The sequence below is a fragment of the Micromonospora reichwaldensis genome, assembly GCF_031845925.1.
Classification (GTDB): Bacteria; Actinomycetota; Actinomycetes; order Mycobacteriales; family Micromonosporaceae; genus Micromonospora; species Micromonospora reichwaldensis.
The window spans coordinates 1-57671 of sequence record NZ_JAVRFL010000037.1 but is presented as its reverse complement, the minus strand read 5'-3'; the positions used below and the strand labels follow the sequence as shown (position 1 = coordinate 57671).

41 protein-coding genes (1 of these 41 running past the window's edge) are annotated in these 57671 nt (G+C 69.8%); 21 read left to right on the top strand and 20 right to left on the bottom strand.

Annotated elements, in window-relative coordinates:
- Positions 1–471 carry the beginning of a carbohydrate ABC transporter permease gene (locus RM555_RS25380; RefSeq protein ID WP_311414100.1) on the bottom strand. It extends 495 nt beyond the left edge of the window, so only the first 471 of its 966 coding nucleotides appear in the window; the start codon lies at positions 469–471; its stop codon lies beyond the left edge, outside the window.
- Positions 472–672: 201 nt separating this feature from the next.
- Here RM555_RS25380 and RM555_RS25375 point away from each other — a divergent pair, with 201 nt between their 5' ends.
- From RM555_RS25375 to RM555_RS25355, 5 genes are all read left to right on the top strand, one after another.
- Positions 673–1200, top strand: a complete 528-nt coding sequence (locus RM555_RS25375; RefSeq protein WP_311414099.1) for a DUF6244 family protein — start codon at positions 673–675, stop codon at positions 1198–1200.
- A gap of 70 nt (positions 1201–1270) precedes the next feature.
- Complete coding sequence (locus RM555_RS25370; RefSeq protein ID WP_311414098.1) at positions 1271–1729, top strand: SitI3 family protein; 459 nt, start codon at positions 1271–1273, stop codon at positions 1727–1729.
- A gap of 110 nt (positions 1730–1839) precedes the next feature.
- On the top strand, positions 1840–2595 hold the full coding sequence (locus RM555_RS25365; RefSeq protein ID WP_311414097.1) for a formylglycine-generating enzyme family protein: 756 nt from the start codon (positions 1840–1842) through the stop codon (positions 2593–2595).
- Positions 2596–2937: 342 nt separating this feature from the next.
- The gene (locus RM555_RS25360; RefSeq protein WP_311414096.1) at positions 2938–4209 is read left to right on the top strand and encodes a hypothetical protein; all 1272 of its coding nucleotides are present in this window, start codon (positions 2938–2940) and stop codon (positions 4207–4209) included.
- A gap of 154 nt (positions 4210–4363) precedes the next feature.
- Positions 4364–5470: a hypothetical protein gene (locus RM555_RS25355; protein WP_311414095.1), complete on the top strand. Its 1107-nt coding sequence runs from the start codon at positions 4364–4366 to the stop codon at positions 5468–5470.
- 8 nt (positions 5471–5478) lie between these two features.
- Here the strand turns inward: RM555_RS25355 and RM555_RS25350 are convergent, their stop codons facing one another.
- From RM555_RS25350 to RM555_RS25340, 3 genes are all read right to left on the bottom strand, one after another.
- Positions 5479–6951 (bottom strand): NF041680 family putative transposase, encoded by a 1473-nt coding sequence (locus RM555_RS25350; RefSeq protein ID WP_311414094.1) that lies wholly within the window; start codon positions 6949–6951, stop codon positions 5479–5481.
- Between the two features lie 128 nt (positions 6952–7079).
- A complete protein-coding gene (locus RM555_RS25345) occupies positions 7080–9593 on the bottom strand; it encodes a phospholipase D-like domain-containing protein (RefSeq protein WP_311414093.1) in 2514 nt (837 codons plus the stop codon).
- Positions 9590–11107, bottom strand: coding sequence for a hypothetical protein (locus RM555_RS25340; RefSeq protein ID WP_311414092.1), 1518 nt, complete (start codon positions 11105–11107; stop codon positions 9590–9592). Before RM555_RS25340 ends, RM555_RS25345 begins: the two co-directional genes overlap by 4 nt.
- Before the next feature lie 175 nt (positions 11108–11282).
- Between RM555_RS25340 and RM555_RS25335 the strand changes: the two genes are divergently transcribed.
- The 5 genes from RM555_RS25335 to RM555_RS25315 all read left to right on the top strand — a co-directional run bounded on the left by RM555_RS25335 (position 11283) and on the right by RM555_RS25315 (position 14060).
- Positions 11283–11549, top strand: a complete 267-nt coding sequence (locus RM555_RS25335) for a hypothetical protein (RefSeq protein WP_311414091.1) — start codon at positions 11283–11285, stop codon at positions 11547–11549.
- Between the two features lie 288 nt (positions 11550–11837).
- Entirely contained in the window at positions 11838–12239 is a 402-nt protein-coding gene (locus RM555_RS25330) for a YbaB/EbfC family nucleoid-associated protein (protein WP_311414090.1), read from the top strand.
- On the top strand, positions 12226–12546 hold the full coding sequence (locus tag RM555_RS25325; RefSeq protein ID WP_311414089.1) for a type VII secretion target: 321 nt from the start codon (positions 12226–12228) through the stop codon (positions 12544–12546). The genes RM555_RS25330 and RM555_RS25325 overlap by 14 nt, the downstream gene beginning before the upstream one ends.
- Positions 12543–13826: a WXG100 family type VII secretion target gene (locus RM555_RS25320; RefSeq protein ID WP_311414088.1), complete on the top strand. Its 1284-nt coding sequence runs from the start codon at positions 12543–12545 to the stop codon at positions 13824–13826. Before RM555_RS25325 ends, RM555_RS25320 begins: the two co-directional genes overlap by 4 nt.
- A gap of 3 nt (positions 13827–13829) precedes the next feature.
- On the top strand, positions 13830–14060 hold the full coding sequence (locus tag RM555_RS25315) for a hypothetical protein (RefSeq protein ID WP_311414087.1): 231 nt from the start codon (positions 13830–13832) through the stop codon (positions 14058–14060).
- Between the two features lie 97 nt (positions 14061–14157).
- Here the strand turns inward: RM555_RS25315 and RM555_RS25310 are convergent, their stop codons facing one another.
- Both RM555_RS25310 and RM555_RS25305 read right to left on the bottom strand, forming a co-directional pair.
- Complete coding sequence (locus RM555_RS25310) at positions 14158–14409, bottom strand: hypothetical protein (RefSeq protein WP_311414086.1); 252 nt, start codon at positions 14407–14409, stop codon at positions 14158–14160.
- The gene (locus tag RM555_RS25305) at positions 14406–14693 is read right to left on the bottom strand and encodes a DivIVA domain-containing protein (RefSeq protein WP_311414085.1); all 288 of its coding nucleotides are present in this window, start codon (positions 14691–14693) and stop codon (positions 14406–14408) included. The genes RM555_RS25310 and RM555_RS25305 overlap by 4 nt, the downstream gene beginning before the upstream one ends.
- 262 nt (positions 14694–14955) lie before the next feature.
- Between RM555_RS25305 and RM555_RS25300 the strand changes: the two genes are divergently transcribed.
- From RM555_RS25300 to RM555_RS25285, 4 genes are all read left to right on the top strand, one after another.
- The gene (locus tag RM555_RS25300; protein WP_311414084.1) at positions 14956–15843 is read left to right on the top strand and encodes a helix-turn-helix domain-containing protein; all 888 of its coding nucleotides are present in this window, start codon (positions 14956–14958) and stop codon (positions 15841–15843) included.
- Positions 15836–16042 (top strand): DUF397 domain-containing protein, encoded by a 207-nt coding sequence (locus RM555_RS25295; protein WP_311414083.1) that lies wholly within the window; start codon positions 15836–15838, stop codon positions 16040–16042. The genes RM555_RS25300 and RM555_RS25295 overlap by 8 nt, the downstream gene beginning before the upstream one ends.
- An 81-nt stretch (positions 16043–16123) precedes the next feature.
- The gene (locus tag RM555_RS25290) at positions 16124–16399 is read left to right on the top strand and encodes a hypothetical protein (RefSeq protein WP_311414082.1); all 276 of its coding nucleotides are present in this window, start codon (positions 16124–16126) and stop codon (positions 16397–16399) included.
- Complete coding sequence (locus RM555_RS25285) at positions 16396–16632, top strand: hypothetical protein (RefSeq protein ID WP_311414081.1); 237 nt, start codon at positions 16396–16398, stop codon at positions 16630–16632. The genes RM555_RS25290 and RM555_RS25285 overlap by 4 nt, the downstream gene beginning before the upstream one ends.
- 246 nt (positions 16633–16878) lie before the next feature.
- On the opposite strand, the gene RM555_RS25280 is transcribed toward RM555_RS25285, so the two are convergent.
- The 11 genes from RM555_RS25280 to RM555_RS25230 form a co-directional block, all read right to left on the bottom strand.
- Complete coding sequence (locus RM555_RS25280) at positions 16879–17565, bottom strand: hypothetical protein (protein WP_311414080.1); 687 nt, start codon at positions 17563–17565, stop codon at positions 16879–16881.
- An 88-nt stretch (positions 17566–17653) separates the two neighbouring features.
- A complete protein-coding gene (locus RM555_RS25275) occupies positions 17654–19801 on the bottom strand; it encodes a UvrD-helicase domain-containing protein (protein ID WP_311414079.1) in 2148 nt (715 codons plus the stop codon).
- Between the two features lie 294 nt (positions 19802–20095).
- Positions 20096–21676 (bottom strand): serine/threonine-protein kinase, encoded by a 1581-nt coding sequence (locus RM555_RS25270; RefSeq protein WP_311414078.1) that lies wholly within the window; start codon positions 21674–21676, stop codon positions 20096–20098.
- 42 nt (positions 21677–21718) lie between these two features.
- Positions 21719–23677 carry an HsdM family class I SAM-dependent methyltransferase gene (locus RM555_RS25265; protein ID WP_311414077.1) on the bottom strand — a complete coding sequence of 653 codons (1959 nt, stop codon included), beginning with the start codon at positions 23675–23677 and terminating at the stop codon, positions 21719–21721.
- Positions 23678–23679: 2 nt separating this feature from the next.
- A complete protein-coding gene (gene drmC / locus RM555_RS25260; RefSeq protein WP_311414076.1) occupies positions 23680–24462 on the bottom strand; it encodes a DISARM system phospholipase D-like protein DrmC in 783 nt (260 codons plus the stop codon).
- Positions 24459–26357, bottom strand: a complete 1899-nt coding sequence (locus RM555_RS25255; protein WP_311414075.1) for a DUF1998 domain-containing protein — start codon at positions 26355–26357, stop codon at positions 24459–24461. The genes drmC and RM555_RS25255 overlap by 4 nt, the downstream gene beginning before the upstream one ends.
- The gene (drmA, locus tag RM555_RS25250) at positions 26357–30193 is read right to left on the bottom strand and encodes a DISARM system helicase DrmA (RefSeq protein WP_311414074.1); all 3837 of its coding nucleotides are present in this window, start codon (positions 30191–30193) and stop codon (positions 26357–26359) included. Before drmA ends, RM555_RS25255 begins: the two co-directional genes overlap by 1 nt.
- On the bottom strand, positions 30193–34263 hold the full coding sequence (locus RM555_RS25245; protein WP_311414073.1) for an Eco57I restriction-modification methylase domain-containing protein: 4071 nt from the start codon (positions 34261–34263) through the stop codon (positions 30193–30195). The genes drmA and RM555_RS25245 overlap by 1 nt, the downstream gene beginning before the upstream one ends.
- Positions 34260–37385, bottom strand: coding sequence for a DISARM system SNF2-like helicase DrmD (gene drmD / locus RM555_RS25240; RefSeq protein WP_311414072.1), 3126 nt, complete (start codon positions 37383–37385; stop codon positions 34260–34262). Before drmD ends, RM555_RS25245 begins: the two co-directional genes overlap by 4 nt.
- Before the next feature lie 170 nt (positions 37386–37555).
- Positions 37556–38455, bottom strand: a complete 900-nt coding sequence (locus RM555_RS25235; RefSeq protein ID WP_311414071.1) for an 8-oxoguanine DNA glycosylase OGG fold protein — start codon at positions 38453–38455, stop codon at positions 37556–37558.
- Positions 38452–40380 (bottom strand): N-6 DNA methylase, encoded by a 1929-nt coding sequence (locus RM555_RS25230; RefSeq protein ID WP_311414070.1) that lies wholly within the window; start codon positions 40378–40380, stop codon positions 38452–38454. The genes RM555_RS25235 and RM555_RS25230 overlap by 4 nt, the downstream gene beginning before the upstream one ends.
- A gap of 102 nt (positions 40381–40482) precedes the next feature.
- On the opposite strand from RM555_RS25230, the gene RM555_RS25225 reads away from it, so the two are divergent.
- From RM555_RS25225 to RM555_RS25205, 5 genes are all read left to right on the top strand, one after another.
- Positions 40483–41016: a DUF4352 domain-containing protein gene (locus tag RM555_RS25225; RefSeq protein ID WP_311414069.1), complete on the top strand. Its 534-nt coding sequence runs from the start codon at positions 40483–40485 to the stop codon at positions 41014–41016.
- Positions 41017–41100: 84 nt separating this feature from the next.
- The gene (locus RM555_RS25220) at positions 41101–41649 is read left to right on the top strand and encodes a hypothetical protein (RefSeq protein ID WP_311414068.1); all 549 of its coding nucleotides are present in this window, start codon (positions 41101–41103) and stop codon (positions 41647–41649) included.
- 309 nt (positions 41650–41958) lie between these two features.
- Positions 41959–42873, top strand: coding sequence for a hypothetical protein (locus RM555_RS25215; RefSeq protein ID WP_311414067.1), 915 nt, complete (start codon positions 41959–41961; stop codon positions 42871–42873).
- Between the two features lie 186 nt (positions 42874–43059).
- A complete protein-coding gene (locus RM555_RS25210) occupies positions 43060–43347 on the top strand; it encodes a DUF4190 domain-containing protein (protein WP_311414066.1) in 288 nt (95 codons plus the stop codon).
- A 17-nt stretch (positions 43348–43364) separates the two neighbouring features.
- Positions 43365–43655, top strand: a complete 291-nt coding sequence (locus RM555_RS25205; RefSeq protein ID WP_311414065.1) for a hypothetical protein — start codon at positions 43365–43367, stop codon at positions 43653–43655.
- 9 nt (positions 43656–43664) lie between these two features.
- Here the strand turns inward: RM555_RS25205 and RM555_RS25200 are convergent, their stop codons facing one another.
- Positions 43665–50264 (bottom strand): SNF2-related protein, encoded by a 6600-nt coding sequence (locus RM555_RS25200; RefSeq protein WP_311414064.1) that lies wholly within the window; start codon positions 50262–50264, stop codon positions 43665–43667.
- Entirely contained in the window at positions 50257–55515 is a 5259-nt protein-coding gene (locus tag RM555_RS25195) for a RecQ family ATP-dependent DNA helicase (RefSeq protein WP_311414063.1), read from the bottom strand. Before RM555_RS25195 ends, RM555_RS25200 begins: the two co-directional genes overlap by 8 nt.
- Positions 55516–55876: 361 nt before the next feature.
- Here RM555_RS25195 and RM555_RS25190 point away from each other — a divergent pair, with 361 nt between their 5' ends.
- Together RM555_RS25190 and RM555_RS31075 are read left to right on the top strand one after the other, a co-directional pair.
- A complete protein-coding gene (locus RM555_RS25190; RefSeq protein ID WP_311414062.1) occupies positions 55877–57226 on the top strand; it encodes an alpha-amylase family glycosyl hydrolase in 1350 nt (449 codons plus the stop codon).
- Positions 57118–57543 (top strand): hypothetical protein, encoded by a 426-nt coding sequence (locus RM555_RS31075; RefSeq protein ID WP_396888840.1) that lies wholly within the window; start codon positions 57118–57120, stop codon positions 57541–57543. The genes RM555_RS25190 and RM555_RS31075 overlap by 109 nt, the downstream gene beginning before the upstream one ends.
- On the opposite strand, the gene RM555_RS25185 is transcribed toward RM555_RS31075, so the two are convergent.
- Positions 57484–57671: RidA family protein (locus tag RM555_RS25185; protein ID WP_311414061.1), on the bottom strand; the 188-nt coding region annotated here is incomplete at its 5' end. The two genes, RM555_RS31075 and RM555_RS25185, sit on opposite strands and share 60 nt — an antisense overlap.

The following is a 57671-nucleotide window of genomic DNA, read 5'->3' as shown; positions in this document are numbered from 1 at the left end:
CGCCGGGTTGTAGATGACGGCGAAGATGACCGACGCGGTCGCCACCGAGAACGCGAACGGCAGCGCGAACGCGGTGCGCAGCGCCCGTACGCCCCGGATGCGCGCCTCCAGCAGCAGCACCACGAAGAGCGCGCCCAGCACGGCCGGCACCACCGAGAAGAGCGTGAACAGCGCCGTCGTGGCCAGCACCTTGCCGAACTCACTGGACAGCATGTCCCGGTAGTGCGCCGCGCCGACGTACTCCGAGGCGGCACCGAAGATGTCGTTGCCGTGCACCGACAGGTACAGGGTCCGCCCGAGCGGCCAGAACACGAACAGTGCGAAGACCCCCACCGAGGGCAGCAGCATCAGCCACGCGAGACCGGACTCGCTGAAGCGTGCGCGCCGCACCTGTCGGGCGGTGGAGGGCGTGGATTCTGAGGTCAGGGAGCGGTCGCCCGGTGGCGCGCCGACGGTGGCAGGGGGAGGCACCGCAGCACCCTACCAACGACATTGAGGGATAGACATCATTTCGCCGACCAGCTCCGATGCCTCCTGTATGCAGGGCGATCGCCGTGGCTCCCGTCGTACACCTGCAGTCACATCGCTGTTCCTTTCGGTTGCTGACGGGGGCGTGTTGCTAGATTGCGGCTTCGGGTACCGCACTGTCGTCGATCGGGGGAAGTCGGCCGCGTGTCGCACATCGAGAAGATCACCGGGGAACTGCGCGCCTTGACCACCGGCGTCGACAGGGCGCAGGCGCTGGCGTCCGCCGCCGACAACCAGGCGCAGGAGGTCGCCCTCCGCGCCGCCGGCGCCGGCTTCGCCGCCGTGGCGGCGGGCGTGATCCGGGTACGCGACGGCATCTCGGCCGTCCGGGGCAGCCTGGGCAGCCTCGCGACCACCATCGGCGAGGCCACGAAGGCCACCACGGCCGTCCCGCAGGAGGCCAGCCCACACGAGACGATCACCGGCCTGACACCCGTGCACCACGCCGTCGACGGCATCCGCGACACCGCCGCCGCCACCATCGCCCAGGTCGGCCAGGCACGACAACTCGTCACCACCGTCCTGCACGGCGGCCAACCCGGCCCTCTCGTGCAGTCCCTGGAGAGCATCACGCAGGTCCTGAGCCTGGTCGCCCAACGCACCGCCACCGCTCGGCAGGCGGTCGAGACGGCGATCGCCGAGGCCCGACAACTGGGGTCGGCGGCAAACTGAACTGGTGGCGGTGACACGCAGTGGCGCACTCATCGAGTTCGTGCGGCGGCACTGAGGAGGGCGGCAACCTTTGGCAATCGAGTATCAGCTGACGCTGGCGGGCGATGTCCCGATCGAGCGGGTAGCCAACCTCGCCGCACCCGAAGCCACCGAGCAGCCGACCGAACCCGGTCGTCCGCGACTGTTCCGCGCCGACCTCGACGAGCGGCACGGATACGCGGTCGCCGTGTACTCGGGCAGCAACGGCTACTACGACGCGGAGGACGACGACGGATCCCAGTGGGAATGGGAGCCCGACCAGTACGTCAACCTCAGTTTCCGCATGCGCAAGAACCAGCCGTCAGAGGCGGGGGTTCGGAACATGGTGACGGCCGTGGCACGAGTTCTCGCCAGCCAGAGTGAGGACGCGGCGCTGATGCTCGACGGGAACTGGCTGCTGCTGACGCGGGCCGGAGGGATTCTCCGCAAGCACAGGCCATCGTGGTGGGAGCACTACGACGTAGCCGACATGCGGACCGAACAAGCGTAGACAGTGCCGTCGGCAGGTCCTTCCGTCGTGCTGCTCTTGGGCTAGATCGTCTCGCCTGGCTGCTTGGCACCGCCCCGGGCACAAAGCCTCGACTGCTAGCGTTCGGCGCCATGTGGACCGAGGAGATTGTGGCCGGGCGTCCGGCCTGGCGGCACACCGCGTCGGGCGTGGTGTTCCGTGAGGTGCCCGGCGACACGTTCCGTATGGGTCTGTCCGACGCGGAACTGGAGGCCGTACGTGCCATCGAGCGCGACGGAGAAGTCGAGGACACGCTCGAGCCCTTCTTCGCCGCCGCCAAGGACGCCCAGCCCGTACGCGAGGTGCGGGTCGAACCGTTCCTGATCGCCCGGCACCCGCTGACGGTCGCGCAGGTCCGGCACTGGCTGCCCGACTACGAGGACGACTACGCCGACGAGGACACCACGACGGCCCGGCTCGAGGACGACCTGGACGACCTGTTCGACGCCCTGCCGTTCCGGCTGCCCAGCGAGGCCGAGTGGGAGTACGCGGCCCGCGCCGGCACCACCACGCTGACGTTCCGCGGCGACGACAAGCCCGACGAGGACCAGATCCTCGACGACTTCAGCGACGAGGAGCGCACAGCCGCCGGCGAGAACGCCTTCGGCCTGGCGGCGATGGGCTCGGCTGGCGAGATCTGCGCCGACGTGTGGATCCCCGGCTTCGCGGATGCGCCGGCAGGCGCCCGGCCACGCACCGGCGACGGGCCCCGCTCCGTACGCGGCGGCGCCGCCGACCTCTACCCGTGGCAGGGCTGCGACGAGTGGCTGCTGCTGCTCTCCGCCACCCGAGACGAACACGCCGGGTTCACCGCGGTCCGCCCGGCCGCCCCGCTGCCGTCCCGGTAGGCCGCCTACTGGCTGGTCGGTGGGTTCGCGGAGAAGCCCACAGCCGTACGCCTGTCGACCGCCGCCATTTGCCTGCGAGCCACGGGCGTCGTTCAGCGCGGCCATGTCGATGACCCAGTTCAGGCGCCCGTCCGCAATCGTCCTGCGCCGCTCCGCGTGCACGGTGGCCGTCGTGGACGGATGGCGAGTCGCATTCACGACAGGACGAAGCCGCGATGATCAGCGCACAGCCTCCCACCTGCCCACTACGCTGACCGCCGCCGGCCGATGGACGAGTCGCTGCGGTCCCTCGACGCGCGACGTCCTGAGCCGCTTTCCCCGCCCACACTTCAGGAGCCGACGATGGACAACGAAATCCAGTTGATCAGTGACGGCGATGGCTTCGCGGTCATCGGGAGTCCGACCGCTGTCGACCGGTTCCTCACCTCTGAGCGGCTGCCGTCGAAGGACCTCGGACTGAAGCGGCTCCAATCTGCCCTCGGTGCCGGCTCCAGCATCGCGAAGGCGAGTGCCGAGATCTCCGCCAACTCGGGTCGCTGGGTGAAGCTGACCGAAGAGTCCGCACGGGCGATGAAGCAGTTCCCCCTCATGAAGGGTTCGGAGTCGGATTTCAGCCGGGCGGTGCTGACCGAGAACGGCAAGATCAAGGGGCTTCTGGAGATCGTCACGACTCCAGGGGCGCTGCTGAGCAACCCGGCGCTGCTGACCGGTGCGGCGGGGCTCATGGCGCAGCTCGCGATGAAGCAGAGCATGGAGGAGATCACCGAGTATCTGGCGTTGATCGACGAGAAGGTCGACGACGTGCTCCGCGCCCAGAAGGACGCCGTGCTGGCGGACATGATCGGGGTGGACCTCGTGATCGGGGAGGCCATGACGATCCGGGACCGGGTGGGCCGGGTCTCCGAGGTCACATGGTCGAAGGTCCAGGCCACGCCGGTGACGATCGCCCGCACCCAGGCGTATGTGCTGCGTCAGCTCGACGCGCTCGCGGAGAAGATGGAGCGGAAGACCAAGGTCGCCGATCTCGCCAAGATCACCAGGGAAGCCGAGTTGAGGGTTCAGGAGTGGCTCGCCGTGCTGGCTCGCTGCTTCCAGCTGCAGGACGCGATAGCCGTGCTAGAACTCGACCGGGTGCTGGACGCGTCTCCGGAGGAGATGGACGAGCACCTGCTCGCGCTCCGGGCGGCACGGCAGAACCGGCTGGAACTCATCTCACGCAGCACAGAGCGGCTGATGGCCCGGATGGACGCGGCTGCTGGCACGGCCAACACGAAGGTGCTGCTGAACCCCACCTCGTCTCGGGCGACGGTGCAGTCGAGGAACCATGTCGCGACCATCGTCGTCGACTTCCACGGACGGCTCGGCATCGCACGCGATCGACAGTCGTTGGACGCGAGACGGTGGCTCGACGCGGCCGTGGAGGTGCGGGACAAGGTCCTCGATACGGGCGTGGAGGTGCGGGACAAGATGCTCGTGACCGGCACGGAGGGCGTCGACGCCGCCAAGCACTTCGGCGTGGAGACCTTCGGCCGGACCAGGTCGGTGGTGGGCAGGCTCTCCAGCGGAATCGCTGAGCGTACGCAACGCCAGCGCGGGGACGACGAGAAGGGCTGAGTGCGCCGCCGAAGCTCTCTGATCATCGCTGTGGGATCGATCCGCCCGGCGCGAGGTGAGTGGGCTCTGGTCGCCTCGAGCGTCCAGAGTCGATAATCGGATCAGGCGCCCGCTGGTTTGGTGCTCGGGCCCCGAGTCCAACCAGGAGGATGGGTTGTCGCTGGAGCCGCCCACTGAGCCGACCGTCCCGGCGCTGCGTTACGCAGTGCCTGCGGAGAATGCCACTGCGGCGCCGGCGGACCATGGCGCGACAGGCGCAACGCGCTCCGGTCCGGGCACCGCGTCGACGCGATCTGCCGGGCAGGGCAAACACTCCCTGGCCGATCACATCGTGGAGGCGATCGTCCCTGGCACCAGAGAACAGCGGTGGTCGACAAAGACCAAGGCCCTGATCGGGGCGCTGGTCGCCATGCTGCTGGTGGGAACCGCGGGCTGCCTGGGGGACGTGGTCACCGGCATTCTCACCGCGGACCGGCGGGTGGCAGCCGAAGAGGGTGCGCGACAGCAGAACGACCAGCGCAAGAAGCCGTTCGCCGCCGCCGTGAGATACGACGACGGCCCAGCCCCGTTCTTCCGGGTCATCCTGGACCGGCCCCTCACCGAGGGCGAGCAGGAGGTCCTCCAATCCACCCCTCCCGAGGATCTTTGGGATTTCATGAGACCGCTCGGCGCGCGCCGGGTGTGGTACCCGTCGACAGGCTCCTCTCACATGCCGGGCGACTACGGATCGTTTGCACAAGATGCCACGGTCTTCACGATGAACATCGTCAGCGACCGTACGGCGCAAACGACAATTGTTGGCATGCGCGCGGTAAATGTCGAGTGCCGCGCCTCGACGGCCCGGACCGTCGTCGACTTCGCCCCGGACGGCGCGAGCGACTACGAAGGGGTGACTTTCGATCTCGCGAGCAACGACCCCGTTCCGTACATGAGCGATGACGACGAGCCTGAGAAGTACGGGCGACCGTACTTCAGTGAGCGAAAGATCGACCTCGGCGGCGGCATGTCTCCCGGCGGACTACGCGTCGAGGCGCTGGTCGAGGATGAATCCTGTGCGTGGGAGATCGAGGCCACCTACCACGACTCCACTGAGGGGGGTGGCGGCGCGCTCATCCTGAACGACAACGGGAAACCGTTCTTCGCGGAGGCTCGGCCGCGGAATCCGGCGCAATACTGGATGTACATCTCCGAGCCGTTGCCCACGCAACCGTTTCCCTGCCACAAGATGCCGACCGTGAGTAGTTGTGCACACCGGCACTAACTTGATCTTTAACCTGTTTGGCTTGGGCGTGGTTTGCGGGTCGTCTTCGGTTTCGTTTTCGCCTTGCCTGTCGAGGTGCTGGTCGCGCCGGAGGCGGTGTGGACGTCGTGGCGTGGGGTGGGGTGGCTGTTGCGGCGGCCGGATGGCCGTCCTGGTCCTGGTCGGGATGATTTCGGTGCGCTGGCCGGGCAGGTGGCTTTGGCTCGGAGGTGCCGAAACCCTCGGCGGACGCGGGCGGGTGACAGGCGCTGTGGTGATGCCGGCTTTTCCCAGGGCCGGCGCAGATCGACGGCCAGGGCGCGGGCCAGACGCAGTTGCGTGTAGGCGGCCAGGATCAGCCAGGTCCACCGGTCGGCGGCCTGCGGGGTGCGGATCTTCGGGCAGGTCCAGCCGAGGGTCTGCTTGAACAGGCGGAACGTGTGCTCGATGTCGAAGCGACGTAGGAACGTCTGCCAGAGCCGATCGACATCGCCGGCGGTGGCGTCGACGCCGGACCACCACAGCCATACCGGCTTCGGGGTCGCGCCGCTGGGCAGGTGCTCGACCTCCAGGCGGATGACCGTTCCCTCTATGACCGGTAATACCTTGGCCGCGTCGACCCAGGCGGATCGGTGGGTCAACCGTGGGTGCAACCGGTCCCAGGCTCGGGCTCGCGCGATGCCGTAGAGGCGGGTGTCGGTGATCGTGGCCGCGTCAGGCTTGCCCCAGGTGGCCGGGGCAGCGAAGGCGAACTCGCCGCCGTGGCGGGGTGGCCGGCCGATCGTGCCCGGCTGCCGGGGTGGCACCGCGCGGCGTAGTACCCGGTCCGAGCGCATCCGCGCGAGGACCTGCACGGGCAGGTCACGCAGGAGGAACGCGAGCCGGGGCGCGTCGTAGCCAGCGTCGGCCACGACCAGGATGTCCAGGTCGCCGGGCCGCCACTGGCCGGCCGCGACCAGCCGCTGCACGATGTCTCGCACCTGCCCGGCCGTGACTGCCGCCGCGTCATCACCGGGCGCCAACCGCACCGCGTCCAGCGGCGCGGTCCACGAGCTACGGCCCGACTCCAGGGCCACCACCATCGAGTAAGGCCAGCCCGGGACCATGATGGTCTGGTCCTTGCCCCGACCGTAGGTGTGACACAGGACGCGCTGCGGCGAGGTGTGCGCGTCCGGCCGCAACCAGCAGGTGATGTCCACCGCCAGAACGAGCCGGCCGTCAGCCGCTCGTGGCAGCGGCACCCCGGCCAGGGTGGTGCGCAGCCGGTCGATGTCCAGCTGTCCACACGCGAGGGCGTCGTACAACGCGCCGTGGCCGCGGCGGTGCTCACCCACCAGCGACAACTCCACCAACGACCGCACCGGCCCATCGGCGCACAACACCGCGTCGGCCAGCTCGAACAACGCATCCGCCCGCGCGGTCAAGCAGCCGTAGAACTCCCGCCGGAACCTGCCCAGCTCCCCGACGTCACCAACCGGATAAGGATCATGCACACTGATCACCGAGACAGCCCTTGGTTATTGATCATCTTCCCTCGACAAGAAGAATGATCAACCAAGGGCTGTCCTCATGATCAGTCGGGGTCACCGACCAACCGCCGCAGGTTAAAGATCAAGTTAGGTGTCCCTGATCATCGAAGCAACGCCCCTTGAGACCCCGCCGTTGCCTGCGTGAAGGCTTCCTCGGGCGTGGCCGCCGTCCATTTCTGGTCGGCGGGACGCAAGGGGGTGCCACGGGCGAACACGGCGATACCCGTCAGCAGCCCCTTCCACAGCTCCGCCCGCCATGCCGGTCCCGATCGGGTCACCACCAGCAGTCGCCGGCCGTTCCACCAGCCGTGAGTCTCCGGCCCGCCCTCGGCCACGACGTGGACGTCCGGGAAGTCACGCAGCGCATCCAACGCCGCGATGAGCGAGTGGCGCGCACTCCGACGGGCCTCGACGTGCACGACGCCCTTCGCGTCGACGTGGGCACCATCGAGTCGCTCGACGGCGTCGTGCAGCGCGGTACGGCCGAGAAGCCACCGCAGTTCGGCGGTGAAGTCGGTCTGTTCGAACAGCAGCCCGAGGGTGTGCCCGCCGAGCCCGGAGCAATACCGCTGGATGGTTTCCGGCGGTGCCGTGGCGAGCCAGCCCGTCCATTCCCGGTACGCGATGCGCAGCTCTTCGAACTGTCCGGCCTGCTGGCCGTCCGGCTCGTCGTGCAGGTCGATGCCCCGGCGGAGCGCAACGAGACCGACGGTGGCCAACGCCGCGTGCTCACCGTCGAGGCTCTCCTCCTGCTCGGTGTCCCACAGCTGCACCAGCACCCAGTAGAGCAGGTCGGCCCAGTCCGCCGCCTCCGACCACAGTCCACCGGCGACGAGGAGGAGCATCAGGCGGCTGACCGCGAGCTGCGCCGGCAGCGGCCATGCCTGAGAGGCGTCGACGAGCGCAGTGACATCGTTGCGGAGCCGGGTACGTTGCCCCGGGGCGAGCGTGTCCAGCACGCTGGCGAGAGTCCCGGGCACGGCCGAAATGGCCGATGCCGGTCGCGAACGCCGGGAGGGCGACGACGGGGATTCCGGGTCCGCCCCCTCGAAGATGTCCTCGTCGTCAGCTGACGTGGCCGTGCGGGCGTCGTTCAGGCCGAGGGCGAAGCGGAGCAGCGCCGGGCCCACGGCGGACTTGACGCGGTTCTCCACCTGGCGCCGGCGGCCTCCGGCGGACGTCTGCGATATCCGGTCCGGGCGCACCGAGGCCAGGTGGCGCAGCGCCTCGAACAGTGCTGCCGTGTGCGCCGAGTCCGCCAGGACCTGCGGCAGAGACCTGTCATCGAGGGGGGACGGGCGCTCGACGCGCGCCAGCGCGGCCGCCACGTCGGTGACGAGCACGTCGCGATCCTCCGTACCGTCGTCGGTGACGACGTGGCTGACCGCCCGCCCGCCCGCGGTCGCCGTCCAGCCGGAGTCCGGCACGCCCGCGTACACATGGAGTTTGCCCGTCTCCCGGTCGTGGTCGAGTCGGAGGCCGTTGACCGCCAGCCAGCGCGGCGGCGTGCCGGCCGAGCCGACGAGCACGGTCGCCTCCACCCGGTCGGCACCGATCCGGACGCCGAGCACCCGCAGGCTCTCCGTCGCGGTGGGGGCCGACGGCGAGGGGTCCCGAACGTGCAGCCGCGCCAGGTCCGACACCGACACCGCCTCGGCGGCCACCGCCGTCACCAGGGGGGCGGTGAGGGGCGAGACGACACCCAGCTCACAGTTGCCTCCCGCCGACATGGTCTTCGTGAGGGCGGCGTGACTGCAGTTGGCGCTGCCGGTCAGGGCCCAACCCAGGTCGGACGACCACCACTCGACGACCTTGCCGTGGTGGTAGCGGAAGCTCGCCGGTGTGCTCACGGCGGCGTCCGGGACTCGTTTGACCACCCGGGCGAGACTGTCCGGGTCGCACTGCACGTCCCGCGTGAGCAGCAGCCGCGCCTGCTGGGGTCGAAAGCGGTCGACGAGACGGCGCAGCGCTCCCGCTTCGGGGTCGAAGAAGGGCGCAGCCACCGCGAGCTGCGTCGCCGGCCCGACCGGACGGGGTAGTTGCTCGATGATCGGGCGCAGGGCCGTCGTCACCAAAACCGGCTGGCCCGCGGACTGATCGGGTGGCCGTGTGGTGAGCAGCTCGGCGACCCGATTGAGGCGGTCGCGGCCGAGGTCCTCCATCCACACGTCGTCGGGCAGTCGCCGTAGCCAGTCCGCGAGTTGGTGGAGAAGCGCGGGCACGGTCGGCCCTTCGCCGCGTACCAGCGTCCAGACCTCGGCGTTGTGGTGCCACCCGGAGGCGGTCGCGTTGCCGGAGCCGACGGCCACCACCGCGTCGGTCTCCGACGCGACCACCACCAGCTTCGGGTGGAACGCACCTCCGCCCTTGCAGACCACCGGCAGAGCCAGATAGTCGGCGGGCCCGGGGCGGCGGGGACCTTCGGTGAGATGGTGGGCGTCGAACAGCACGGTGGTGCGGGCCCGCACCGCCTGTGCGTCGCGCAGGCAGACGTCCTCGAAGAAGGACAGGTCGCAGGTGTAGGTGAGCACCAGGACCTCCTCGGCGTCGGGGATCAACCGGGCGTGGAGCACCGCCGGCGGGGCGGCGCCGAGCAGGTCATCCCAGTCGGTCACCGGATCACCTGCACGTGGCGACCGGCCGTCCAGGTGTCTCCGGAGACGGCGAGGATGCCCAACTGCCGCAGGAAGCTGGTGAAGGTGGGCAGCCGTAGCGACACCGGGCCGCTGCCCTCCTCCCCTTCCAGCCGCCACCGGTCCCCGATTCGCCGGAGTCGGGTCGGCAGGCGGAGCCCGGCCCGCGTCCACTGCATCTTCTGGCGGCTCACCGACTCGGCCCGCTGGAACAGGTGACCGGCCAACTCGGCGGCTGCGCCGGCCAGGGGACGATCGGCGTTCTGGTGCAACCACCTCGCCACGTACTCGGGACCCAGGTCGTCCGGCAGGGTGCCGACGAACGCCGCCCGGCTGTCCGGATCGAGGTGGTCGAGCCGCGCGGCGCCGACGGCGAGCAGTCGCAACAGGTCGAGCCCCGTCCAACCATCAGCGTTACGCGGATGGTGGTATAGATCGTGCTCAGCCGGCAACAATGTGCCGGTGCCGGCCTCGACCATGGCGGGAAGGTCACCGACGAGAGCCTGCTGGACGGTGGTGTCGGGTAGCCGCCCGGCGAACTGCTCGACGGCGTCCTCGCGCGTACCGGGCTGCCAGGCGAGGGGCGAGACGAGCTCGGCCCAGATCAGCCGCCACGCCCACACCGACCAGTTGCGCAGCAGGGCACCTCGCCAGGTGCGGGCGTGGTCGTGCAGCTCGTCGCTGCCGAGCAGGTCACGCAGCTTCGGGTGGAAGCAGCACCAGCCGTCCATCGCCATGTCGAGCGAGATGCCCACCTCGCGGCCGTTCAGAGCGCCGACGAGCAGCGCGGCGCTCAGGCGATGGGTTCTCCCGGCTGCCTGGTCGCTGTCGCGATCGACGAAGTACGCCCGCCGCACGCACTCCCCGTCCGGCGCGTCACCGATGCCACACAGGCACAGGTGCCGCAGCTCCCGCAGCTGCCGCCTGGAGAGCGGCTGCTCGCGGCCGGCGACGGCCACCACCTCGTCCAAGGCCGAGAGCAGGCCCTCGTCCGCCGCCGGGCCCGGTGCCGGAACCCGGCCGCCATCGGTGAGCCCGACCAGAAACTCGATTCCCGCGTACGTCTGCAGATAGCCGCCCGGCACCTGGCTGTAGGCGTCGGCGAGGCGGTCCACGTCGACCGCGTTCGTCTCGCGTAGCTCCTTGCCGATCGTGTTGATGCCGTGCGCCCCGAAGTCACCGGCCCTAGCCCGGTGCGGGTCGGGCTCGTCCACGGCATGGGCCACCGAGACGGCGCCCAGGACCACCTCGGCCCGGCGGACGAGGTCACGGAATCGGTCCCGGTCGTGCTCCCCGGTCCAGCCCCGCCGACGCGCTTCGATCGCGAGGCGGGCGTGCAGCGCCACGTACCGTGCGTGCGGGGTGGTGGTGATGACGCCGGGGATCAGCGCGGCGGCGTGCGAGCCGATGACCGTTTCCACGGCGAGGGGCTGACGGCCGATGTCCTCCGGGGTGTCGGGCTTGGCCGTCCATGCGGGACCGAGAACGTGTGTCACCCGACAGTCCTCACCTTCGGCGATACCCCGAGAAGATCCACCGCGCCACAGAAGCAGAAACTGCCAGCCGCACCGTCGGAATGACAGAAAGCCGACAGCCAGCCGTGGCGAGCGTCGACAGGGCGGGTGGATGGTGGGCGGCCGGAGACGCCTGCGACGTCGGTAGCCTGGGTCGATGGACTACGAGCGCGTACGCGCGCGGGCCCTGCACCGTGCGGCCGGAAACTTCGGACGCTCCCTGGCCATGATACGCAGCCGTGATCCACAGAAGATGGAGGACGGGTTCGGGCTACTACGGGACATGGCCCCGCTTCGCGTGCAGGAGTTGCTCGACGCGTACGCCCGGGAGCTCGATCACCGGACCCGGTTCCTGCTTCTGGAACTCCTCGGAGAGGCCCGGTCCCCGCTCGCGTTCGGGGTGCTCTCTCCGCGGAACTACTGAACGACGACGAGGTGTTCAGCCGCAGGGCGGAACGCGGGCTGCGCCTCCTGGACACGAAGGACGCCCGGCGGCTGTTGTGGCAGCACGGCAACAACCGAGCCCCACTGCCGGGGTCCGAACCGACGCGCTGACCCGCCGACGGTCCCGGCGGCAGGCTCGTTCCCGTCGCACGGACCGGCATCCCCGCCCACCGGGCACCGCCGGCGGCACACCACGCAGCGCCACCGGTTGGTAGCGTGTCGGCGACACCCCACCGGTCGGTGTCGATGCCCCTGGGGAGGGTCAGGCATGTGGGCGGACGAAGCCGCGCTGGACGCGGCAACGCGCCGGCTCGACGACTGGGAAGCGTCCATCGCGGACCGGGCGGCCCGGGCCAAGGAGCTGGCTTCGCGGGTGCAGGCGATGAGGGGCACGGCGACCAGCCCCGATCAGACGATCGAGGTCACCGTCGACTCGTCGGGCCTGCTGGTCGACCTGCGGCTGGACGAACGCACCCGACAGCACTCCGCGGCGCACACCGCCCGGCAGATCCTCGCGACCACCCGAGCCGCTCACGCCGACCTCCTGAGCAGGATCACCGAGGCGACCACGGGCGTCCTCGGTGCCGAGGATCCGACAGCGGTGGCGCTTGTCGAGTCGTACCGCCGCCGGCTGGCTCCCGACCGGGACACACCGGATGCCCGGCGCTGAGGGCCTCCAGGTCGACCCCGACGACCTGACCCGCCACGCCGCGCGCCTCGACCGCCGCGCCGACAGTCTCGACACCGCCCGCCAGGCCGGCCAGCACGTCCGGTTGGGAGCCGAGGCGTACGGGCGACTCTGCGCGATCATGCCGGCGCTGCTCGACGGCCTCCAGCAGACCCTCGTCCAGGGCATCGGCACCGCAGCCGGCTCGGTGCGCGACACGGCCGACAGACTGCGGACCGGCGCCGACCGCTACCGTGCCGCCGACACTCGGGCCGAGCGGTCGCTGCAACGGATACGGCACAAGGAGTGACCACCAACCCGCTCGTCGCCACCGCCGCCGACGCCCCGCCCAGCGCCTGGGCCGGCATCTGGATCTGCGAGGACATCGAGCTCATCGCCCAGGGCGTCCGCAACGGCAGCTGGATCGACGGCACCCTCGGCGTGGTCAGCGCCGGCCTGGACGCCCTCGCCTTCGTCTCCGACCCGGTCGGCGCGCTGCTCCAGTACGGCATCGCCTGGCTGATCGAGCACGTCAAGCCGCTCAGCGAGGCACTGGACTGGCTCGCCGGCGACCCGGCGCAGATCACCGCCCACGCCCGGACCTGGCGCAACGTCGCCGCGTCGCTGCGCAGGGAAGCCGCCGACCTGGCCGCCGCCGTCCGCACCGACGTCGCAAGCTGGGGTGGCGGCGCCGGCCCCGCCTACCGGGCCTGGGCCGCCGAGCAGCAGCAGGCCATCGGCGGGCTGGCCCAGGGCGCCGACACCCTCGCCGCCATCACCGAAGGAGCCGCCGGCCTGGTCGCTGCCGTCCGGCTGCTGGTCCGCGACGCCATCGCCACCTGCGTCTCCCGCCTCATCGTGTACGCCGGCGAACTGGTCGTCACCGGCGGGTTCGCCGCGCCGCTGGTGGTGGAGCAGGTGACGACGTTGGTGGCGTCGTGGGCGGCGCGGATCGCGCGGCTGCTACGAGGGCTGCTGGCGAGCCTGCGGCGACTGATGCCGGAGATCCGGCGGCTCGGTGACCTGATCGAGAAGCTGAAGCAGGCGCTGCATCGCCTCGTGGCGGCTCCTCACGGAGGTCCGCATGGGACGGCAGACAGCGTCGGTCGAGTTCACGGAGGCCACACCACACGCCCCCGCAACCTCGCAGACTACGATCGCCAGGACCGCTGGGCGGCTGCGGCGTATGAGTCCATCCGACAACAGGAGGACGCTGGCGTCATCGCCCGACACCTTACTGACGCACCTCGTCTGGACGGATCGCGCGGCTTCTCCCCTGAAGAGATCGAGCAGATCCGTCGGCACATCTTCATCGAGGAACACCCCATGGACGACTACGCCGGCGGGGTAATCCGACAGCGGTACGACCCGAGCCCTCCCATGGCTGAGGCGTGGCTACGTCTGCGACGGGGTGAACCGCTCCCGGAGGACTACGCGTTGCTGGAGCACGAGCTGGCAGAATCTCGGTACTACCAGGCGCACCCGCAGGCGGACTACCGGGAAGCGCATCTCGCCGCGAACAAGGTGTCGAACTGGGAGGCATCCGTACCCGGTCCTACGTACGAGGACTACTCGAATTTCGAAGGATGAGCCATGGGGATGATGGTGGTTGCACGCCGAGTCGAGGGCGACGCGGATGAGGTGCGGTACGAGTTCGGCTTCGAGGACAGGTTCGACCGGGTCCTGCTGATCGATCCGAGTACCTTCGAAGCGCGTGTGGACGATGGCGACTTCGATTCGGCCGCCAGCGCCATCACCGCCAAAATCGTCAACGCCCGGCGATCCGGCGGCGAGTTTCCCGGGAGGATGTTGTTCGCCGGTTGACCTCAGATCGAGTCCCCTCCCCCATCCGGTCTGCGCAGAGCTACGCGACCGGTCTACGGCTTGGTCGGCGGGTCAGCTTCCGTAGCGACGTCCACGCTCACCTGGAGAGGCGGCGGGAGCAGGCGCCGTCGTGGTCGGCACGGAGCAGGCAGCGCCGGCCGCCGGGCATCCGCAGGTCACAGAAGACCCGGTGACGCACGTGCTGGTTGTCCTCTTCCGAAACGGTGACCTCCCCCGGGTCGGTCTGCGGCAGCACCAGCAGCCAACGGCTGATCACCCGGGCCAGCCGCTGCGCGGCCGGCAGGTCTGCGGCGGCGACGGGCAGGTGGACGACGTACCGCTGGGTCATAGCTCTTGTCCACGGTCGGTGCGGGCGCGGGCCTGCTCGGACCGCCAGCGGCGCAGCGCGTCCTTGAGGACGGCGGCCTCCCGGCGGCTGGCGGCCAGGGCGGCGTAGACGTTGGCCATGTCGCCGGCGACGCGGTCGAGGAAGTTGTAGACATCAGCCGGTTCCAGGCCGCGGCGTCCGAGCCCGACCGGCTTGAAGCGGCGCTCGCGCACCTGCCACGGCAGCAAACTGGTGTACGCCGAGGAGCGGTAGGTCGCTCCTGGTCGCTGGTTGCGGACGCGCATCTACTGCCTGCCTCTCCCTCGTGGAATGGAAGGGGTGGCCCGTCCACCCTCCCCGCACGCACGGGCCACCCCGCCCTGCCGCCGCAGCTTCGATCAGCGGTACGACACCAGGGCCTGTGGTCATCCTGTGACGGTGCGCAGCATCGAAGCAACGTTGCACACGGGAATTCTCCCCAGAGGTATTGACTTTCTTTGCTGCTACCGATAGCTGCCGCAGGGGCAGGCGACGCAGTGTTGCACGGTGGAATCAGGGAGTGTCCGGGTGGCCGAGGACGTCGGATCGACCGTGCCGCGCCGGCAACTCGGCCGGCTGCTACGCCAGTACCGCACCGAGGCGGGCGTGACCCTCGACGCCGCCGCCGAGGCCCTCGAATACAGCCGGCAGAAAATCTGGCGGATCGAGTGCGGCATGGGCCCGGTCCGGGCGCTCGACGTCAAGGCGATGTGCGAGCTGTACGGGGTGTCCGCCGAGATGACCCAGGCGATGCGCGGGCTCGCCACGGAGACAAAGTCCAAGGGCTGGTGGCACGCGTACGGCGACGCGGTCCCGAGCTGGTTCGAGCTGTACGTCGGCCTGGAGTCCGCCGCGTCCCGGCTCAGGGGTTATGACGAGTCGCTGATTCCTGGGATCCTGCAGACCAAGGAGTACGCCCGGGCACTCTTCCGTCTCGGAGGGCTGTTGAACGACGAGGAACGAGAGCGAGCCGTCGAGGTGCGGCTTCAGCGGCAGGCCCTCCTGAGTCGACGACTCCCCGCGGCTCCCCGGCTGGAGTCGATATTGTCCGAGGCGGTGCTTCGGCGCACGGTTGGCACTCCGACTGTCATGGCCGCCCAGCTCGACCACCTCATGAGGCTGTCCGACCTACCGAACGTGTCGGTGCGGGTGCTGCCGTTGGCCGCCGGGCCGCAGCCGGGCGCCGTCGCCGGCACCTTCATGATCCTCGACTTCCCTCCAACCAAGGGTGGTCGGGCCACACCCGAACCATCCGTCATCTACAGCGAGTCGCTGACGGGGGCGCTCTATCTCGACAAGCCAGACGAGTTGGCCGCCTACGAACGTGTGTGGCGGGGCCTGGATGCGCTGGCGCTCGGCGAGGCAAAATCCAAGGACATGATCAAGCAGATCATCGGGGAGATGCGGCATGACTGACCTGACCGACGCCATCTGGCGCAAGAGCACCCGCAGTGGCGACAATGGAGGTGCCTGTGTCGAGGTGGCCACCAACCTGCCCGGCTTCGTCGCCGTCCGCGACTCCAAGGACCTGGCTGGTCCCGCGCTCACCTTCGGTCCGGCCGCTTGGTCCGCGTTCGCGGCTGCAGCCGCGAACGGACTTGTCCCTCACCCGTGACCTGGAGCGAGATGCGCGACCGCTCGTCGGTTCCTGACCCCGATATCCAGTGATGATCATCTGCCCGCAAGAATCTGCGCCATGACCAGCACCGATTCGTCCCTGAAGCCTCAGGAACCTCGCAAGCTCGTGTACGGCCACGCCAAGGCCCACGACTGCCTCGCCTTCGCCGACGCCGACACCGCGCCGGAGGAGGCCGGCGAGATCACCGCGATCTTCTCTGCCCGCACCTGGGGCGAGGCCCGCAGCGTCCCGGTCCGCCACACCTCGAACCCGGCTCGCGCATTCGACACGATGAGGAGCACGACGAGCACGGCGACGACGAGCCGTTCGACATCTACGAACTCAACGCGGTGAGCGAGGGTGACTGGCCAGTGATGGTGACGAGTCGAGCCCTCGGCCTCCTGCCCGAGGACATCCAGACCCGATTCGCCGAGAGCGTGGCCACCGTGCACAACGGCGACTACCTGGAGCTTTCCCTCGCCGCCGAGCATGATCTTCTGGATGCCCTGCGGGAACGGGGCTTCGAGGTGACCCGTGATGACGACCTGATCAACGAGCTGGACGCCTACGATTTTCTGTACGGCTAACGCTGTCAGCGACCGTCGCCGACTCCGCAGACGTCGGGGATCGACCTGCCGGGGACGGCCGAGCGGCCCTCGATCCGCGTGGCACGAGGACCTCCTGGTGGTGCGAAACCTTCAACAAGCTCCACCTCACCCGGAGGTCCTCACCTATTTCAAGATCCGGCCGGTGTCATCACCGTCATGGGCAGGACAGGGGTGCGTGCCCGTGTGTTGCGAGTTCTCGGACGTCGGCGGTGTGCTCTGCGTCAGTCACGGCCACGACGTCGGGGGTGGGCCAAATGCGCGACGACCGGCTCGCACAGCAAGAGTGGCGAGGGCAGCGTTGGCGCCACCACCAATCACGGCGCCGATACCGAACGGTGCCGCCCGACCGAGAACGATGATTCCCTGCTTGGTGCCATACTTCGTGATGAAGTGCTTCCCCAGGATCTTGTTGATCTGACGCAATGTCTCGGCAGGCACCTTGGCGACGACCTGGCGTCCCCAGTGTTGCCCCGTACGCTCGGCGACCTTGGTGATGGTGGCGGAGCCGGACCCGCCAAGCATGATTCCCATCACGATCGTTCGGCGGCGCTCGATCTCATCGATGGGGACTCCGTGGACTTCGGCGATCGAGAGCGCGAAGAGGGCGCTCAGCTGAAGAGATGAGAGAGCCTCGCCGGCCGACAGTGCCAGTGCGACGCCTGTGCCGACGCCGGGTGCCGCTGCGGCCCCTCCAACTGCAGCGCCCGTCCCGGCCAGGGCACTGACGTACATCCGTTCCAGACTGCGGATCACCTCTGCTGGTGTCGCCTCGGGATTCCGCTGGCGGGCCCGGGCGATGTTCTTGCGTACCAGTGGGCCCTGGAGGTCGATTGCCTTGTCCAAGAGGTCGAGGACTCGCTGCCCACGTTCGGCTGCTTCCAGAATCGGTTCGTCGTGGGCAGCTGTTGCCATGCCTTGAACTCCTTAAGTCGTCACGCCCAGCTGAGCCTTCCATTCGACCAGCCGAACGGATCTTGCGCCAAACCTGAATTACGTCCAGTCAGCGTGCGGCGGCGAACGCCATGAACGGGCTGGGCTGCCCGCTCCATGACACGTGCAGCGCCTCTCTCGCCCGGGTGCTAGCGACAAACAGTAAGCAACGCTCGCGAAGCAGGTCGCTCTCATGCTGCAAAGGATCCACCTCGGACGGCGTGATCTCCTTGACGAACGGCACCGCGCGCGCCGTAACACCGACCACCGCCACGCAGCGGAACTCCAGCCCCTTCATCGCGTGCATGGTTGCGAGCCGCACCCCGTCGACGTCCGCGCCGGGCTGGTCCCGCACCCGGACCGCCGGGATCCCAGCGGTGCCCAACGCCTCCTGTACGTCGCCCAGCGTGGTGGTGAACCTGGCGCACACCGCGATCTCACTTGCCGCCACGCCCTGCTCCAGCCACTCCCCCACCCGCTCGACCAGCGCCGCAATCTCGGCCTGGCCCGTCGGGTACCCGGCGGCATGAGGCCGTTTGCCGTGCAGTAGTGACCGGTAGCCGGCGAGGCTGTCGTCGCCGTCGCCGCCGAGGTCCTCGACCCGCGTTCCGACAAGCACCCCGGTGGACCAGGAGAGGATCTCCTCGGTACTGCGGTAGTTGACCCGCAGGCGACTGCTGCGCCCGGCAACCGAGATACCGAGGGCGTTGAGCGAAACCCGGGAGTCGTAGATCCGCTGGTGCGGGTCGCCAGTGATGAAGAGATCGTCCGCGCCGGGCGCCACCGCGGCCCGCAGCACCCGCCACTGCATGGGATGCAGGTCCTGCGCCTCGTCCACCACGACGTGGTCGTACCCGTGGACGGTGAGGTCGGCACCGCCGAGCAGTTGCGCCGCCCGCGCACAGATCTGCAGGTGGGTGCCGCTGCCGGCCGCCGACGCCTCCTTTTGGAACATCTCGACGGCGTCCCACACCCGGTCGCGCTGCCGCTGACCCAGCGCTGACCCTCTCCCTCGCCGGTTCGCCGCGCGGTACTCCTCCCGGCTCTGCACGTTGTGGGCGAGGACCACGTGGCGAAACTCCTGGGCGAGGAACTGCTCGGTCCAGGGCAGGGTCAGCCGCCGACATACCCGTCGCCACACCTGTCGCTCGTCGGCATCACCGATCGGGGTGGGCACCCGGCCGGCGAGGGCACGCACGGCGCGACTGGCGAAGGCGTTCACCGTGGTGACCTCGACCCGCGCCAGATGCTGCTCGTCGTCGAGCAGCAGCGCCAGGTTCTCGCGCAGGGCGGCGGCCAGGGCATTGGTGTACGTGGTGAGCAGCACCCGGTTCTCGGACGAGCGGGAGAGCAGGTGCTTGACGCGGTGCAGGGCGACAACCGTCTTGCCCGTTCCCGGACCACCCGTCACCTGCGCCGGTCCCTTGAACGAGTCGCGGTACGCAAGCCGTCGCTGCGATGGGTGAAGGAACACCCGCCAGGCGGCGAACGGCTTGTCGAGGATCTCGGCCAGTTCGTCTGGCCGGGTCACCAGCATGATGCGGCTGGTGGTGTTGGCGATCGCCGCCGCCAGGCTCTCGCTCGGCTCTGGCGCCGCGGCAGCCGGCCGACGCTCGGAAACGAGGTCACGGTAGACCTCGTCTGGTGAGAAGCCCTCGGCGAGGTACTGCAGGACCTCAAACTGGTCCTCAGGCAGCAGCGTGCCGAACGCTTCGAGCTGGGGCTTGTCGACGATCGTCCGGACGGCCCGCAGCACCTGATCGTCGATGCCAAGGTGGCGCAGCACCGTGTCGGAGTGGCGGGCGAACAGCAGCGCCGGTGCCTGCGCCGCCGCCTTCTCCAGCGCCGGTGTGACCTGCTCGAGGGCGACGACGTTGCGAACCTCCAGCGCCCGCGTCGCCGTGTTGACCGTGTAGAGGCGCTTCGCCGCCCACGTGTACGCAGCGTCGTGCGGGACGACATTCAGCAGCAGAAAGGTGTCGCTGCCGTCGTCCGGCGCCAGCACCACGCCCCGCCAGAAGTCGTTGATGCGGATCGTCCGCATGCGCTGGTCGCGCGCGTTGTTCACCGACTCCAGGTGCAGGCCCTTGTCCGCGTGGAGTTCGGCGATGGTGAGCTGCTGGAACTTCGTCATCGCCTTACGTACACCGGCCTTGACCGGCTTTTCCAGGACGTCATAGCTCTCCCAGAAGCTGTTGGCGAAGGCGAGCTGAGGCACGAGGAACCTTTCTGGGGCGTGTCGACGGCGGCGGAGGCGACCGTACCGGGCCGGCAGGGACGTCTCCCGTAGCCACCGATGGAGATCCTTCGGGCGGTGTGGGATCGGTCCAGCCGGTGACCGATCCCCGCGATGTCAGACTGTTCCCTTCCAGCCGGTGTCGTGCCAGGGCACACGAATGGAGATGTGCTCGATCGGCGAGGTGTCACCCATGACGCTCTCCTCAGTCAGCGCCGCCCGGCGGCGAAGAAGTGATCGGTCGGTGCTGCGGTGCGTTGCCCCTGTGAGGAGCAGTTATCGGGAGTCCGGTCGACGCAGGCCTGACAGCAGGTCAGCGATCTCTCTGCTGCTCGGATGTGTGGCGCTGTTGAGCCGGGTCAGATCCGCGAGGAGACGGGTTAGGGTCTGCTCCGCGGCTTTCCTCTGGCCGGCGCCGAGCTGAAGCAGACCGATCTGACGTCTCAGCTCCAGCGTGCGCGGGTCGTCCGGCCCGAACGCGTCGGTCTGGTCCCGCACCAACGACTCAAGCTGCCGTAACGCCTCGCTTGTCTCCCCGAACAGCGCCCGGCAGGTGGCAGCCCTGAGCCGGCAGTGCAGCGCGATGTCGGCATGAGGTCCGGCGTCCCGGGCCACATCCACGGCGAGTTCCTCGTACGCCGGGGCGGCCCGCCGGTAGTCCCCCTCCTCGAAGAGCGCGTCGGCCAGTTCGAGCCGGACGCGTACGACGTCCTTGTCCGTCCTACCGAGGGCGGTGACCGCCGGGGCGACGGCGGCCGCGAGCACTTCCGCCGCCTGGCCGTAGCGGGACGAGCTGACCAGCCGGCTGGCTTCCGCGCGTGCGCGCCGGAGATCCGAGCGTCCAGCCCCCGACTTCACATCAGGCTGGCGTTGAGGTGGCGCCGGCGCGGCTGTGGACGGGGGCGGCACGAGCGGCCCGGCCGGCGACGTCGCGGGGGCCGCGGTGAACACCCGCCCCAGCATCGAACCGTACATCCGGGTCGGGCTCACCGTCGACGGCGCGTGGAGCACCCCTGGAATCGGGCCGAGCTCGGTGACGAAGGGCAGCAGACGGTCGTAGACGACGTGGGCGCTCTGCGGCCGGTCCTCGGGTTTCTTCCGCAGCAGGTGCAGCAGCAACTCCTCCAGCGCGGCCGGCACGTCGTCCCGGACGCCGCGCACAGGCAACGGCTCGTGGGCGACCTGCTTGCTCCACACGTCGTAGGAGGTGGAGCCGGTGAAGAGCCGCTCCCCGGTGAGCATCTCGTGCAGCGTGCAGCCCAGCGCGTAGAGGTCGGTGGCGGGGCCGCTGATGTTCGTCTGGATCTGCTCGGGCGCCATGTAGGGGGGCGTTCCAGGTGGAAGCCCGGTGGCGGTGATCTTCGAGAAGTCGGAGAGAGTGGGCGCCGCGGCGAGCCCGAAGTCGAGGACCTTGACCGCGCCGTCGGGCTGGAGCATGAGGTTGCTGGGCTTGAGGTCCCGGTGTACGAGCGAGGCATGGTGGGCGGCGGTGAGGACCGCGCAGACCTGGGCGGCGATCCCGGCCGCCCAGCCGATGGGTAGCGCACCTTGCTCGGCCACCAGGTCGGCGACGCTGATCCCCTGGATGCGTTGCATGACGAGGTAGGGCCGGCCCTCGTGCGATCCGACGTCGTAGACCGCCGGGACGCCGGGGTGTTCCAGCCGGGCAGTGATCCGCGACTCGCGGACGAACCGGCGGATGTAGTCCTTGTCCGGCTCGCCGTCGGGGAACCGGATGAACTTCACCGCCACCGGCCGGTCCAGTTTGGTGTCGTGCCCGAGCCATACCTCGCCCATGCCGCCGCGGCCAATGGGCAGGTCGTCCAGCTCGTACCGGCTGTTGATCAGTGTCCCCACCGCCGCCGCCCTCTCATTCCTCGATTCATCGACATGGGCCGGCTAGTCCGCCACCGTCGGACGGAGCGTCCCATCGCCGAGCCCACGGAACGCACGCTCGACGAGCTCCTCCCCCAGCGCCGCCGTCTCCCGCAACCCCGCCTCGAAGCTCATCAACCGCCGGAACGCCTCGCCGATGACGCGCTGCTCCTGAAGAGACAGTCGCGGTATGCGGGTCCGCCGGACGTCGAAGCGCCCGCCGAGAGACGATCCACTGGAGCCGCCGCGCTGCGCGCTGCGCAGCGAGCCGGCCAGGAAGTACGGGTCCATTTGCTCAGGGTCGACCCGCAGCAGGTACAGCCGCGGCCCGAGCAGTGGGCCCGCTGCGGTCACGACGTGCACGGCGGGCGCGCGCGGCGCGAGGGGTGTCACCACGTCGCCTGCCCGTAGGGTGACCGCGCCCGGCAGCGCAGCGCCAGTTGCGGAGGCCGGACGGCTGAGGCGTACGTCCTGAGCCGTGAGCACCGGCACGGGTCCGCCCTCCTGCGTGCTCATCTTCATCGGCGCCTGCCGGATGGTGACCGCGCCGATCCTGATCAGCTCGCCGAGGGTGGTCATCGTCGGAGCGTCGGGCCGGGGAGCATCAGTCAGGTCGGGCAGTGTCGGCACGAGAGCCTCGACGGCGGCGGTCAGCGACGCCAGCGCGGACGGGAAGGCGAACGGGGCCGCACCGACAGCATCCAGGTGCCGGGCTGGCGTGAGGTCCACGTCGTCGTCCAACAGGTCGATGACCGGAATCGACCGGCCACCGGCCGGCATCTCGCGTCCGGCCGAGAAGGCGGCCCAAGCATCTTCTGCGCGTGCGGGTTCCGAGGCGGCGTCGACCAGGAGCACCTCGTCCGGACGCCGTGCCCCGTCGGGGCGTTGCAGCAGCCACAGATCGGGTACGACGGATCCGGTCGGTCCGGACGTTGCCCGGCAGATGATCGCCCGCAGCGCACCGGCCCGCAGCAGGTTACTCCGGATGCGTCGGCCGGAACGCCGACCGGCCGCGGCAGGCGGCATGAGGATCGCGACGAGTCCTCCGGGCTCCACGTGGCGAAGACAGTGCTGCACCCAAGCCAGTTCCGGCTCACCGCGCGGCGGCAGGCCGTACTCCCAGCGCGGGTCGCCCGCCAGTTCGTCGCTGCCCCAGGCGCGGTCTGCGAAGGGCGGGTTGCAGACCACCGCGTCGAACAGTTCCCCCACATATGCATCGGCTCGCAGCGAGTCCGACACGGCGACCCGGACATCGCCGGCATGCAGCAGGAGCCGGGCTGCGGCGATGCGCGCCGACGTCCGGTTCGCCTCCTGGCCGCACACGTGCCGGGCACGGCTGTCGGTAGCGGCGAGCAGCAGGGTGCCGATCCCGCAGGCCGGGTCGAGAACGGTTCCCGCCTTCGGAGCGGCGAGCGTGACCATGAGCGAGGCGAACGCCGTCGGTGTGACGGTGTGACGACGCGAGTGGACCTCCAGATAACGCTCGCAGAGGAAGTCGAAGACGGCGCCAGAGCCTTCCTGGTCGGCTGCCTCGGCGGCAAGGCGGACGATGGTCACCGCGTCCGGGTCCGGCACGTCGGTGATGAGGTGGGCGAACTCCGGAACGCCCCTCGCCAGTGCCTCCCGCAGCTGGTCCATCACCACGTCGTCGGGCTGGTCGGCGAGGCTCTTCCATCCGGCCGGATCCCGCTCAAGAAACACCAGGAAGCCACCGAGATAGCCAATCCGGTCGCCCAACTCGAGGTCGGCGGCGGCACCACGCAGGGACTGCCACACCCGGTCCACGGGGGTGAGCTGGAACGGCCTGTCGTGCCGGCTGAGCCACCGCTCGACCTCGGTGAGCGCGAACAGAGGACTCGCGGAGCTGCCGCCGACCGGCTGCGGGAAATCGGGAAAGCGCCGTCGCCAGTTGCTCACCGCCGCCCGCCCGACGCCGGCCAGTCGAGCGATGTCACCGGCGGCCACGGTCGCACCGTCCGACATGGTCACCTCCCCTGCCCGGATGCCTGGAGCCGGGCCAGCAGCCCTCGCGTCTGCAGCTCCGCGATGTGCTCGGCAGCCCGCTTCGGCGCCGTCCCACCGCGTACCAGAAGCCCGGCCTCGATGTTGCGGTTGACCCCGGACTGGGTCAGGTTGGCGCTGGACACCAGCAGCACGCGGCGATCCGCCACGGCGATCTTCGCGTGCATCTTGGCGTGCTCCTCGGTCCTCCGCTCGGCCGGCCAGTGCCACACCTGCACGCCTGCCAGGGTGGCGAAGGCGGCGGCGGGCTCTGCACCGTTCAACGCACCGCGAGCACCGGCCAGGGTTTCGACCACCACCGCCACGGCCACACCACGTGCGACTGCCGCCGTGAGCGCGGCCAGCAGCGGCGGGTAGGGCTTGGCGGAATACGTCATCAGCAGCAGTTCCGCTTGGGCCTCCGCCACCAGGTCGACCAGTACCTGGGCGGTGGCGCGGACCGGTACCGGGTGGGTGCTCGGTCCACTCCACACCGACTCGATCCGTACCGCTGCTGACCGCTGCGCGTGGCCGGCGGCCATCCCGCGCAGGTAGGCCGCCGCCTCAACGCTGGGCAGGCCCGAGGTTCGCTGAGCAGCCAGTACCGCCCCGGCCGCCTCGGCGAAGCCGGGCACCGGTACGGCGTGCCGGACGGCCTGCTCCGGCGAGCCGTCCCCGAGGCGGTCGGCCAGCACCCGCAGATGTCCCGGGCCGAGCCGGTTCACCGCAGCCTCCGCCGCCGCCTCGAACGCCGGGTGCCAGGTCACGGCAGCTCGGGGAAGAGCGCCAGGTCCGGCTTGTCGATCGGTACTACGAACCGCCGGTCCAGGAACCGGTTGCCGCGTTCGCAGGTCGTCTCGGAGACGAACAGGCAGACGTGGCAGGCGGCACCGTGCAGAAAGTCCGCCGGGTCCTGCGGCAGCCGCTCGGCGCAGAGCGGGTCCGATGAGCAGTGCATGGCCTCGGCGAGCGCCCGCCGGGTCAGCCGGGTCAGTGCGTCCGGCTCGGCGAGGGACACTAGCCCGCCGAGGGTGCCCTCGGCGTCCGGCACGGCGGTGTAGATGAGGATGCCCGCGCGTTGCGGGTCGGCCTTGGTGCCGGAGTAGATCCGTTCGGAGAGACTCGCCGAGCTGTATCCACACTCCAGGGAGATGGTGCGGATCAGCAGGTGCGACAGGGTGTGGAGAGCGATGTAGCGCTCCCCCGGCCAGAGGTGCATCGGGTCGAACGGTCCGGCGATCCGGCCGGAGTAGCGGTTCTTTCGGAACCGGGCGTACGCGTCCCGGTGTTCCTGCATGACCTCGGTGTACTCGATCCGCTGCTCCCAGGCGGCGAGCAGGTCCTCGGGCAGGCGCAGGAAGATTCCCTCTCCGCGTACCTCGCTGGCCGGCACCCAGGTCGCCACCCCTTTCGACAGCGACGCGCGAGTGACGAGGTCCGGGTCCTCCGGGTCGGGCGAGTCGAGTCGGGTGAAGCCGACCAGCGCACGGACCTCGCGCAGCCGTTCGGCCTGGATGACGTCGGCGTAGACGTTCTTCAGCTCACCGGGCACGCCGTCGGGGTCGCGGCGGAGGGTGAAGTCGTCCGTGGCCGGCGGCAGTTGCCCGGCGGAGAAGATCTCCCATTCCGGCGTACGCAGGTCCGGGTAGCCCTTCTCCTCCTCACCGCCCTTGGCGCCGGTGCGATGCCGCTCGATCGCCGCCCAGATCTCCTGGTCGCTCCATCTTTCCAGCTCGCGGAACGCCGGCACGACCGTCCGCAGGTACGGCAACATGGCGACGTTGGGAACACCCTCCAGAGCGGCCCAGTGCTGTTCCACCTTGGCCTGGAGTTCGCTCGCGCCGGTGCGCGGCACGGCCAGGGCGGAGAGGGTCTGCGCGAACCACTGGTTGGACGCGCCGACGACCAGTAGCTTCAGCTCGGCACCACCGCAGCCCTTCGGGTCGAAGTCACCCAGGTGCGGCCGACGGCCACGGCAGCGCGGAAGCTTCTCTGCACCTCGTGGACCGAGGACCTCCTTCATGTTGCGGCGGGCACCGCAAGGGGCGCACTTGATCTCGACGTTGGCGCCCAGGTTGCCGCCGCGGTCATCCATCTTCAGCTTCGGATGGCTCGCGTTCGGGCAGGCGCCACCCTGGTGGACGAAGTGGGCGTACGGGAAGTCATCGAGGTGGCCGGCGGTGCAGGCGAGCACGAACCGGGCGCCGACCGCCATCGGTTTGCGCCCCGACTTCTTGCGACTGCACACGGTGTGGAAGAAGCGGGCCTCGTGTGGCTTACGCGGCTTGGAGTTCTCGAAGCCGAAGACGTTCGAGTCAATTGGAGCGAGGTCGTCGCAGGCCGTGCAGCGCAACCACCCGGGAAACGGCATGATCGGCACCCCGACGCGGCCGGCCGGGCCGGTCGGCTCCCGGTCGGTGCCGTCCAGCCACGGCGCCGGACGCAGCTCCTTGACCGAACGCAACCCCAGCGCCCGCACGGCGGCGAGCAGCCGGGGCTCCACGATCTCCTCCCACTGGGGCACGACCGAGTAGTTCCAGTCTTCGAGCCCACGAACCAGAACGGAGAAGTTGGGCAGGTCGACGATCGCGCCGACACCGGTGGTGAACATCAGGTGGCTGGGGCGGACGGCACCGACCCGCCGGAAGTAGTTGGCGGCCATCAGTTGCCCTTCCCGGTCAGCGTCGATTCGCCGAGCTCATCCCCGTCGGGCAGGTCCTCATCCCGTTTGACGTCGGTCTGCGGGCCGAAGGACCACTCCGGCGTCCCGTACTGCGGGTTGAAAATCTCCCCGCCGGCAGGCAGCAGCAGGTTGATCTCGTTCTCGGTCTCCCGCATGGACATGCCGACCGTCAGGCCGGTCCACCGCCCGCCACCGGCCACGGTCAGCAGGCCATCCAGCTTCTGTTGTTTGAACGTCCCCTCCGAGTAGCCGAGCCGGGACGAGCCGGTCTTCTTCTTGTTCCACTCGTCGCGGAGCCGGTTGATCCGCTCCTGGAGGTAGTCGCGACCGCGCGTCCCGCCGATCGCCTCGGCGCGGGTCAACAGCCGGCCGATGACCCGCTGCACCTCCGGACCGTCGAGCGGCACGACGTGGGCGTCGGTGTTGCGGGAGAAGCTGTCCTCACCGTTGCGGACGGCCGCGACGAGGGTAGCGGTGGTGCCCCGGTCCAGCGCCCGCCGCGTGTACGGGGTGACCGACAGCGCCTCCACCTGACGGTAGAAGGTCGCGTGGTAGTACTCGAAGTCCTCGTAGTGGGCCAGGTCCCGCGGCCTGGTCCAGTTGTAGAGGGTGACCACCAGACCGGGGCGTTTGGCGTCACGGCCGACCCGGGAGGACGCCTGGATGTACTCGGCGGTGTTCTTCGGCTGCCCGGTGACGACCATCAGACCGAAGCGGGAGACGTCGACGCCGACCTGGAGCATGGAGGTGGCGAGCACCGCGTCGACGGGCACCCGGTTCTCGTCCTGCCGTCGGTAGAAGCTCTGGGTGACCGGGTGCAGCGACAGCTTCGGGTTCGACGCGGTCTTGGCTTTGAACGCGTCGCGCATGTCCTCCAGCACCGCCCGCCGCCGGGCGGAGGTGTCGAGTTCCGGGTCGAAGCCGTTCTCCAGCCGCTTGAGCACCTCGCTGATGTCGGCGGAGGAGACCCGGGAGGTGAGTTCCTGCACGTTGAGCATCTGGGTGCCGGCGATCCGGTCGGAGAGGCCCTTGCGCCGGCCGTGGCTGCGGACGCGGGTGGTGACCTGGTCGTCGAGGAGGCGACGCATACCGGCCAGCTCGCGGGTGGCGCTGAAGTAGCCGACTGTGGTCATGTACGGGTCGGCCGGCTGCCCGTACGTGTCGAAGAGGGTCTGCCCGGCGATGAGCAGGATCTCCGAGAGGCGGATCTCCGCCGACTTCATCCGGACACCGTGCGCGCAGACACCGAGGTAGCGGCGACCAGGGTTCTGCACGGTCACCGGCACCTGCCGGCTGAAGAACGTGTCGGTGATGTCGATGACCGGCGGCGGGAAGACGGCGAGCTGTCGGCCGAAGACGCCGAGCACCTGTTCCCGGGCCCGCTTGGTGGTCGCCGTGGACGCCACGATCTTCGGCCCGGCCTCGCGACCTCCTGGCAGCGACCAGGTACAGAGCTGGTCGACGGCCGCCTCGAACAGGCCGACGATGGTGCCGAGCGCACCGGAGATGAGGTGCAGCTCGTCCTGGATGATCAGGTCCGGCGGGCGCAGCCGGACGACCGGCTCGCTGGTGACGGCCGGCAGCTTGCCCTTCTTGTTGTGCCGGGCTCCGCAGCCGGTCTTCGCGTCGAGGTCGTCGTGCCGGTAGCCGTGCCGGGGGCAGCGCTCCCGGACCCGGCCGAAGAGCATCCCGGCGAAGCCCCGCCAGGGCAGCTGGGCGAGCTTGTCGACGGTGGCGATAACCAGGCTCGGGGCGTACCGGTAGATTTCCTCGTCGATGGTGAGGATCGGCAGGCCCTCGTTGGAACGGGTCCGGGAGAACGGGCAGGCGTCCGCGCCTTCGGCCTCGGGGCAGAAGACCAGCACCCGCCGCTCGTCCTCGCGGACGGTCAGGTCACGCTCGGCGCGCAGCTTCGACCCGCACCACGGGCAGCTCAACGTCTGCAGGACGTTGGTGAACTTGCCGCTGCCGGCCTCGCGCGCCTCCGCGATCTGCTCGGAGGCTTCGGTGAACCAGTTCGGCGACACCCCGCCACCGACCCAGAGCCCGATCCGGAACGGCTCCTTACCCCAGGTACGCTCCGCCTGTCGACGCAGCACCTCGGCGGCGCAGACCAGGGCGGCGGCCCGCTGGAACTGCTGCGCGGTGAGCAGCCGCAGCGTGTACCGCATCAGCACGGCCACCCCGCCCGCGCCGCTGCGGGCGTCCGCACCGGCACCGACCACGCCCTGGAGGCGGCGAATGGCGAAGGTGAAGGCGGTCAGTCCGAGGTAGGCCTCCGTCTTGCCACCACCGGTGGGGAAGAAGAGCAGGTCGACGGTCGCGTCCCGGTCGGCGGCCCGCTCCGGATGCGCCGGGTCGGTGATCGACGGCAGATTCAGCAGTACGAACGCGAGCTGGAACGGACGCCAGGACGCGGCAGCGGCGCCACGAGCGTCGATGGAGGCCTTGGCCTCGGCGTACGACAGGCCCTGCTCCTCGCGGAGCCGGGCGACCTCGCTGTGTCGACGTTGCAGGGCCATCGCCTCGTTGGCGAAGCGGAACGCGGCGATGGCGTCGGCGTGCTTCTCGGCCTCCGGGTCGGTGAGCAGCGCGACGCCGGCGCGGATCCGCTCGGCTGCGCGGCGCGCGTTGAAGACGGCGGTCACTGCGGCCGGGCGGAGCGGCTCCGGCAGGCCAGGAATCTTGGCCTCCTCGTCGTCGAGCCAGTCCTCGTACCCGTCGGCCAGCGGCGCGAGTCGGGTGCGGAGCCGGTCGATGTCGACGGTGGCGAGGGCGTCCATGGACAGTTCCACGCCGGCCAGGCCGCTGTCCGCGCCGACCTGGGCGACGGTCGCCGGCACGTTGTGGGTGGGCAGCCACGTCGTGGCGAGCTGGTACGCGCACCGCTCGTCCTCGCGCACCGACGGGTGGACGGCGACGTTGCGGCCGGAGGCGTAGCGGCGCTGCGACCGGTAGAGCAGCCGCAGGTGCGTCTCCTCCAGGTCGTCACCGACACCCTGCACCCCGTCCAGCGGGTCGTCGATCGGCAGGAAGACGGCGGCGGCGCCGTCCAGCGCGCTCACCGTCAGGGCGGCCTGGAACAACCAGGCCGTGTCGCCGTTGCTGGTCACCTCGGACTGGGTGTTAATCAAGGCGAGCTGCACCACCCGACTGCCATCGCGCGGCCGAACCTCGACGGCCAGGTGCACGCCCGGCTCGTCCTCATCCGGCACCGTCAGCGGCATCCGGTAGGACGACTCGCTGTCGAGGCGAACCTCCTTCCGGTACGACACCGGCTCGCGATACCAGACTCGGCGCTTCTTGCCCTTCTCGTCCTCAGACTCGCGCAGGTCGTAACGGCCCCAGTCGGCGGTCACGGTGAGGACGTCGACGTCGCCGGGCACGGCGAACGACAGCCCCATGGAGGAGGCCCACATCTTGCCCAGGTTTTGCGGGGTGACGACCTCGGGCAGTTCAGCCTCCGCGCCGTCACCCTGGACGGCGGCGTCCACGTCCGCCACCTCGACCGCCTCACGGCGGTCGGAGCGCGGGCGCTGCTTCGGGCCCAACATGCCGACGAGGTACCGCTCGCGCGGGCCCATCGCACCGGGGCGGAACTCCTCGTGCTCCCCGTCCCAAGGCCCGAGCAGGTCGCGCCCGATCAGCTCCTCCAACTCGTCCCGCACCTGGTAGGAGGTCGTATCTGGGAACTCCTGCGGTACGTCGAGCGGCTGAACCAAGGCGAGCTGCTCGGTGTCATCCCTGCCCAACAGAGACAATGCCTGCTGCTCACCCCGGGGGTGCGGGAAGAGCCCGCCCTGTACGTCGACCATCAGATCAGCGTCCCCTGTTCTCCGTTGGTGGATTTGCTCCGACCCGACCTCTTCTTGTCGTGCAGACCCTGTGCCTTCTCTTCCTTGTAGCGCTGGTGGTTCAGCTCCAACAGTCGGTTGAGGACCTCGCGTTGGACAGTCGGGCCGAATGTGTAGCGGGTGTAAGCGCCGGGCTTGTGAAAGCCGTGGTCGAGGCCCTGCGTCACAAGATCGTCCCAGCCGTAAGCGCGACAGACCGCCTCGTCAATATCACGGTGGATACGCCGCAACTCCACAATGTCCTCGTCGTGACAATTTGGGGCGAAAACCGAGTTGTAGGTAGTCGTTAACCCCTGACGGCTCAGCATCACATCCCGCCGGTACGTGTCTAGCCGATTTCCCAGCTCCCGCATCTCCGGCGTCAGCTCTGGCATCGAGAAGGTTTCGAAGACGTCGGACGGGGAGTAGTTAGGTACTCCGCCAACACCTCTTCTTGACGTCTGGCCTAAGAACCAAAGGTAATGCAGGTTACTCGACAGCATGGAAAGTAATGCATAGTCCTGGGAACAGAAGACAGCCAACTTGTGAGAGAAAACCTGACCGGTTGGCACCCTCACAGGCATCAGCGTTCTGCTCACTAAGGCAAGCACAATAACCTGCTCCAAGCCCGCCACACCTTCTACGAGACCTCTCCGATACTCGGAGTACTGCCACCATCGCTCGCGCCTCGACTTTTGCTTGTTCTTGACACGTTCAGGCAGCACCAACCGGCGCACCCGGTCATAGCACTCGGGATAATCAGCAGCGTGCTCCTCTGACCAGTCGTGGAAGTTGATGACCCACCGACTTGCAGACGCATCAGGTCTGCTATTGACATCTTGGCCACCAAGGAAAGGAGCAAGAACCTCCGAGTTAACCTCACTCTTCTCAATCAACTGCTTTGCCCACTCAGGATCTACGACAAAACCAGACCCCAGGACATTAAACCCCTGAAAAGCTTTCGCCTTATTCGATGCAAGGCGAAATGGCTGACCCACTACTTGCGATACCGATTCGAGAGAAGTCGTGATTTTGGAGACAGCATTTCCATCCGCGAGCCTGCCCGCCTCTGGCGTGAGACTTGCTCTGCTAACCCAAATAGCGCAATACTCAAGCGACGCACCCCTCGAAGGCCATGGCTTGCTCTTCACCGCTTGCCGTATCTCAAGACCGTCAGAGACGATCTGATCGAGGCCAACTCGTCGAGTGTCCCCCTCCGCAAGAGTACTTGTCGCAACAATTCCAAGTTGCCCGTCGCTGTTAAGGACTGACGCAGATCGGCACACAAAATAGGCAACAAGGTCTGCCGTTCCACGAATGCCTCGTACTCCCCTACCTAGATGAGCCACTAGATAGTCGCGATAGGCGCGCCCAACAGCCTCAGCAATCTTCAACCCACCGAAAAACGGAGGATTGCCGATGATAGCGTCAAAGCCGCCTTGCTCGAAAACTTCGGGGAAGAACAAAGGCCAATGCAATGGTCGGCGGTCGAACGATCCTGACACATGGTCGGTGGCGAGCCATCGTGCACCCTGATCGCTGGCCGCGTTCTCATCCACATTACCGGCAGCGACATCGTTGGCGGCCTTGGCCGACGCCACTGAGCCAGAATTCAAACCCGGCTCGCCCTTGCCGACGTTGGCAAGTGCGGAACCAACTGCCAAGTCGGCGAAAAGACGCAGTTGCTTCGTCTTGTCTTGCGCAACTCGAAGCAGCTCGCGCTTTCGGGCCAACCCCATCACTGGGTCATTGCCGAGCGAAGTATCTGCAATCTTCCGGCGATGCCCAGCCGCCGCAGCCACCAGAGACCGCACCCCCGACGTCCAGTCCCACAGGGCTCCCTCGTGGACTTTGCGACCCTGCTTCGGGTCCAAATGCATGTATTCGAGCTGCTCTAGGGATGTGATGCCGAGCAGAGAATCTCCGTTGACGAGGCGGTCGTCGAGGAAGGTGAAGGGACGCTGCGGGTCCATGGAGACCAGCCAGAGCGACAGCTTCGCCATCTCCACGGCCATCGGGTTGATGTCCACCCCGTAGAGGCAGTGCTCGATTACCTGCCGTCGCGCCTCCACTACGAGCGGGTCCTCGTCCGCGTCCACCGGCCGATCAACCCCACGCTGCTGGTAGGCGAGCGCCCGCTCGTCACCCTCGCGGGACCACGCCTCGATCAGGTGACCGGCAAGGTAGCGTGCGGCGGCTACCAGGAACGCCGCCGAGCCCATGGCGATGTCGGCGACCTTAAGTGCCAGGATCTCCTTGCTTGACTTCGGTTTCCATTGCGATTTGTCCGCCGTCTGCAACGGCCCCGGCTCGTAGACCAGCGGCTCCAGCGCCCCCTCGACCACCTCCTCTGCCAGGAAGCGCGGCGTGTAGTGAGTACCGGTGTTGCGGCGGAGCGTCGACTCGGTGACGAAGAGCGCGCCCGGCAGGATCACCACGGGCAGACCGCGCAGGTCTTCCCGAATGATGCCGGCGAAGGGCAGCAGCCGCTCGGAGAGCGGATAGTCGCCCCCGGTGACGGCGAGCAGCTTCTTGCGCGCCTCCTCTCGCTCCACCCCGTCCAGCGGGGCCAGCTTCTTGGTCAACGCCGGGACTGAGCCGATCTTCGAGTCCTTGTACTTCTCGGCGAGCGCCTTAGCCAGCGCCGGCACGTCATCAACCTGCCGCGCAGCGGCTTCCAGGTCGGTGAGCCGGACTTCCTCCTCCAGCCCCTCCTTGCCGATCAGCCCGACCGTCACGTCCTCGGCGCGGAAGCCCTCGAAGGAGAGCAAGCCCTCGTAGACGTACCCGATCTGCTCGACGCCGAGGGTGCGAAAGCTCACCGTTCGGCGCTCCCGCGACCGACCGGCGCCAACCTCGACGTACTGCACCGACCGCAGCATGTGCAGCACGGTGCGGTCGTCGATGGTGAGCGGCAGCCACGGGGTGGCTTCCGGGTCGAAGAGCGATCCGTCGTGGCCGTGCATGATGAGCCGGGGGTGGTCGACGCCGCGGTAGACGGCGTTGAAGAGGGCGAGCAGCCGGTGCCAGGCGGCGGAGCTGTGCTCCAGGTCCTCCTCGCTGCCCTCGATGACCCGCTGCTCCAGCTCGGCGCAGAGCCGTCCCGCCGAGTACGCCGCCGCATACAGCTCGTTGTCGGCGGGGAGCAGCTTGCGCTCCTCGGCGAAGAGCAGGAAGACGATCCGCATCATCACCGCAACCGCGCCGCGGTAGACCTCGTGCGCGTCGACGTCCTGGAGGCCGCGCCCGCCGAGGTCCCGGTCCCGGACGTCGGTGCGGCCCATGGCGGCCACCAGCAGTTCGACGGCCTGGCGGACCTGGACGCCGAGCGCCTCGGTGATCTCCTCCTGACTGCCGAGGCTTGCCCGCAGCAGCGGCACCAGCCGCTCGGCGTCGGGGACGCCGAAGAACCGGTGCCGGGAGAGCAGCGAGGTGAACGCGCGGACCACGTCGCGCTCGGCCGCCTCCGGCCACGCCACGGCGTCGAAGACGGCGGTGGTGGTGACGCCGCCGCGCGGCGCCCAGACCAGCGTCCACCAGCGGCCGTCGGTAACCAGGCCCAGCTCGATGTTGTGGTGCCGGCACAGGTGGGCGAGCCGGTCGACCGGGGTCGCCGCCCATGCGGAATCACGAATCCGGGCGGTCGGCTGGCTGCCGGCCGGGCAGACCAACCCCAGCATTCGTACGCTGTCGGGCTTGATCTCCTCCCCCGGCTCGACGAGCGCGAACGACGGGCGCAGCTCGGTGTCGTGCTCCGCGACGGTGTGCGCGAGCGTGTCGAGGCCGTCGGTGTGCAGGACGTCGCCCCAGCCGAGCAGCTCACTCAGCACGTACCCGATCCAGGTCTGCTGGCCCGCGGCGGTGTCGGCCTGCCAGGTGGCGTGCTCCTGGCGCAGTCGCTCGCGGGTCTTCTTGTCGAGGGCGTCCAGGGTCGGCCAGGTGCCGCGGAGCACCGGCAGGCTGAGGAACGGCCCGCTGACCTCGACCAGGCTCAGCCAGTTGCGGTGCTGCTCGGCGCCGTCGAGCGCGGGACGTCGGAAGGTGCGGCTCATCGGATGGCCTCCCGCTTCGGTACGACGAAGACCACGGCCACCGGGAACCGGTGCGGCTTCGGGTCTCGGTAGCGGGCCGCGACGGCCGCGAGTTCGCGGTCGCGCTCGACTTCCAGGGCCGACAAGCGTTCCTCCCAGGATTGACGGTCCTTGCGGTACTGCGCCAGTTCTTCCTTGCTCTTCGCGGCGACGGCGACGCTGAACAGCGCGTCCTCGGCGTCGTCGTCGGCGAGCGCGCCGCGCAGGGTGGCGGCGAACTGGTCGAGGTTGTCGACGATGCGCTGCTGCTCAGCTGCCTGCCGCTGGTCGAGCTTGCGCTTCAGGGACTCGTAGCGGGTGGCGGTGCGCCAATCGATGGCGGCGAGCAGGCCGTCGGCGACGCGGGGCCAACGCTCTGCGAGCCGGGCCTCAACCAGGCCGGAGGCCGCGCTGCCGGTGGTGATCGCCCGGTCGAGGATGCCGCCGAGGGTGCCGAGGTTGTCCAGCCGGCGGAACCGGCCGTGCTCGGGTGCCCAACCACCGGCGTAGAGGACCTCCTCGTGCAACCGCACGCCGTCGGTGCCAACCAGCACAAACCGGGAGTACGCCCCGACCAGCACATCCTCCAGTGCCGGGTCGTCGCTGACCACGGCGGTGACCCGGTGCAGCCCGATGTCCGGGTTGGAGACGGCGGCGCGCAGCAGCCGGGTCGACATGGCGACCAGCGGGTGGTTGAGGTGGGCGAGCACGATCTCGTCCTGCCCCTTCGCCACCGCCGGCTCGAAGGTGACCGGCAGTTGTCGGGGCGGCTCGTCGTCGCGCTGCAGTTTCGCGGTCAGCCCGGCGGCAGCCCGCTGCCAGGAACCGGTCAGTGGCGGGACGGTGTAGAGGCCGTTGACCAGGTGCCGGTCATCGATGTGCCGCTTCAGCGGCTGCTGACGGGCCAGTTCTAGCGCCGTGTCAACGACCCGCTTGACGGCCGGCGGCGTGATGCCGAGTTCCTCGACGGTCTTGTCCAGCTCCGACCGGAGCCGGACGACCTGCTCGCGCAGGTTGGCCTCGGTTGGCAGGCTGCGGGTGCTCTTGGCCTTGCCCGCCTTGTCGATGTCCACGGTGACCTGCTCGCCGAGCATCCGGCGCTGCACGGCCTCGGCGAGCACAGCATTGACCGAACCGAGGTCGGCCTCCATCCGGGCCACCTTCGTGGCGACCCGGGACAGGAACTCCAGGTCCGCCTCGTAGGAGTCGACGGCCTTGCCGAAGCCGCTGCCCACGAAGTGCTTGATCTCGGGCGCGATGGTCTGTCCGTACCGGTCGACCCGACCGATCCGCTGCTCCAGCTTGTTCGGGTTGAACGGGATGTCGTAGTTGACCAGCCGGTGGCAGTACTTCTGCAGGTCGATGCCCTCGCTGGCGGCGTCGGTAGCGAGCAGGATGCGCACCGGCTGCTTCGTCGGGTCGGCCTGGAAAGCCAGCCGCAGCTGCTCCCGCTCCTCGGCGGGCGTACCGCCGTGCAGCAGCACGAGCCCCTGCCCGGCCAGACCCTCCTGGCGGAGCAGCTCGGCCAGCCAAATCTGGGTGTCGCGGTATTCCGTGAAGACCACGACGCGCTCGTTGGTCCAGTGCCGGCCATCCGGCTTGCAGACCGCGCTCAGGTAGGTGATCAGCTCGCGGGCCTTGGCGTCCGGAAGCGCCGCCTTCCCCTCGGCCCACTGGTGCATCTTCTCCAGCAGGGCCATCTCGTCGGCGGTGGCGTCGGGCTGCATGGCCCGGGTCCGGCCGAGCGCGTCGTCCTCGGCCTCGGCGAGCTGGTCGTCGGCGTAGGTGGCGACGTCGTCGAAGAAGTCCTCCATCCACTCCGGCACGTCGTCATCGGCCGGCAGGACGGCGGGTGCCTTGCGACTCCGCAGAGTCTCCAGGTAGACGCCGACGGTGTGCGCGAACGCGGCGGGGCTGGAGAAGAGCCGCTTCTTGAGCAGCAGCGTCACCAGGTCGGTCGCCTTGCGTCCCCGCTGGGAGTTCAGTCGCTTACGTCGCAGCTCGGCGAACTCCGTGAGCAGGGCATGGATCTGCCGCTCGCTCTCCGGGTAGGTGACCGGGATCGCGGTGGCGACTCGCTCCACGAAGCGGGGCTTTCCGTCGGCGTCCGTGACGTCGCGCTTGAGCCGCCGGACGACCGTGTCCCGCACCGCGGACTGGTCCGGCTCAACACCCCGGGCGAACCGCTGGTTGTCGAGGATTTCCAGCAGCGCGGTGAACGACGCCTGGTAGCCGTTGTGCGGGGTGGCGGAGAGGAACAGCCGGTGGGTGAAGTGCGGCGCCAGCCGGCGGATCAACTTCGTCTGCTGCGAGTCGACCGCGTAGACCTGCTTGGGCGCGGCCGGGGCGACGTGGTGCGCCTCGTCGAGGATCAGCAGGTCAAAGGTGCGCGGGTAGGTAGGGCCATCGGCGGGCAGCACCTCGTCGAGCAGGCGCTGCGCCTTCTGCCCCCGCAGCCACGGCAGGCTGATGATGCTCAGCGGGTAGACCTCGAACGGGTTCGCCGCCGAGCCGTGGGTCCGGCGGACCGTGGCGCAGCGTTCGGCGTCGATGATGGTGAAGTCGAGGCCGAACTTCTCGGCCATCTCGTCGCGCCACTTGAGGGTCAGACCGGCCGGGCAGACGATCATGATGCGGCGGGCCCGCTGGCGCAGCAGCAACTCCTGGGCGACCAGGCCGGCCTCGATGGTCTTGCCTAGGCCGACGTCGTCGGCGAGCAGCAGGTTGACGCGGGGCGCGTCGACCGCGCGGGCCACCGGCTCCAGCTGGTAGTCCTCGATCGCGACACCCGAGCGGAACGGTGACTGCAGCGTCTTCACGTCGGCCGAGGTGACCGCCGACCAGCGCACGGCGTCGAGGAAGGCGGCCAGCCGCTGCGGCGAGTCGAATTTCCCCTCGGTGACGTCAGGCAGCGATCCGCTGGGCAGCACCTGGCGCCCCGGTTCGACCTCCCAGATGACGTCCAGGTGGTGCCCGTAACGGCCGTCCTCGACGCTCTGCAGGCTGACCAGGCTGCTGTGCTCGCCGTCCTGCACGTCGCTGACCACCCAGCGCTGGCCGCGTACCGCGACCAGGGCGCCGATCGCCGGCTTCGCCGTCGTCACGCTCGGCATCGTTCCCCCATTGTTGGTTCCCCCACTCGAATCCGACCCGCACCGTACGCCCGCGCTGACAGGGCCGGAGCCCGCCGAAAGGCTTGTTTGTTCACTTCACAACCCGGCAGCGAATAGGAAGGAAATCACTCGGCTGCCGTCCCGTCAATCGGACTCGTCAGTCAGTTACGCGACACTGTTGCGCCGGGCGGTTCGCCAGGCCCGCCTCGAAAGAGCAGCAGCTCCACCAGCTCCGGCGTCCATCGCGCACCCGACTCCGACAACTGACCCGCCGCCCGGCACATGAAGGCCAGGTAGATCTGATAGCGCAGGGACGACCAGCGCGGTCCTCGCCAGAGCCACCGGGCGGCGGGGCCATTCACCGCGTACGGCTGGTCGGCTCGTCGTTTCCAGCAGTCACGCATCTGTCCTGCCAGCCGAGCGTCGAGGATCAGTGCGCCGCTCCGTGCGTTGTCGGCCCTGCTCGCGAAGTAGAGGAACTTCGTGAAGAAGGCGGGGCCGAACCCGCGGACGGGTGCGACCCTCAACAGCAACTCGTAGGAGGCACGGGCGCCCTGCTGGTCGAGGGCATCGACGGCAGCTGCCAGCCGGTTCCCTACCTCAGTCAGTGGAAGTCCCGGGAAGGATCCTCTGCCGTTCAGGATCCAGGAGAGCCGGGTCGGGCCAAACCCCCGCGTGCCCCAACCCCAGGCGAAGGAGGTGACGAGGAGCGGCAGCCAGGCCCCGCTTACGCGACACTCTCGCGCCACGTCCGTCACCGTACGTCGAGTCAGCGACAGGCGCGCCTGACCTTCGGTCTCGAAGGGCAGGTGCTCGCCGAACCTGGCCCAGCGTGCCGGCACGACGTCGATCGTGTGCCTGTCGACCAGTTCCTCAGCGCTGCGTGGCCCGCCCCCACACCGGGCCTCCCACTCGCGGCGCTGCCGCCTGAGCCAGTCCTGCTCTTCGGCGGCGAGGCCCCACTCCACCACGCCCCTGTCGTAGTCCGACGCGTCGCGGGGAAGCACGTTCCGGTAGTCGCAGGGTTGCTCCCCCGCCCGGTCCTCTGGGTTTGCGCTCACCTTCCACCGCCCTCGGGCCGAAGGGTGCCGGCGGCCAGTCCGTCCGCGGTGAGCCGCACCAACTCGGCACTGAGCGACCGCACCTCCGCCACAGCCGATTCGAACCTGACGAGCCGTTGGAACACCTCTCCAAGCGCTCTCTGCTCTTCCAGTGGCAGCCGTCGGATCTGGGCTCGCCGGATGTCGATGCGGGTACCCGACAGGCTCGTCGTCTGCTTGTCGTTGACGGAGCTGTGTAACTGCCCGGCCAGAAACCACGGGTCCAGCGCGGCCGGATGGGGGCGCAAGAGGTAGAGGTTGCTGCCGAGCAGCATCCCCTCGGACATGATCACCCGCGCGATCAGGTGGCGTGTCGCCCCCGGCACCACCACGTCCCCCATCAGCAGCGGCACCCGTTCCGGCATGGTGCCGTCATCGGCGCCGGACGCCTCGGTAGCGCCGATCACATCTTGGGCGGTGAGAACGGGTGTGTCGTCCGGCGCGCCAGCCGCGCCGTTCTGACTCGTGCTTGACGACGGACGGATCGGGCCGATCACTTGCAGGGCTCCGGTGCGAACCAGTTCGGCGATGGAGAGTGGCGGTTGCGGGGAGGTGCCGTCCAGTGCCGGCTCAACCCGTGGCATCAACGCTGGCAGATCGCCGACGACGGCCGTGAGGCGCTTCGTCATGTGTACCAGCAGCTTGCCGGTCGGCTCGGTCTTGACGGCGAGTTGTCGGCGGGCGGGAGTCAGGTCGACGTCCTCGTCGAAGAACTCGATCAGCGGAACCGTACGCGCGAAGCCGGCTTCCTCCACCTCTGCCGCCGGAGCCTCGGCGAATGCCCGCCAGACGGTCAGGATGCGCGGGAAGACCTTGGCCGGCTCCGCATCGGCCGCGTCGATCAACAGCGCGTGTGTCGGCGCTTGAGCGTCCGTCGCGGCGCGGCGCAAGACCCACAGGTGCAGGGGTACGCCGTGCGGCGCGGCCGCCCCTGGCGGAAGGGCGACCACTGCGCGAAGGTGACCCTGACGTAGCAACTCCTGGCGGATCCGCTTGCCGGCCCGCCGGCTCGCCACCGTGGGCGGCATCAGCAGGACGGCATGCCCGCCCACCCGGAGGTGGGCGAGGGCGTGCTGAACCCAGGCCAGCTCAGGTTCGGTGCGGGGTGTCGTGCCCACGATCCAGCGCGGATCGTGACCGAGTTCGGCGTCGCCCCAGTTGGTGGCGCCGAACGGTGGGTGGCAGACGACGGCGTCGACGGCGCGACCGGCGAACGCGTCGGAACGCAGCGAGTCCCCGGGGCACACCTCGCCGGGCACCTCGCGCAGGGCGAGCGAGAGCCCGGCGAGCTTGGCGAGGTCCGGGTCGAGTTCCTGCCCGTACGCCGAGGTGCAGCCGGCGCGCGCGGCGGCCCGCAGGAGGGCGCCGGTGCCGGCAGCCGGGTCGAGGACGGAACCGCCGCCGACCTCGGCGAGCCCAACCATCAGGTCGGCGAGCTCGTCAGGGGTGGCGTATGGGCGGCCCGGGCCGGGGGCGGAGAACCGCCGCCACAGCTCGTCGAAGGCGCCTTGAGGGCCGAGTTCGTCGGCGAGGGCGTCGACGTCGGGCAGCAGGGCGGCGAGGTGGGCGTTGGCGCGGCCAGGCGCCGGGCGGTCGCCGCGGTGCCGGGAGAGCAGCAGGGCGCCGACGGCGGCGAGCGCGGCGGCGGGGGTCTCATTCGGGGCGGCGAGGTGTTGCCAGAGCCGGTCGGCGCGGGACAGCTCGGGGAGCTTGCCCTGATCACGTAGCCACTGCTCGACCTGGGTCAGATCAAACTCGGGGCTGGCGGTGGTGCCGCCCACAGGGGGTGGGAAGTCGGGGTGCCGCTTGCGCCAGTTACTGACCGCGGCGCGACCGACCCCGGCGAGCCGAGCGATCTCTGCGGCGGTGACGGTCGGTGTCTTCACGTACGAAGCTTCGCACACCTGTCAAGGAGCACGGTGCCTGTTGACAGAGTTGTCGGACGATGCTCTTATTGACCCCGCCACGTTCACAGTTGGAGGAAAACGATGCGCAAGACCACGACCCTCGCCCTGCTCGCCACCGCCGTCGTCGCGCTGGGCTGCAGCTCCGGCGGTACCGACGACGCGAGCAGCTCGGGCGGCAGCGACGGGGTGGCCAAGGGCGACGACAAGGCGGCGAAGAGCGCGAAGGTCGGCCAGCCGGCGCGGGACGGGAAGTTCGAGTTCACGGTGAAGTCGTCCAAGTGCGGCGTCGCCAAGGTCGGCGACAGCGTGCTCGGCGAGAAGGCCCAGGGCCAGTTCTGCCTGATCACGATCAACGTGAAGAACATCGGCAAGGAAGCGCAGATGTTCGACGGCAGCAGCCAGAAGGCGTACGCGGCCGACGGCACCGAGTACTCCTCCGACACCGGCGCCGCCATCTACGCCAACAAGAACGCCGAGACGTTCCTCAACGACATCAACCCCGGCAACCAGGTCACCGGCGTCGTGGTCTTCGACATCCCCAAGAAGGTCAAGCTCACCAAGCTCGAACTGCACGACTCGCCGTTCTCCGGCGGCGTCACCGTCGCCCTGGGCTGACCGCCCGCCGTCTGGTCGGGGCGGGCGATCCCGCCCGCCCCGCCTTCAGCCCCCTTCGCCCGCGAGTTCCCAGCAGGAGAACCGTTGAACGAGCCCAGCACGCCCATGCCATCCGACCAGCCGGCTGCGTCGCCGCACCCCGTGATGCCAACTGCCGATACGACGAACCAGGAACGCGAAACGTCCCAACGTCTTCAGATGGGGCGGAAGCAGCGCCGGAATCTGCTGGCTGCGGCTGCCATAGGGATCGTGGTCCTACTTACGGCGGTGGGGATCGGCCTCGCGGTGAGCCAAGGGTCCGGCGACTCCGACGGAACCCCGAAGGCGAAGGAGGCGACCTTCCTAGAGGAGGCCAGGGAAGGCTGCGGCGACTCCGCCCTGCCGTACGCGGAGCTCGGAGACGAAGGCAGGACCTTAACCCTGCGAAGCAGCGGCAAGGAAGACGCGGGTCTCACCTGGGCTCAGCTGGAGTGCTTCTGGACCGCGCTGGAAGTCCCGGACTCCATCCGGGCGGAAATCGAGACCACGCGTGCACTCGACGGCCGGCAGACCGGCGAGTGGAACGGCAAGCGGGCCTCGTGGACGTATCACCCCGACAACGGCCTCCGGATGGTCGTGACCCTCACCGACTGAACGGCACCGCTTTCGCGCAATGCACCCCGCCCATCCCAACTCCATCCATGTCTCAGTCACGAGACGTCAGGAGGAGTCCGTGCACCGAGCTGGTCGGCCGGCGCCCGGACCTGTCCTTCGCCCACGTGAAGGGACACAGCGGCCACGCGCTCAACGAGGCCGCCGACGGCCTGTCCCACATGGCCCGCCGCCGGGTCGGCGAGCCCTTCGACGTACGCCTGCGGGCGCACGCCCTGGTCGACGCGTTCCTGCCGACTGGCACACCACGGTCGCGCCCTGATCCCCCCACTCTCACGCCTGGAGACGGTCATGCTCCTCCCCCGCCACGCCGCCACCGTTCAGTCGCCGGCTTCCTCGCTCCTTCGTCGGGCCGGGTCCCGCCGGGTCTGCGTCCCGCTGGCCACCGCCGCGCTGGCGGCCGTCGTCCTGACCGGCTGCGGCGAGGACCGGAAGGCCACGGGTAGCGCGTCAACGCCCTCGGCCAGTCCGTCCGCCACCGCGAGCGCGTCCCCGACGCCCAGCCCGACGCTGCAGCCGGACCGGGACGGCGACGGGATGCCCGACGGCCTCGACCCGTACCCGGACGACCCGAAGAACGTCCCCCAGCAGGGGCCGATCACCGTCTCGTGCGACACCGGCCAGGACTGGGATTCCGTGCTCACGATCGCCCCCGGCGTGGGCGGCCGCCCCGACTTCAGTCAGGTCTGGCTGGCGAAGCCGAGCTCGTGCGAGGTGGAGGGGACGGTCGCCATCGTCACCGCCACCGAGCAGGCCGCCTACAAGACGTCCGGCTACGACGACCAGGACATCTCGATGCTGTACGAGATCTGCGCCAGCGTCGACCCGGACGATGTCTACGCCGAGCCGGGGTTCGCCGCCAGCCCTGCGCAGATCGGCGAGATCAACGGTGCGCTGACGCTCTGCCCGAAGCACCCGTACGCGAAGAAGTGGCGCGAGGCGGTCAGGCGCGGTCAGGGCGACGTCAAGCTCGAGGCGCAGGGGCGGCTGTTCGGGCCGGGCACCTTCCGGGTCGGCAAGGAGATCAAGCCGGGCACCTACGTCGCCACCGACGTCGATGGCTGCTACTGGGAGCGGCAGAACGCCTCCGGCCGGATCATCGACAACTACTTCACCAACAGTGCCCGGCGGGTGCAGGTCACCATCCGCTCCTCGGACTACGCGTTCAGCTCCGAGAGGTGCGGCGAGTGGCGCCCCGCCCGCTGAGCCCCTGGTTGACCCAGCGAAGCAAGTCCAACTCCAGGGCCACCCGCGCTGCACATCCGTCCGCCCCAGACAGGAGTCACCGTGACCCACCAGTCCGGCTACGGTCCATACCGGCCTTCGCCACCGGTGCCGGCCCTTCCCCCGCCACCAAGCCCGCCGTACGGCTACCCGGCGACCCATGTTGTCGTGCAGGTTCCGCCGGCCTCCGGCGTCGCCGTGGCGTCGATGGTGCTCGGGATTCTCGGCGTCCTCGGCGGGTGGTGCCTGTTCGGGCTGCCGTGCCTGCTCGCCGTCATTCTCGGCCACGTCGGCCTGCACGAGACCCGCGACAACACGAAGTCGGGGCGAGGCATGGCCGTCGCGGGCCTGGTCCTCGGCTACGTCTTCGTCGTCCCGATGATCCTACTCACGATCATGGTCTTCTTCGGCGGGCTGATCGGCGCGGCCACCCCCTCCACCACCCCCACCTCCTGAGCGAAGGACGGACCGCCATGCCGACCGACCAGAACCGCCACCCGGAGCCGGACGACGACGTCGTGCTCGGCGTGAACGCGTTTCAGATCATGGCGCGCCGGTACGTCGAACACCGGCTCGCCCAACTGTCCCCCCGGCCCGAGGACGCCGACGCCCGCCTGCGCGGACTGCTCGCCATCTACGAGGACCTCACCAGCAAGGGGCACCCCGATCCGTTGACGCTGCTGGCCAGCGTGCTGGGCATCCCCGTCGACACGCTGGTGATCCACCTGCGGGCGGCCGGTCGCGACGAGCGCCCACCACGGTGACCTGCGCCGTCATTCGAGATCGCCGAGCATGCGCCGGGCTGCGAGAAGCCGGTTACCGTTGAGGGGCGCGACGCCCCGGCCCGCCTGGTCCCACCGCTCCACCGACCAGCGTCCCTTGTCCCGTCGTACGGTGACCTGGCCATGGGGCCCGACGCCGTGCCATACGGCGCCACGCAGGGAAACCCCGAAACTGCCGCGGTCGAACAATCCGACCTTGCGCATCTGCAGGCAGGTGGGGCACCGGCCGTCGGGCGACGCGACGCACCGGCCGCAGAGCCGTCCCCAGCACAGGGCGCACGGCTTCACGGGGTCGGGGCAGGCGGGGCAGGTGGCGGTCATGCAGGTGCTGCACACCGCGACCCGCCGCACCAGGTGCTTCAGCCGACAGACGTAAGCCTGGTGCAACCGCTCGCCGGTCACAGCGTCGGGGAGGTAGCCGGCGGTTTCCCCGGCCGGGACCTGGTAGGCGATGGCCAGGGTCTCGCCGGTGACGAGGCGCCACTCCTCCTCGACGTTCAGCCCGACGGTCAGGTCGGCCTCGCTGACCCGACGGTTCGCCGCCCGCTGCCGTAGCGCGGCGAGCAGCACGGCCGGCAGTTTCCCGTCGGCAGGGGCAGGAGCGGCAGGCGTGGTGTCCGGCATGACGGCCGCGATGGCGGCGGCCGGAGACAGCGCGGCCCGCCGCGGCTGGCCGAACGGCAGCCGGGTGATTTGGCGGGCGACCCGGCGGGTGAGCGGGGTGGCGCCCAGGAGCTTCGGCCCGCGCAGGTCCTGCGGCGATGTGTGCGCGGCGAGCGTCACCATCGTGTGTGCGCCGAGCAACTCGACGCCGAGCGCGCCGCGCGCCAGGTCGAGCTCCGCGTCCTCGGTCAGCTGGTACCAGGTGGGGGCGTCGGCGTCGTGACGGACGCCCAGCAGCGCGTGGCGTCCGACGGCCGCGACGACCACCGACCAGCCGTCGAGGTCGGCGGCACAGACGACCTCGGGCGCCGGATGCCAGCCGGCGCGCACCCAGGAGGCCGCCGTCAGCGGGACCTGCCATTCGACCGTCTCCTCGTGGACCTGGATGCCGAGCGCCCGCCGGCGCACCAGGCCGCGCGGGGTGACGGCGACCGTGGTATCGGTGTGCTGGCGGCAGGCGATGGCCACCCCCGGCGCCAGCGACGAGGGGGCGGCGGCTGTGGTCCCGCGGATCAGCTTCCGCCGGGCGGGCGGGGCGGACGCGGGCACCCGTACCACCTGGCCGAGCGCGTCGGCGAGGTCGGCGCGCAACTCCGGGTCCACGCCGTTGTCGGACGGCATCCCGGCCAGCGAGGAGGCGTTGCCGGCACGCCGCCGGCCGTCGGTCTGCACCAACCACTGGAAGGTGGTGCCCGCGTCGTAGGTGAGCACCAGCCAGTCCGGAGACACGGGCGCCGGCCGGCCGGCGGCGGTGCGCAGGTCCACGTCCCCGGTGCCGGCGAGCGCGGCCGCGCCCAGCCGCAGCCGGAGCAGCTCGGGATCGTCGGCGGTCGCGGTCTCCCACCGCTCGAGCCCGGAGACTCCGATGACCGCGATCTCGCTGCGATGCACGCCCCGCAGCACCGCGACGGTGCCCGACGCGTCCTGGCCGATAAGGACGGTGAGCCCGTCCACGTGCAGCTCTGCGGGCAGTCGCGCGGCTTGTTCGGCGGTTGCGGGCGTCAGTTGCGAGCAGGTCAGGCAGAAAGGGCCCGACCGGCAGGAGACGCAGACGGCCCGGTCGCAGAGTTCGCAGGCGCGGACGGGCAGGTGTCGGGCGCAGTCGCCGCAGGACGTGTCGCCGCACCGGGCGCACCGGGTCTCCACTACCGCTGCGGGGTCTTCGGATCGGCACGCCCCGCACGCCGGCCGGCTGCACGAGCGGCAGCCGGTGACGACGCCGTCCATGCCGCAGCAGGGGCCGTAGGCGCGGTGGCACACGGGGCAGTCGGCGCGCCGCTCGCCGGCGAAGAGGTGGCCGCGGCTGTCGACCGAGACGTCGCGCTCGGCCACGGTGCCGTCGGCCAGGGCCACGGTGAGTGGCTCGCCGGGCCGCAGGAACGCGTGGTTCGCCATCAGCCGGGAATCCATCGGTGGGGCCGGTGCGATCAGGTAGCGGCGGGTCACGACCCCATACGGCGACTGCCAGCGCTCGTCCACCGTCACGTATTCACCCATCGGCACAGAGGTGCAGGGCTCCGCCAGCCCGGCGAGGACCTCCCGCAGTCGATCGTCGTCGACTGGTACCGCCCCTGCGAACTCCGTCGAGGGCGGCTCGGCGGAGAGCAAGCGAGTTTCCGGTTCCCCCTCCCCCTCGGTGAGCAGGGCGTGGGACGTGGCGGAGCGGCGTACGACGGTGACGCCGTCGGCGGGGGTGCTGTAGCGCAGTTCGTCGGCGGGTGGGGCCTGCCACGGGTGGCGTACGACGGCCCGGGTGGGCGGCAACCCTGCCCCGGACACCAGTCGGGCCAGCTGTTCCTCCGCCCCGACGGTGGCCCCGGGCACACCGGGGACGAACAGGGTGCTGCTGTGGCTGCCGTCGGTGAGCAGGCACACGTACGACCGGTGCACCCCGTCGACCTCGACGCTCACCGGGCCGACGGCAGCGCCGGCAACCGGCCGGCAGTACGCGCTGACCTCGTGCTGGCTGGGGCTCAGCGGCTGGGTTTCCTCGCCGGCGAGCAGCGGCTGGCGGTCGCCCTCGTGCCACAACTCCCGGTAATGGAACTGCCCGTCCACGAGGTCGACCCGCAGCACGACCGCGAAGGGCACCGCCGCGACCGCTGGCGCTACGGGCGCCGGGTCGCGTCGCCGCAGGTCGGCCAGGAGGGTCGTGAATCCGGCCGCGCCCTCGCCTGTGACCTCCGGGCCGTCCAGCTCGGGCAGCAGGTCGACCACGCTGGCGTCGACGTCGGTGCGAGCATGTTCCTGCCAGGTCCACCAGACCGACGGCTGCACGTGTGCCCACGCGCTCCCGGCAGTCAGTTCTGCGGACGCGACGGGCGGTGTCGCGGCGACCAGCCCCGCGCCGGCCGGCAGGTGCAGGCGGGCGGCGAGACCGCGCAGCCGGGCTCGAGCGGGGTCGCGGACGTCCCGGTCGGGCACCACGGTGAGGCGGGTGCCGTGCTCGTCCACCGCGACGGCGTGCCGCTCCCCCACCAGCAGGTACGCGCTACCGCCCAGCCGCCAGCCGTGCTCCCAGTCGGTGTCGAGGTCGGGCGCTCGGCGCGGCCGGGCGCAGTCGGTGCAGAGCATGCCAACAGGTCGGCAGGTGGCGCAGGCACCACGACCGCAGCCGGCGCACGCCTGCACGGAGCGCGTGGGACCGCAGGCGCCGCACCAGTCGGTCACGCAGACCTGGCAGCCGTGCAGGGCCCCGCGGTCGACGACGTGCGCGCCGCCGCACAGCGCAAGGGTCCCGACCTTGGTGCCGGTCGCCTCGCAGACGAGCGTCTGGTTGAACAGGGTGCCGGTCCAGGGGTACCGGATCTCGCGGGTCACCCCGCTGGCGTGCTGCCAGGTTTCCACCACCACGAGCCGCGCGGAGCCGTGCATCTCCAGGGTGAGCAGCTCCGCCCGCAGTTCGGTGTCGGCCGCCGGCGGCGCGGGCCGCCGGGCCGCCTCGATGGCGCGTTCCAGCTGCCGCTCCCACTCCTCCATGTCGAGGTATGCCTGAATGTCCCGGCGCTTGTTCCAGGACTTCCGGGCCGCGCCGAGCTGCTTCTCCAGGTTTGCGACCAGTCCCTCCTGTGCCTCCCGGCGGCGCCGCTCCTCGGCCTGCCGAGCCTCGTGCAGGTGCTGTCGCAGCTGGACGGCGGCCTGCCGGTCCACGCCGTCCAGCACCGCCCGCTCGGGAAGGGTGGCCGGCATCGGTGCCCCGTCGAGAAGGGGCGTTCGGCGCTCGTCGGCGGGCACCGGGGTGCCGACTTCGACGGTGACGAGCTGCTGATTGCCACTGGTGGCGCCCTCCTGCACCCGGTACGTGGCGCGGGCCGACCAGCCGTCGTCAGGTTCCACCCGCCGCTTGACGAGCTGCACGTCGGCGGCGTGCCGGAACACGGGGCGCTGGTGCAGGTTCGGCAGCACCGCGACGGTCCCGGACAGGTCGCCCCGGTCGCGGAGCACCTCCAGCAGCTCGTCGAACAGCTCCGACCCGACGACGCAGAGCTGGGCCTCGGGATGGTGGTCCAGGGCGGCGTTGCTGAAGGCCAGGAAGAGCTCGTCCCGGCCGCCGAAGGCGGCGGCGAGGTCCGGCGGCAGCGAGGCGACAGTGAACCCCTCCGACGGGTGCGTCAGCGTGGCACCGGCTGCCTCCAGGAACGACCGCACGAAGCGTTCGAGATCCTTCTGCCGGCGGCGCGGCTGGGCGGCCGGTTGCGGCAGCAGCTCGCGAGCCTCGGGCTGCGCCGCCCGCCTGCGGCGTTCCTCGTTGCGTTGGGCGAGCCAGTCGCTGAGCCCGGCGTCGGCCGTCATCATCGTCATGGCCCGGCCGCGGGCCTGTTCGAGCTGGGTGCCGAGCTCGTCGAGCCGCCGTTGCATGGTGTAGTCGCTCTTGGCGTACAACGCCTCCAGCACCCGCTGCTCCATGCTGGAGTCCTGGGTGCCCTCAAGCTCGCCGAGAACAGTCACGACCTGCCCGAACAGCAGCTCGAACATCGCCAGCTTGTCGTGCAGCAGCCGATAGACGGACTCGTCGAGGGTGTCCCGGGCAAAGAGGTTGGCGATGTACACGTTGCGGGTCTGGGTCAGCCGGTGGACGCGGCCGATCCGCTGCTCGACCCGCATCGGGTTCCACGGCAGGTCGTAGTTGAGAACGCAGTTGCTGACCTGCAGGTTCTGACCCTCGGCCCCGGCATCGGTGGAAACGAGGACCTGGGCGCGTCCGGACTTGAAGTCGGCGACCGAGGCGCTTCGAGCCGCGTGGCTCATGCTGCCGTGGAACGGCGCCGCGACGATGCCCTCGGCGTCAAGCAGGCGGAGGATGCCGCCGAGCGTGTCGGTGTGCTGGGTGAAGACCAGCACACGGCCGTGTTCGTCCAGCCAGCGGCGGACGACCTTCAGGGCGGCCTGCTCCCGGGACGTGTGGCGGATGTCGCCGGCGAGGTGGCCGATCTCGGACAGGGTCCGCTTCAACGCCGGGTCGGATTCGCGTTCGGCCATCCGCAGGGCGCTACGGGAGACGGCCTGGGGTGAGGCGGTGAGCCGCAGCGCGAGCTGTCGGCGGCGCATGGTGTCGGCCGGACCGGTCATCCGGTGGCGGAGAGTGTGCAGTAGCAGGTCGTAGAGCTGACGTTCGGGGGTGGTCAGCCGCACCCCGTGGTCCTGGGGTGGCATCCGGTGTACCCGGTCGACGCCGGCCTGCTGCCGGGTGGTGCGGACGACGACGCTGCTGATCAGCTTGCGCAGTTCAGGGGCGTTGACCGGCTTGCGGGGGTCGTGGCCGTCGACGAACCGGCGGGCGAAGTCGCGTTCGGAGTCGAAGGTGCCGGGTCGGAGCAGCTCGACGAGTCGGTAGAGCTCAAGAAGGTTGTTCTGCACCGGAGTGGCGGACAGGAACAGGGCCCGGGGCGCCCCGGCGACGATGTCTCCGATGATGGCCCGGGTTTTGCGGGCGCCGGCGCCGGAGAGGCGATGGGCCTCGTCCACGATCACCAGATCGAAGCGCGCGCCGAGACGGTCGGCGTTGCGTAGCACGAGCTGCAGGGTCATGATGAGCCGGTCCTGCGCGAAGGCTTGGGCGTCCTGGCCGCTGGCGACGACCGTGAAGTCCTCGTCGAACTTGTCCCGCAGCTCCTCGCGCCACTGGTCCCGCAACGGCGCCGGGCAGATGATCAGCACCCGCTGGGCGAGGCCCCGCAGAATCAACTCCTTGAGGATCAGGCCGGCTTCGACCGTCTTGCCGAGGCCCACCTCATCGGCGAGGATGCCGCGCCCGCCCATCCGGGTCAGGACGGTGCGGGCCGCCGCCTCCTGGTGCGGCATGTGCTCAATGTGCGCGGCGTCGATCGCGAGTAGTTCGTCGAACTGGTCCAGGGTGGCCAGCCGCTCCCCGTCCAGCCGCATCCGTACGGCGTCGGCCGGATCCCAACCCCGCTTACGCAGCGCGTCGGCCATGTGGCTGTGGGCGCTGTTGAGGAACCCGATCTCGCCTTGCCAGGTGTACTCGTCACGGCCCCGTAACCGGTACCGGGTTCCGGTGCTGCCTCGCCGCTGCAGGCGAATGGCGCCGCCGCTGACGGCAGCGGCGCCCGTGGCGACCGGTCCCGCGACTGGTGTCCCGGCCCAGCTGGGCAGGCGGGGCGCTGAGGACAGCCGGGTCCCGGGAGCCAGGACGAGCAGCCGAAGGCTCTCCCCGCCCCGGCGCTCCAGACGCAGCAGCCCGCCGACACGCCCCGTGTCCTGCAGGTACTCGGCCAGCGTCTCGCTCACCAGTCGGCGGCGGCCCGCGATCCAGGCCACGGACAGGGACTCCTCGTCCACCACCAGGGCCAGGTCGGCCGAGTGCTTGGGCAGCCCCAGTCGGACGCTCTCGGCGGGGCCGAGCGGGACCTCACCGGTCTCCAGCAGTTCCTCGGTGAGGACCCGCTCGACACTCGCCACCTCACCCACGCCGGCCTCCCAACCGTTCCTGCCCGGCATCGGTGATGGCCAGACTCGTGTAGCTCCTGCTGTCGCGCTCGATCTGATCACGGATGAGCAGTCCGTCCCCGACCAGCCGGCCGGTCGCCTCGTCCCACCGGCGGTCAGCGCCGCGCACGTGGCGCAGGGCACCGAACTGGGGACACCGCCGCAACCCGGCCCCGATGGGGTGGCCGCCGGCCAGCACCTCTACGCCCAGGACCGCGGCCTTCAGCCCGGCGACGCCGTAGCGACCGGTACGCAGGGTCGACGCCCACGCGACGGCCTGCAGGACCGTCAGCTCGACGTTTACCAACTGCTCGGGGTCAGGCACCGCGGACGAGGGCAGGTCGTGCCACGGGGATGTGCCCCCGCAGTTGTCACACGCCTCGTGCTCGACACCGCACGAGTACGGCGGAAAGCCGAAGTAGTCGACCACGGCCGCGCGACGGCAGCGGACGCCGTCGAGGTACGAGATCATCGCGTCGAGCTGCCGGCGCTGCCAGACGTTCCAGCGGCGGATCTCCCGCTGCAACGCGTCGCTCTCCACCCGGACGCTGAGCAGCCGCAGCCTGCGGTACCGCCGCGACGACGAGAAGGTGACCAGCCGGTCGAGCGACCACGCGACGAGGTCACGTTCCAGCTCGTCGGGGTCGACACCGTGTTCTTCCTCGAGGCGGTCGAAGTCGATCCGGCTGCCCACCAGCGGCCGTAGTTTCAGCAGCACGGACAGCTCGCGGAACCGGCGCCGCTGCTGAAGGTCCTCCGGTTCGCGGTTGCCGACATGCACCGTGCCCCGGGCCGAGCAATCCGGGAGCTGTTCCACCGCGCCGGCGCGTTCCAGCCAGCCCAGCAGCACGTTCAACTCGTCCGGCTCGACCGCGACCGCCTCGGCCAACTCCTCCTGGTCGAACACGACGTCGCCACCGCGGCGGCGCTGGGTCAGCAGCAGCTCCAGCACCCGGTGGGCCTGGCCGAGCCGGTGGGCGTCCGAAGTGTCGGCGACCTGGGCACGACGACGGGCGACGTCCCCACCGCTGTACAGCAAGACGCACTGGCCGCGCAGGTCGGCCGAACGCGCCGCCCGGCCCGCCTCCTGCACGTACGCGTCCAGCGACTCGGGCATGTCGTAGTGCACGACCCAGCCGACGTCGGGCTTGTTGACGCCCATGCCGAACGCCTTCGTGGCGACGATGACCTGGGTGGTACCGGCGAGAAAGTCGTCCTGGACGGCCTCACGCTGCTCCGGCACCATCCCCGCGTGATAGTGCCGGGCCCGCACACCGGCGCGACGCAGCAGCGCGGCCACCTCCTCCGTCACCGCCCGGCGGGAGGCGTAGACGATGCCCGGCGACGAGCCCATCGCCATGGTGATCCGCAGCAACTCCCGGGCGCGTTCCCGCTCGCCACCGACCCGGGTGACCTGGAAGCGCAGGTTCGGGCGGTCGGCCGGTCGACTGACGGCCACGGGGTCGGACAACTCCAGCGCGCGAACGACGTCCTGCAGCACCGGTGTCGTGGCCGTGGCTGTCAGGGCCATCCGCGGGGCCCGGGACAGGTGCGCGACCGCGCGGGACACCTGTCGGAACTCCGGCCGGAAGTCGTGCCCCCAGGCGCTGACGCAGTGCGCCTCATCGACCACCAGACCGCCCAGGTCCTGGCGCTCCAGTGCCACCCGCAGCACCGGATCCCGGACCAGTCTCTCCGGTGAGACGTACAGCAGGCGCACCTTCCCGGCCGCCAGGTCCCGCAGGATCTCGTTGCGGACAGCGGCGGGGGTGTTGCCGGTGATGCCCTGGACGCCGCGCAGGCCGCGGCGACCCCGCAGGTCGTCCACCTGGTCCTTGATCAGGGCGACGAGCGGGCTGACCACCACCGTCGCCCGCTCCTCGGGGCGCAACAGCGCCGGCAACTGGAAGCAGAGGGACTTGCCGGTGCCGGTCGGCAGCACCCCTACGGTGTCCACGCCGGCCAGGTGTGCGCGCATCAACTCCACCTGGGCATCCCGCAGCTCCTCCACGCCGAAGAGCAGCCTTGCGGCCTCGCGCAATTTCGGCTCGGGGTCCTCGCCGGGCTGCAGACGCAGTCGCAGCAGGGCGGTGTCCACGTCGCTGCGGGCCAGGGACAGGGCATCGGTGAGGTCGGGCGTCTCGCCCGTGACGAACTCCAGGGCGAACCGCCACGCGTCGTCGCGGTCGGCGGCATGGTGGATCGCGGGACCGGGCAGCGTGGACAGCAGCAGCCGGTTCGCCGTACCAGGCGACTGCATCCGCCGGTCATAGACCAAGGCGACGCCCCGGTCGGTTTCACTGCGGATCAGCCGGCCGAAGCCCTGCGCCAGCAGCACAGCGGTCTTCGGCACCAGGTAGTCCAGGAACGGATCACCGCCCCGGTCGGCCGCCGCGCGGGCCCGGGCGCTGACCACAGCATCGTCGGGATGGGGATACGGCGGCTTTTCGATCACGAGGTAGCTGAGCGTCTCGCCGGGGGCGTCAAAGCCCTGCCAGTAAGACCGCAGCCCGTACACGACGCTCCCCGGCTCCGCCCGGAACCGCTCGGAGATCTCCGCCCGGCCGGCCTCGCCCTGAACGAGCAGGTGCACACCCCGCTCGGCGAGCGGTTCCGACTGTTGCCGAACCAGGTCGGCCACCGCCTCCATCCGCCGGCGCGCCGCAAACAACGTCATCGCGCGGCCGCCGGTCAGGGACAGCAGACCAACCTGGTCACGGGCGAACTCCTCGACGAACTCCCGTTCCTGACCGGGCACCGGCACAGGCAGGTGGTTGGTGAGCACGACCGCGGACTGGGCCGCATAGTCGTACGGGCTGCACAACTGCCTCCCGTCGAAGACGCCCGGCTCCGCGCTACCCCGCTCCACCCGGATCCCCAGCCGGTCGGCCAGGTAGTCGAAGGTGCCGCCGGTGGTCAGGGTCGCGCTGGCGAGAGTCACGCTCCGTGCCGGACGGACGATGCCGTCAGCGAACGCCGGACCGACGTCGACCGGAATGCACTCGAAGGACCAGTCGACCTGCCGCGGCTCTTCGACCGCGCCGTCGATCGCAGCTCCGGTCTCGGGCAGATGATCCGTCCGGATTCCGGCCTTCGGGTCGAGCAGGCCGGAGAGCCGGTAGACCCAGAGGTGCTCGTCGGGAAGGTCACGAAGCCGCCCGAGCACTTCACCAACCTCCCGGACGGCGCGAAGCAGCCCAACGACGCGGGTCAGCACCGCCTTCAGGGGCATGCGTGCGCGTTGGCTCGCCTCGGGCAGCCGGGCCCGGGCCCGCGTCTCGAGCCCGGTCAGCTCGTCGGTCAGCTCGCGCAGGCCACGGCTCATCTGCCGCACCTCGTCGACCAACTGCCGGTATTCCGGCCGGGTCTGCACGACCCCCGTCCGGAAGACGGCGGATCGCGTCGCTCCGCCATACTCGTGCAGGTATCGCTGCACGACGTCCGTGAGCCGGTCGCCGTCCTTGCGCAACTGCCGCGCCATGGCCGGCAGCCTGCGCTCGCGGCGCAGGTCCAACCCGTGCGCCGCGAGCCGTCGCAGGTGCCGGTCCAGTCCGCTCTTGCCGTCGATCCGGGTCGCCAGGGCGACGATCTCGCGACGACCGACCGCCTCCGTCCAAGCGGCCGTCAGCGAGTCCTCCAGCTCGTGCGCCTCGTCGAACACCAGGTCACCACGGCCCTCGGCGAGCACGTCGCCCGGGCTCGGGTGCCCCTGTTGGGCGAGCTTCGCCCAACTCGCGATCAAGGCGTGGTTGACCGCTAGGAGGCCGGGCCGTTCCCGCAGCCCGACCAGGCGGGTGAACAGTGGGCATCGAGTCACCCAGGCACAATCATGCCGTTCGCAGGAGGGGGCATCGGTGCGCAGAGTGTCCCGCAGTCCGCGGTAGTCCAGGCTCACGCGGGTGATGTCCGTGTCCGCGACGTCGTCCCACACTCCGGCCTCCCCGACGGCGAGGGCCCGGACAGCGACGGCCAACGCCAGCCAGTGGTCGGCGCCGGCGCTCTCGTCGGAGGACTCCAGCGCCGCGGCGATCTCTCGGGAGCAGAGATAGTTCGCAACCCCGAACAGTTGACGGAACGGCGCGTGGAGGAGGCCCTCGCCACGCAGGCGGGTCACGTCCCGTCGCAGTTGTTGCTGTAGGACCTTCGTCGCGGTGGCCACCACCACGGGCTGTTCTCGGCCGGCCCGTCCCCCGGCCGGCGTGAGGTAGGCCAGCGACTTGCCCGTGCCCGTCGGCGCCTCGATCGCGAGCAAACCACCCGCGTCGAGAACCTCGGCGACCGCTCCGGCCATCTCCCGCTGCGCCGGCCGCGCCGCGTAACCACGCTCGCCCAACTGGCCGAACACCTGGCGGACGGCATCGGCCGCCGTACGGTATTCAGGTCCGGCCGCCGGCTCGAGCAGTGGATCCGGGGCACAGAGCAGCACATCCCGCACGCCCTGCGGCAACGGTGCCTCGGGCAACAGGCTGGCCAGAGGCGAGCCGCCAGCAACGAGGCACGCCCGAGCCAGTTGCCAGGACCCGTCTGCGCTGTCGACCTTGCCGACGAGGATCCGCAGACAGTCGGCCACCGCCCGCGCTGCCCCCAGCACATCCTGCTCTGGGTACGCGACACCGAGGAGCGCGCACACCTCGCTCAGTCGTCCGCTCGGCCGGGTGGGCTCGTGCAGCAACGTCAGGATCCGCAGATCTGATCGAGCCTCAGGCAGGCACCGGAGGATGTCGTCCGGCATCCGAGCCCACAGATGGCTGGTCAGGCCAAAGCCCACCAAGCCAGCGGCGCCGGCGACGAACTCGCGAATCATTCCCGGCCGGTCCGGTCCCGCAGCGAAGACGCGGGCTTCATGGTCACGCATCCGTATGACGGCCAGATCCACCTCGTCACCGCACCTGGAAAGCCCCGGCATCACGACGACGAGATCGTCCAGCGGAACTGCCACGGGCGGTTTTGCCGTGTGCCACGCCAGGCCGGCGTCCGCGTGGTCAACTGAGGTCGGGGTTGACCGCTCGCGATCAGCAGACGACGCAGGGCGCGGCGGGAAACTGAGACGGTTGTGGGCGTCCATGACGAACGCCAGAGGGAAGCGTTCCGGCAGTTTCGCCACCCGGACGGCGGTCAACACGATGCCGCTTTCCCGTAGGACGTTGACGATCTCGTCCGGTGTGAGGGGCCCCCGTTGGGCGATCACATCGCAGGCTGCAGCAACGTTCGGGGGCAAAGCCCGAGAATCCATAGCGCTCACTCCCCGTAGCTGCCCCTGTCGCTGCGGCGGGGCCAAGCCGCAGTGGACCCGCGAGGCAGGCCCCTGCCGTACATCGACCCGCCCGTTGTCCGGGCCAGCGCTCGTCGACCACGCAGGAGGACTGCGCCTTGCGGGCCGTCCGGCGAGTCAGCGAGCGACCCAACCTTGCCAGATACACATCCGGTCGGGATCGCCCGGATGGACGTACCGTGCCCAGCGAAGCTGCGTTCAATTTCACCGAGTCGGTCCTCAAACCTCCCGGGCCCGGGCACGCGACCCCTGCTCATTCGGCAAGCACTGCCGCGCAAGAAGAAATAGCGTACGGCGGCCGGGCCGTCGCACCTCGTGTCGGATGCCCGACACCGCGGGCGACAACTACTGGGGCTACATGACCCTCAACTACTTCGCCCCGGACCGCCGGTACGCCTACGACCGCTCGCCGGGCGGGCCGACCCGGGAGTTCCAGCAGATGGTGAAGGCGTTCCACGACGCCGGGATCAAGGTGCTCCTCGACGTGGTCTATAGCCACACCGGCGAGGGCGGTGTCTACAGCTCCGGCGGGTCGAACGTCTACGACATCGTCTCCTGGCGTGGGCTGGACAACCCCACCCACTACTCGCTCACCGCCGCCCCGCAGTCCTCCTGGGACAACACCGGCGTCGGCGGCAACTACAACACCTACAATTCGGTCGCCCAGGACCTGATCGTCGACTCGCTGGCGTACTGGAAGAACACGCTCGGGGTCGATGGCTTCCGGCACGACCTCGCCTCGGTGCTCGGCAACACCTGCCAGCACGGCTGCTTCTCCTACAGCCGCACCGACCCGAACACCGCACTCAACCGGATCACCCGGGAGATGCCGCCCCGACCGGGCGGCGGGGGCACCGGCGTCGACTGGATCGCCGAGCCGTGGGCCCTCGGCGCCGGGACCTATCAGGTGGGCAACTTCCCCGCCGGTTGGTCGGAGTGGAGCGGGCAGTACCGGGACACGCTGCGCCGCGACCAGAACAAGCTCGGCGTCAGCCCGGTCACCCCGGGCCAACTCGCTGACCGGTTCGCCGGCTCCTCCAACCTCTTCGGCGACGACGGCCGACGACCGTGGAACTCGGTGAACTTCATGGTCGCCCACGACGGGTTCACCCTGGCCGACCTGTACGCCTGCAACAGCAAGAACAACAACCAGGCGTGGCCGTACGGGCCGTCGGACGGCGACAGCGACAGCGACAGCGACGACAACATCTCCTGGGACCACGGCGGGATCGCCGCCGACCAGCGCCGGGCCGCCCGCAACGGGCACGCCTTCCTGATACTGTCGGCCGGCACCCCGATGGTCACCGGCGGCGACGAGGTGCTGCGCGGCATCCGCTGCAACAACAACCCGTACAACCTGGACTCGTCGGCGAACTGGCTGGGCTGGAGTCCGACTGCCGAGCAGAGCACCTTCCGCACCTTCGCCTCCCGGCTGGCCGCCTTCCGTCACGCGCACCCGGCGCTACGGCCGGCGAACTTCTACTCCGCCGCCGACACCAACGGCAACGGGCTGGCCCAGCTGGCCTGGTTCACCCCGGCCGGCACCAGCCCGGACGGCGCGTACTGGGGCAACGCCAACAACCACGCGCTGGTTGGCGAATCGACGGCACCGAGTTCGGCAACCCGGCCCCGGCGATCTACGTCGGCTACAACGGCTGGTCCAGGGACGTGAACTTCATTCTGCCGTCCCCGGGAGCCGGGAAGAGCTGGTACCGGGTCACCGACACCGCCACCTGGGCGGAGGGCGCCAACCAGGCCGCCGTACCCGGGTCGGAGACGCTGCTCGGCGGTCAGGGCGCAACTACCTGCTGCGCGGTCGCAGCCTGCTGCTGCTCATCGCCCGCTGACCCAAAAGGCGGTGCGCCGCCGTCGAACTGGGAGCGACGGGCGCGCCTACGCGTCAACCCTCGCAACTCACGCCGAACGGCGTCAGGTCAGGGGGAGTGCGGCCACGGCCTGAATCTCGATGAGCAGGTGCGGGTGGGGTAGCTGGTGCACGGCGACGGTGGTGCGGGTGGGTCCGGTGGCGTCGAAGTACTCGGCCCAGACCTGGTTGTAGCCGCCGAAGTCGTTCATGTTGACGAGGTAGGTGGTGACCTGCACGAGGTCGCTCAGGT

Excerpts from the sequence above, each read along its gene's own strand:
- RM555_RS25190 (WP_311414062.1), top strand. The coding sequence starts at position 55,877 with ATGCCCGACACCGCGGGCGACAACTACTGGGGCTACATGACCCTCAAC.
- RM555_RS25280 (WP_311414080.1), bottom strand. The coding sequence starts at position 17,565 with ATGGCAACAGCTGCCCACGACGAACCGATTCTGGAAGCAGCCGAACGT.
- RM555_RS25255 (WP_311414075.1), bottom strand. The coding sequence starts at position 26,357 with ATGGCCGCCAACTACTTCCGGCGGGTCGGTGCCGTCCGCCCCAGCCAC.
- RM555_RS25315 (WP_311414087.1), top strand. The coding sequence starts at position 13,830 with ATGGGGATGATGGTGGTTGCACGCCGAGTCGAGGGCGACGCGGATGAG.
- RM555_RS25205 (WP_311414065.1), top strand. The coding sequence starts at position 43,365 with ATGCCGACCGACCAGAACCGCCACCCGGAGCCGGACGACGACGTCGTG.
- RM555_RS25215 (WP_311414067.1), top strand. The coding sequence starts at position 41,959 with ATGCTCCTCCCCCGCCACGCCGCCACCGTTCAGTCGCCGGCTTCCTCG.
- RM555_RS25295 (WP_311414083.1), top strand. The coding sequence starts at position 15,836 with ATGACTGACCTGACCGACGCCATCTGGCGCAAGAGCACCCGCAGTGGC.
- RM555_RS25265 (WP_311414077.1), bottom strand. The coding sequence starts at position 23,677 with ATGTCGGACGGTGCGACCGTGGCCGCCGGTGACATCGCTCGACTGGCC.
- RM555_RS25335 (WP_311414091.1), top strand. The coding sequence starts at position 11,283 with ATGGACTACGAGCGCGTACGCGCGCGGGCCCTGCACCGTGCGGCCGGA.
- RM555_RS25330 (WP_311414090.1), top strand. The coding sequence starts at position 11,838 with ATGTGGGCGGACGAAGCCGCGCTGGACGCGGCAACGCGCCGGCTCGAC.
- RM555_RS25360 (WP_311414096.1), top strand. The coding sequence starts at position 2,938 with ATGGACAACGAAATCCAGTTGATCAGTGACGGCGATGGCTTCGCGGTC.
- RM555_RS25325 (WP_311414089.1), top strand. The coding sequence starts at position 12,226 with ATGCCCGGCGCTGAGGGCCTCCAGGTCGACCCCGACGACCTGACCCGC.
- RM555_RS25310 (WP_311414086.1), bottom strand. The coding sequence starts at position 14,409 with ATGACCCAGCGGTACGTCGTCCACCTGCCCGTCGCCGCCGCAGACCTG.
- RM555_RS25245 (WP_311414073.1), bottom strand. The coding sequence starts at position 34,263 with ATGAGCCGCACCTTCCGACGTCCCGCGCTCGACGGCGCCGAGCAGCAC.
- drmA (WP_311414074.1), bottom strand. The coding sequence starts at position 30,193 with ATGGTCGACGTACAGGGCGGGCTCTTCCCGCACCCCCGGGGTGAGCAG.
- RM555_RS25305 (WP_311414085.1), bottom strand. The coding sequence starts at position 14,693 with ATGCGCGTCCGCAACCAGCGACCAGGAGCGACCTACCGCTCCTCGGCG.
- RM555_RS25290 (WP_311414082.1), top strand. The coding sequence starts at position 16,124 with ATGACCAGCACCGATTCGTCCCTGAAGCCTCAGGAACCTCGCAAGCTC.
- RM555_RS25225 (WP_311414069.1), top strand. The coding sequence starts at position 40,483 with ATGCGCAAGACCACGACCCTCGCCCTGCTCGCCACCGCCGTCGTCGCG.
- RM555_RS25365 (WP_311414097.1), top strand. The coding sequence starts at position 1,840 with ATGTGGACCGAGGAGATTGTGGCCGGGCGTCCGGCCTGGCGGCACACC.
- RM555_RS25195 (WP_311414063.1), bottom strand. The coding sequence starts at position 55,515 with ATGGATTCTCGGGCTTTGCCCCCGAACGTTGCTGCAGCCTGCGATGTG.